We start from the raw sequence: 56,875 nt of genomic DNA on the forward strand, positions 1-56,875 counted from the left end.
CGCGCCCGCGCCGCCCGGCGCGACGGTGGCCGCCGCGATCGACGCGGATGACGCCGAGGCCACCGGCGCGTCGTCGAGCAGCGCCTCGCGGATGATGCGGCGCGGGTCGTACTGGCGCGGATCGAGCTTGCGCCAATCGACGTCGTCGAACTCCGGCCCCATCTCCTCGCGCATGCGGCCTTGGGCTCCACGCAAGAACTCCTGGCCGCGCTTCACGAGGCGGGCGAGGGCCTCGGCGTAGCGAGGGAGGCGCTCTGGTCCGATGAGGAAGGCGGCGAGCACGCCGATCAGCAGCAGCTTCTCGGGAGTGAGGCCGAAGAACATGCCTTCAGATTACCGTCGCGCCTCCGTCTCGACGTCGTCGCGTGACCGTAGCCTGAGTGCCGGAGGCGCACATGAGCGATCAACTGGCGAACGCGCGATTCGCGCAAGAGGCCGTCGTCGAGCCCGACCACATCGCGCGGGCTCGCGCGCACGCGCTCGAACTCGGCGCGGAGCCGGTCAGCCCCGCGGTCGGCGCGCAGTGCGCCGTCATCGCCGCCGCCACCGCCGCCGCGAACATCGTGGAGATCGGCTCCGGCGCGGGCGTGTCCGGGCTGTGGCTGCTGCACGGCGCGCCGCGCGCCGTGCTCACCACGATCGACACCGAGCCGGAGCACCTCGCCGCCGCCCGTCAGGCCTTCCACGACGCCAAAGTGCCGCCCGCTCGCGCGCGTTTCATCAGGGGGCGCGCCGCTGACGTCCTCCCCCGCATGAACGAGGCGTCCTACGACATCGTGCTGGTCGACGCCGACCCCGAGAGCGTCATCGAGTACGTCGAGCACGGCCTGCGCCTGGTGCGTCCCGGAGGAACAGTGCTCGTTCCGCGCGTGCTGCACGGCGGCAGAGTCGCCGACCCCGTGCAACGCGACGCCGTGACCACCGCGTACCGCTCGCTCATCCAGGAGACCCAGAACTCGCCGGCCGTCGTCGGCGCGCTCTCGACCGTCGACGACGGCCTCCTGCAGTTGACGACCGTCGTCGACCCGCGCTGACCACACGCGCGAACGCGGTTCGGCCGGGCTCGAGGCCCGGCCGAACCGCGTTCGAGAAATCGTCGCTAAGCGGCGCTCACCACCGCGCCGAGAGCGTCGTGGAGTTCTTTGGCCTCGGCGTCGTTGACCGAGACGACCAGTCGCCCGCCGCCTTCCAGCGGCACGCGCACGATGATCAGTCGCCCCTCCTTCACGGCCTCCATCGGCCCGTCTCCGGTTCTCGGCTTCATGGCTGCCATCGCGGCTTCCTTTCGTCGGGGTCTGCCGCCCCAGTCTACCGTCCCGGCGGCAACGCGATGAAAACGGGCGGGTCAGGGAATCTGCCAGTACGTGTTCCCGAGGGCGTACATGTTGTAGATCCACCACCACTGTCCGAGCAGGCACGCGCCCAGCACACTCAGCCGCCATGAAAGCGATCGCGGGACGGCAGCGGCCCCCCACAGCGGCGACAGCGGCACCAGCAATCGGAACACGCTCGACTGCGGGAAGAACACCAGCAGCAGGTACACGAGATAGCTGGCCGACCAGAGCCGGATCTCCGGTCCGAGCGCGCGCACCCGCCGGTCGAACACCAACAGCGCAGCGACCGCTGCGACGGCCAGCGCGAGGGCGATCTTGCCGGTCACCGCCCCCAGCCCCCACGACTGGAACCAGAACGCGGCCGCTTCGATGAAGCCCTCCAGCGGCACGAAGTGCGCCACCGGCTGCGGCAGCCAGTTCCGCCGCCACGCCAGCTCGGTCTCGAGGTAGGCCGACGGGTCGCCGGTGGCCACCGCCGCCACCGCCTGCCACGAGAACCCGACCGCGACCGCCAGCGCGCCGAGCGCGACGATGTGCGCGACGTGCCGCCGCGGCAGCGGGTCGCGCGCGCGGGCGAGCCAGCGCTGGATGCCGTGCAGCCCGAGCAAGAGCGCGAAGGCGAGCACGCCGGGCCGCGTGTACCCCATGAGCGGCAGCAGGAGGTAAAGCCACCCGTACTTCCGGCGCATCACCGCGTTCAGCGACAGGAACAGCAGCAGCAGGAAGAGCGACTCCGCGTAGCCGATCTGGAACAGCGCGGCCAGCGGCGCGGAGGCGAAGAACAGCACCGCCCACGTCGCCGCCACCTCGTCGAGGCGAAGCCGCAGCAGGCGGTACAGCACGAGGCAGGCGAAATAGCCCGCGATCAGCGAGATGAGCACCGCGGCGGCGCCCCACGAGTGGAACGGCAGGCCGAGCACCTGCGCCAGGTAGGCGTACACGGGCATGAACGCCCACTGATTCTCGGCGACCTGCCCGGCCTCGGTGAGCGGCAGCTCGCTCGGGTATCCGTTGACCGCGACATACCAGTACCACTGCGCGTCCCAGCCGATGGCGAAGTCGCCGATGCTGGGCTTCGCGCCGAAGCGCGACGTGGGGCCGGACAACTCCGCGGCCACGAGGAAGAACACCGACGTGACGACCCGGCACAGCAGGTAAAGGATGCCGATCCGCAGCGAGATCGGCAGCCCCCGCCACGACTCCCGCGCGCCGGACGGCGGATCCGCTCGCGTCAGGACGCCGTCAGCCACGCGCGCAGGCCCCGCTCGACATCCTCGATCTGCGCGAGTGCGACCCGTTCCTCGTCGTGGTGGGCCAGCGACGGGTCGCCGGGGCCGTAGTTCACGGCGGGCACGCCCATCGCACTGAAGCGCGCGACATCCGTCCACCCGTACTTCGGGCGCGGCACCGCCCCCACGGCGGCGAGGAACTCCTGCGCCAACGGCGCGTCGAGCCCCGGCCGAGCGCCGGCGGCGACGTCGACGACCTCGATCTCGAACCCGTCGAACACCGAGCGCACGTGCGCGCGCGCCTCGTCGACCGACCGGCTGGGCGCGAAGCGGTAGTTGACCTCGACCTCGCACAGATCGGGGATGACGTTTCCCGCGACGCCCGCGTTGACGCGCACGGCGTTGAGCCCCTCCCGGTAGACAAGCCCGTCGACGGCGATCTCGCGCGGGCGGTGCTCGGCCAGGCGCGTCAGGATCGGCGCCGCCGCGTGGATCGCGTTCTCGCCCATCCACGCGCGCGCCGAGTGCGCCCGCACGCCGCGGGTGCGCACCACCACGCGCAGGTTGCCGTTGCACCCGCCCTCCACCGCGCCGCCCGTCGGCTCGCCCAGGATCGCGAAGTCTGCCGCGAACAGGTCGGGGCGGTGCGCCGCGAGCCGCGCGAGGCCGTTGAGCTCCGCGTCCACCTCCTCGTGGTCGTACCACATCCACGTGAGGTCGACGCGAGGGTCGACGAGCTCGGCCGCGAGCTTCAGCTGCACCGCGACACCCGCTTTCATGTCGACGGTTCCGCGCCCCCACAGGAACGGCTCCCCGTCGACGTCGACATCGCGCGTGGGCACGTTGCCGTTGATCGGCACGGTGTCGATGTGGCCGGCAATGGCGACACGCTGCGCGCGGCCGCCGTGCGTGCGCGCCACGATCGTGTCGCCGTCGCGGAAGACGTCCAGGTGCGGGAGCTCTGCCACCGCGTCGTGGATGAGGTCGGCGAGCACGGACTCGTCGCCGGACTCGCTCGGGATGTCGCAGATGGCCCGGGTGATGTCTATCGAGGAGGCAGACAGGTCGAGCGCCGGCATCCCTCGATTCTACGGCCTGAGCCGCCGCGCACCGCGCGCGCTGCGGCTCTCGCGGTGGCCGAGGAGGAGCCGTGTCGGCGGATAGCCTGGATGCCATGGCTGACGAGAGATGGGTGCGCGGCGTCGGGCTGGCGACCTCCGCGCACGACGGCACGATCCTGGACGCGTGGTTCCCCGAGCCCGAGCTCGGCCGACTGCCGCTGGGGATGGGCCCCGACACGGCGCCCCAGCGCGTGGAGCGCTTCGCGGCGCCCGACCCGCGCCGCGCCGTCGATGTCGACGTCGTGACGATCGAGGCGGACCTGGATGCCGCCCCGGCGTCGACCCCCGACGCGTATTTGCGCCTGCACGCCCTCTCGCACCGCCTGGCCCGCCCGGGCGAGGTGAACCTCGACGGCGTCTTCGCCCACCTGCCCGCCGTGGTGTGGACCAACGCCGGGCCGATGCATCCCGACGATTTCACCCGCCTGCGGCCCGAACTGCTGCGCGACGGCATCCAGGCCCAGAGCCTGGACAAGTTCCCGCGGCTGCTCGACTACGTCACACCGCCCGGCGTGCGCATCGCCGACGCGAGCCGCGTGCGGCTGGGCGCCTACCTCTCCCCCGGCACGACCGTCATGCACGAGGGGTTCGTCAACTTCAACGCGGGCACCCTGGGCGCCTCGATGGTGGAGGGGCGCATCTCGCAGGGCGTGGTGGTCGGCGACGGCAGCGACATCGGCGGCGGCGCGTCGATCATGGGCACCCTCTCCGGCGGCGGCACGCACCGCGTGTCGATCGGAGCGCGCACACTGCTGGGCGCCAACGCCGGCATCGGGATCTCCCTCGGCGACGACTGCGTGGTCGAGGCGGGCCTGTACGTCACCGGCGGGACGAAAGTCGTGCTCGCCGACGAGCCGGCGCGCGCGGACGGATCGCGCCCCGCGGTCAAGGCGCTCGAGCTCTCCGGCGCCGACGGCATCCTGTTCCGCCGCCATTCGCTCACCGGCGCGGTGGAGGCAATCCGCCGATCAGGCGCCGGCATCCAGCTCAACCAGACCCTGCACACGTAGCGCGAGACCCGCTAGAGTCGGCGGAAAACGCCTACACCAGGAGGACAATGTGGTCGACCGGATGCCGAAGAAGCTGTACGAGAGCGAACTGAAGAAGCTGCAGGCGCAGCTGGTCGACCTGCAGGCCTGGGTGCACGAGACCGGAGCGCGCATCGTCGTCCTGTTCGAGGGGCGGGACGCCGCGGGCAAGGGCTCGACGATCAAGCGCATCCAGGAGTACCTCAACCCCCGCATCACCCGCGTCGTGGCCCTTCCCACGCCGAGCCAGCGCGACCAGACCCGGTGGTACTTCCAGCGCTACGTGTCACAGTTGCCCTCGGCCGGCGAGATCGTGCTCTTCGACCGGTCGTGGTACAACCGCGCGGGCGTCGAGCACGTGATGGGCTACTGCACGAACGAGCAATACCACCGCTTCCTCCACCAGGCCCCGATCTTCGAGCGGATGCTGGTGGAAGACGGCATCATCCTCCTCAAGTACTGGTTCAGCGTGTCGGACATCGAGCAGGAGAACCGCTTCAACTCGCGCAACCAAGACCCGATGCGCCGGTGGAAGCTGAGCCCGAACGACGTGCTGTCGATCACGAAGTGGGAGGACTACTCGCGGGCCAAGGACACGATGCTCGTGCACACCGACATCCCCGAGGCCCGCTGGTTCGAGATCGACAACGAGGACAAGCGCCGCGGCCGGATCAACATGATCTCGCACTTGCTGTCGCGCGTGCCGTACCAGCCGGTCGAGCGCGAGCCGGTGGTGATCCCGACGCGCCCGGCCTCGAAGGGCTACGAACGGCCGCCGCGGGACGAGAGCGGCCAGGTGCCCGACGTCGCGCGCCAGCTGGAGGCCGAGTACGCCGCGCGCAAGGCGGCCAAGGCGCAGCGCAAGCAGGAGGAGGCGGCTGCAGAAGCCGCCGAGTGAGCTGGCGCCGCGGCGCTGCGCCGGCGCCTCCGATCAGGCGGTGCCGGGGTAGGGGCGCTCGGGCGAGCCGATGTAGAGCTGCTGCGGACGGCCGATCTTGGTCTGCGGGTCGTTTTGCATCTCGTGCCAGTGCGCGAGCCAGCCCGGCAGCCGCCCGATCGCGAACAGCACCGTGAACATGCGCGTCGGGAAGCCCATCGCCTTGTAGATGACGCCGGTGTAGAAGTCGACGTTCGGGTAGAGCCGGCGCTCTTTGAAGTAGTCGTCCTCCAGCGCGGTGTGCTCGAGCTCCTGCGCGAGGTCCAGGAGCGGGTCGTGCACGCCGAGCTCGCGCAGCACCTCGTCGGCGGACTCCTTGACCAGGCGCGCGCGTGGATCGTAGTTCTTGTACACGCGGTGCCCGAAGCCCATGAGCTTCACACCGTCTTCCTTGTTCTTCACGCGCTCGACGAAGCGCTGCACGCTCTCGCCCGAGTCGCGGATACGCGAGAGCATCTCGAGCACCGCCTCGTTGGCGCCGCCGTGCAGCGGGCCGTACAGCGCGTTGATGCCCGCCGAGATCGACGAGAACTGGTTGGCCCCGGTGGAGCCGACCAGCCGCACCGTCGAGGTCGACGCGTTCTGCTCGTGGTCCTCGTGCAGGATCAGCAGCCGCTCGAGCGCGCGCGACATCACCGGGTTGATCTCGTACAGCTCGCTGAGCACCCCGAAGTTGAGCTTGAGGAAGTTGTCGACGAAGCCGAGCGAGTTGTCGGGGTAGAGCATCGCCTGGCCGATGGTCTTCTTGTGCGCGTACGCGGCGATCACCGGCAGCTTCGCGAGCATGCGGATGGTGTTCAGCCGCACGTGTTCGGGGTTGTGCGGGTCGGACTGGTGCTCGTAGTAGGTCGACAGCGCCGCGGTGGCAGACGACAGCACCGACATTGGGTGCGCCGTGTGCGGAAGCCCCTGGAAGAACCGCTTGAGGTCTTCGTGCAGCAGGGTGTGGTGCCGGATGCTGAGGTCGAACTCCGCTAGCTCGTCAGGGGTGGGCAGCTCGCCGTAGATCAGCAGCCACGCGGTCTCCAGGTACGTCGAGTTCTTCGCGAGCTGCTCGATCGGGTAGCCGCGGTAGCGCAGGATGCCCTGGTCGCCGTCGATGTAGGTGATTGCCGAGCGCACGGCCGCCGTGTTGACGAAGCCGTAGTCGAGCGCGTGATGGCCGGTCTGGCGCGTCAGCGTCGAGATGTCGATCGCCGGCGTGCCCTCGGCGCCCTGGTGGATCGGCAGCTCCGCGACCCGGTCGCCGATGTGAAGCGTGGCCTTGCGCTGCGTTCCCGCGTCGCTCACGGCGCCTCCTCGCGAAGTTCGGGGGTGTCGCGCGGCGCGCGCGTGCGCCCGTGCCGCAGCGGTCGCGGGCGGGATGCCGGGTGCAACCGCTTCTACAGCCTAGCTGCCGCGCGACGGGGTCGCGGACACGACCTCCGCCGGCGCCGGTTCGCCGCGCAGGCGACGCGCCGCGGCCGCGACGCGCTCGTCGCTGGCGGTGAGCGAGAGCCGCACGTGCCGCGGGAAGTGCGGGCCGTAGAAGACCCCCGGGCCGGCGAGGATGCCGAGATCGGCGAGCCGGCCGATGCTCTCCCACGCGTCGCGGCCCTCCGTCGCCCACAGGTACAGGCCCGCCTCGCTGTGCTCGATGCGGAACCCCGCCGCCTCGAGCGCGGGCTTGAGCACCGCCCGGCGCGAGCGGTACCGCTCGCGCTGGGCTTCCACGTGCGCGTCGTCGCCGAGGGCGGCGGCCATCGCGGCCTGCACGGGGCCGGGCGGCATGAGCCCGAGGTGCTTGCGGGCGGTGAGCAGGCGCGCGATGAGCGCGGGATCGCCGGCGACGAACGCGGCGCGGTAGCCGGCGAGGTTCGACTGCTTGCTGAGCGAGTAGACCGACAGGATGCCGGAGAGCTCGCCGCCGGTCACGCGCGGGTCGAGCACCGACGGGATCGGCTGGGCGTCCCATGGCGCCTCCCAGCCGAGCTCGGCGTAGCACTCGTCTCCGGCCAGGACCGCGCCGAGCTGCCGGGCGCGCTCGCGCGCCGCGCGCAGGGCTGCGGCATCCCACACCCGCCCGTCGGGGTTGCCCGGCGAGTTCAGCCACACCAGCCGCGTGGCATCCGGCCATTCGCCCGGGTCGTCGCAGGCCACCGGAACGGCTCCGGCCACGCGCGCGCCCACCTCGTACGTCGGATACGCGGCGCGCGGGTGCACGACGACGTCGCCGGGGCCGAGGCCGAGCAGCGTGGGCAGCAGCGCCACGAGCTCTTTCGAGCCGATCGTCGGCAGCACGTGGTCGCGCCCGAGCCCCGGCACGCCCCGGCGCCGGTCGAACCACGCGGCGATCGCGTCGCGCAGCGCCGGCGTGCCGACCGTCTGCGGGTACGCGTGCGCGTCGGTCGCCGCGGCGAGCGCGTCGCGCACGACGGCCGGCGTCGGGTCGACCGGCGAGCCGATCGACAGGTCCACGATGCCGTCGGGATGCCGGCGCGCGCGCTGCGCGAACGGAGCCATCGAGTCCCACGGATAGTCGTCGAGGTCGGCGACTCCCATGTCAGTGCTCCTGCGGCGGGAGCCCGGCGATGACCGGGTGGTCTTTGTGGATGACGCCGACCTTGGCCGCGCCGCCGGGCGAGCCGACATCCTCGAAGAACTCGACGTTCGCGCGGTAGTAATCCTGCCACTGGTCAGGCAGGTCGTCCTCGTAGAAGATCGCCTCGACGGGGCACACCGGCTCGCACGCGCCGCAGTCGACGCACTCGTCCGGGTGGATGTAGAGAGACCGCTCGCCCTCGTAGATGCAGTCGACCGGGCACTCGTCTATGCACGCGCGATCCTTCACATCCACGCAGGGCAGGGCGATCACATACGTCACCCGTCAAGTCTACGGCGGTCAGTCAGCGGCCGAGGCGAGCGCGCGCCGCCGCGCGGGCCACACGATCACGGCTGCCACCAGCAGCGGAGCGGCAATCGTCCACACGATGCCGAGGTTGACCGGTCCGAGCATGTCCAGCTCGCCGTCCGGCACGATGACCGAGCCGCCCGGCCCTCGTCCGCTGAAGACGAGGACCGCCGCAACCAGGCCCGCCCCGGCGGCGAGAGTCGCCCAGCGGTCGGCGGTGAGGGAGCGGATCGCCACCAGCAGCGCTCCCGCGCCGACGAAGGCCAACAGCAGGCCCACCGGCAGCACGCCGAGCCGGTACGCGTGCGCGATCGTGCCCGCGACGCCGTACACGGCGCCGACGAACACCGCGATCGCCCATGTCGCCACCCGTGCTGCGCTCAAGCCCACGAGGCCAGTCTATTTCGGGGAGTCGCAGCCCGAGCCCGGCTGTGCCGAGCGGAGGGGATGTGCCCGGCGCAGGATCCACCAGCGTGCTCCGCTCCTGCGCTCGGCACGCTTGCTGCGGCCGGCACGCTTGCTGCGGCCGGCACGCTTCCTGCGCTCGGCACGCTTGCTGCGGCCGGTGCGCCGCGCGTCAGGCCGCCCAGCCCCACAGGCGCAGCACGGCGGCGACCGCGGCCGCTGCCGCCACGACGACCAGGAACGGGGCGCGCGCCACCAGCAGCCCCGCGGCGACGAGCAGCGCGGGCACGCGGGCGTCGACCACGACCGCCTGGCCGACGCCGAGGGTCTGCACCGCGACCAGTGCGGCAAGCAGCGCGACCGTGAGCAGGTCGGCGATGCGCGCCGGGCGCGGCGCCTCGAGGGCGGCCGGCGGCACGAGGTACCCGAGGGTCTTGAGGGCGACGCAGATGATGGATGCCACGAGCACCGCGTTCCACAGAGTCACGACGCCGGCCCCTCAGCCTGTCGAAGGGCGGTGCCGAACCCGTCGAACCAGCCGACGACGATGGCCACGAGCGCGGCGATCAGCACGGGCAGTCCCGGCATGAGCACGGGTGTGAGCATCGTCGCGACGACCGCGGCGGCCACGCCGACCGCGATGGGCTGCCGGCGCCGCAGGCGCGGCCACAGCAGAGCGAGGAACGCCGCCGCCGCGGCGGCATCCAATCCGTACGCCTTCGGCTCGCCCAGCACGTCCCCGAGCAGGGCGCCCGCCAGGGTGGTGAGGTTCCAGCCGAGGTAGATGGCGATGCCGGTCACCCAGAAGCCGAGCGTGCGCCCGCGCGGCGTTGTCTGGGCGAGCGAGACCGCGGTGGACTCGTCGATCGTGAAGTGGGATGCCGCGGCCCGCCGCCACAGCCCCGCGCCGACCACCTGCGACATCCGCATGCCGTACGCGATGTTGCGCACGCCCAGCAGCGCCGCCGAGGCGATGGCGGCCGGCGCGGCGGCGAGGCCCCCTGCGCCGACGACGCCGACGAATGCGAACTGCGAGCCGCCGGTGAACATCACGAGGCTCAGCACGCACGTCTGCCACACGTCCAGGCCCGCGGCCACCGACAGTGCGCCGAACGAGACGCCGTACGCGCTCGTGGCGACCGCGACCCCGATGCCCGAGCGGGCGGCGCGGCGCCCATCGGCAACGGGGTCGATCGCGCTGCTCACCGGCTAGAGCCTACCCACCCCCGATCCCGCGAGAGAACACCTGGTCGCCGAAAGGCAGGGAGGTTCCCTACCCCTCGGCGACCAGGTGTTCTCTCGGCGTCAGGGGGGCGGTCAGGCGTTCGCGTCCTGGCGCTTGAGGCGCGCCGTCGCGCGGGCGCGCTCGGTCTGGTCCAGCACCACCTTGCGGATGCGCACCTTCTCGGGCGTCACCTCGACGCACTCGTCGTCGCGCGCGAACTCCAGGCTCTCCTCCAGCGACAGCTGCCGCGGCGGCGTCAGCCGCTCGAGCTCGTCGGCCGTCGACGAGCGCATGTTGGTGAGCTTCTTCTCCTTCGTGATGTTCACGTCCATGTCGTCGGCGCGCGTGTTCTCGCCGACGACCATGCCCTCGTACACCTCTTCCGTGGGCTGCACGAAAAAGCTCATGCGCTCTTGCAGCGCCATCATCGCGAATGGCGTGGCCACTCCCGCGCGGTCGGCGACGATCGAGCCGGACGAGCGCGCGACGATGTGCCCCGCCCAGTCGCCGTAGCCGTGCGAGATCGCGTTCGCGATGCCCGTGCCGCGCGTCACCGACAAGAACTCGGTGCGGAACCCGATGAGCCCGCGCGAGGGCACGACGAACTCCATCCGCACCCAGCCGGTGCCGTGGTTGGTCATCGTCTCCATGCGGCCCTTGCGCGCCGCCATGAGCTGCGTGATGGCGCCGAGGTGCTCTTCGGGCGCGTCGATCGTGAGGTGCTCGAACGGCTCCTGCACCTGTCCGTGATCGCCGCGCCGGGTCACGACCTGCGGCTTTCCGACGGTGAGCTCGAACCCCTCGCGGCGCATGTTCTCGACGAGCACCGCGAGCGCGAGCTCGCCGCGGCCCTGCACCTCCCACGCGTCGGGCCGGCCGATGTCGACGACGCGCAGCGACACGTTGCCGACGAGCTCGCGGTCGAGCCGGTCCTTCACCATGCGGGCGGTGAGCTTGTGGCCCTTCACCTTGCCGACCAAGGGCGAGGTGTTCGTGCCGATCGTCATCGAGATGGCGGGGTCGTCGACGTGGATGGCCGGCAGCGGGCGCACGTCCTCGGGGTCGGCGATCGTCTCGCCGATCGTGATCTCGCCGATGCCGGCGATCGCGACGATGTCGCCGGCGGCGGCGCTGTCGGCCGGGTACCGCTCCAGCGCGCGGGTCTTCAGCAGCTCGGTCACCCGCGCGCTCGTCACCGACCCGTCGTGGCGCACCCACGCGACGGTCTGGCCCTTCTTGAGCGTGCCGTTGAAGACGCGCAACAGCGCGAGCCGGCCGAGGAACGGCGACGAGTCGAGGTTCGTCACCCAGGCCTGCAGGGGCGCCTCGTCGTCATATGCCGGAGCGGGAACATGCTCGAGGATCGCCTGGAACAGCGGCTCGAGATCGGCGTTGTCGGGGAGCGTCCCGCCGGCGGGACGGTTTCGGGATGCCGCGCCCGCGCGCCCCGACGCGTACACCACCGGCACGTCCAGCAGCGCGTCGACGTCGAGGTCGGGCACGTCGTCGTGCAGGTCGGACGCGAGCCCCAGCAGCAGGTCGTGGCTCTCCTCCTCGACCTCCGCGATGCGGGCGTCGGGCCGGTCGGTCTTGTTCACGAGCAGGATGACGGGCAGCTTCGCCTCCAGCGCCTTGCGCAGCACGAAGCGCGTCTGCGGCAACGGGCCCTCCGAGGCATCCACCAACAGCACCACGCCGTCGACCATCGACAGGCCGCGCTCCACTTCGCCGCCGAAGTCGGCGTGGCCGGGCGTGTCGATCACGTTGATCGTCACGGGCTCGTCGGTGTGCGCGCCGTCGTAGATGATCGCCGTGTTCTTGGCGAGGATCGTGATGCCCTTCTCGCGCTCGAGGTCGTTCGAGTCCATCGCGCGGTCTTCCACGTGCGCGTGCTCGCCGAACGAGCCGGTCTGGCGCAGCATGGCGTCGACCAGCGTCGTCTTTCCGTGGTCGACATGGGCCACGATCGCGACATTGCGCAGGTCGGAGCGGAGGGCGCGCGCCATGAGGGTTCCTTGCCAGAGAGGGGATGCGCCCCGGAGCCGGGGCCAGCCCATTCTACCGGGCGGGCACGGGCGTCTCCTCCTGCGCAGCGAGGAGGCGGCCCGGAACGGTTCAGGACGCGTCGGTCATCTGCTGGCGCAGCGAACGGCGCAGCGCCTGCTCGGCGGGATCCGGCACGGGGATGGCGGCGATGAGCCTCTGCGTGTACGCCTCGCGCGGCGTGCGGAGAATTTCATCTCGCGTGCCCTGTTCGGCGATGGCGCCACGGTGGAGCACGACGATCCGGTGAGCCATCGCGTCGACCACTGCGAGGTCGTGGCTGATGAAAAGGCACGCGAAGCGGTGCTCCCGCTGCAGTTCGCTCAGCAACTCCAGCACGCGAGCCTGCACAGACACGTCGAGCGCGCTCGTGGGCTCATCGGCGACAAGCAAGCGCGGCTGGAGCCCCAGCGCCCGCGCGATGCCGACGCGCTGCTTCTGGCCGCCAGAGAGCTCGTGCGGATACCGGTTGCGGTACGAACGCGGCAAGCGCACCTCATCGAGAAGGGCCTCGACACGCTTGTCAAGCGCTGCGCCTTTCGCCTCGCCTGCCAGCAGAATCGGCTCTCCGATGCTCTCGCCGATGGGAAGGCGGGGGTTCAGCGACGACGACGGGTCCTGGAAGACGATGCCCACCTTGCGCCGCAGCGACTTCACCACCCGGCGATCGCCGCGGCTGATGTCGATGCCGTCCACGATGAGTCGGCCCTCGGCGATGGGTTGCAGTCCGATAGCGGCACGGCCGATCGTCGATTTGCCCGAGCCCGACTCGCCGACCAGCCCAAGGATCTCACCCTCGGCGATCTGCAGGGACACGTCGTGCACGGCGCGGAACGCGGGAACGCGCCCGTGTTTGCCGTAGTCGATCGACACGTTGTCCAATGTCAACACGGGAGACTCGACCGGCGAGGCGGCTGCCGGCGGCTCGTCTCGGTCGACGACCGCCTCCTCGTCCACCACCTGGGCAAGCGCTTGCACGACATCCACGGTCTCATCGCTCTCGCTTCCCTCCCCCAGCCTCGGCACGGCCGCTAGCAGCTCGCGCGTGTACGCGGCGCGCGGGTCGCCGATCACTTGCGACACATCGCCCTGTTCGACGATCTCGCCGTCTTTCATCACGACGATCCAGTCGGCGAGGTCGGCCACCACCCCCATGTCGTGGGTGATGAGCAGCACCGCCGAGTCGAGGCGGTCTCGAAGGTCGCGCAGAAGATCGAGAATCTCGGCCTGCACCGTGACATCGAGCGCGGTGGTCGGCTCGTCGGCGATGAGCAGCGCCGGATCCAGGCTGATCGACTGGGCAATCATGGCGCGTTGACGTTGGCCGCCCGACAACTGATGCGGGTAAGACGCGAAGGCCTTTGCCGGGTCGGGAAGCTCGACCATCCCGAGCAGCTCCAGTGCGCGCGACTTCGCCTCACTCGGGCTCTTGCCCGTGTGAGCGCGAATCGCCTCCACAATCTGGAAGCCGACGGTCAAGACCGGGTTCAGCGCCGTCATCGGCTCTTGGAAGATGGCGGCGACCTGGGGCCCGCGAAGCTGGCGCAGCAGACGCGGACTCAAACCCACAACCTCTCGGCCGTTGACCTTGATGCTCCCTCGCACTCGACTGTTGCGCGGCAGCAGGTCGAGGATCGCCATCGAGCTCGCCGACTTGCCCGAGCCCGACTCGCCGACCACCGCGACGACCTGTCCTCGATCGATGCGGTAGCTCAAATGCTTGGCGGCGGGCACCCACACATCGTCGACAGCAAAATCCACACTGAGGTCGGTCAACTCCAACGCCGGTGCAGTCTGGTCAGCGCGAACGCTCATGGCGGGGTCCTTCCCGGCTTGATTCTGCGGCGAGCGGGCCCTCCGATGGAAGAATGGCGGCGTGGCCCCGACAACATTCCGCTCGAGGTTCAATCGCGTGCTCAGCATCGTGGCCTGGGCGGTTTTGGGTGCGGCCGCCGTCGGCGCGCTGCTCACCCCCGGTGTCACGCCCGTGCTGCTGAGCGTCCCCCTCGGCGCCTCGGGTGCTGCGGCCCTGGTGTGGGCACTGCTGTGGTCGCCTCATATCACGATCGACGACGAAGGCGTCGACGTTGCGAACGTCCTGCTCGTGCACCACGTGCCCTGGGCGGCGCTCATCCACGTCGACACCCGCTACGCGCTCACACTGCACGTTCCGGGGCGGCACATCCGCGCGACCGCCGCTCCGGCACCGGGCCAACTGGCCGCGCACCGAGCGGCGCGCGCCGAAAGGTGGCGCGTGCGCGACCTCGCCAGCGATGGATTGCATCCCGGCGAGCTGCCCTCGACGGATTCGGGAAGCGCCGCGCGGCTCGTGCGCGAGCGCTGGGAACACCTGCGCGACGCCGGCCGCATCGAGGCCGGGGTCGCGGACGTCACCCCGGTGGGCGTGCGCCCGCGAGTGGCCGAGATCGCCGCGATCACCCTCGGTGCGGCGGCGATCACGGTGGCCGTCCTGTCGGTGTGAGCGCGAGCGAACAGCCATCACGGCGCCTGTTCTTTCGTGCGGCGGCGCGAGAATCGCTTCTGCCGCGGATCGAACGCATCGCGCAACCCGTCGCCGACGAAGTTCACCAGCAGCGCCAGCAGCACGATGAAAGTGGCCGGCCACCAGAACAGCCACGGCCGAGTCTGGAACGCCGACTGGTTGTCGGAGATGATGAGGCCGAGCGACACGTCAGGCGCGTGGACACCCAGCCGCAGGTAGCTCAGAGCTGTCTCCAGCAGGATCGCCGCCGCGGCGAGGAGCGTCGCCGCAACGATCACCACGCCGATCGCGTTGGGCAGGATGTGCTTGAAGATGATCCGCGCGTCGCTGGCGCCTGCCACGCGCGCCGCTTCGACGAACTCCCGCTCACGCAACGAGAGGAACTCCGCTCGCACGAGCCGCGCGATCACCATCCACGACACCAGCGCGAGGAACAGGGCAAGCGGCAGCACGCCCATGCCGCCTGTCGTACGGCCGACGACAGCACCGATGACGATCGCCGGGATCACAATGAACACGTCGGTGATGCGCATCAGGATCGCGTCCACAACGCCGCGATAGTAGCCAGCAATCGCGCCGACCACGGTGCCGATGACCGTTCCCACCAAGCCGATCACCAGCATCACCAGCACGGAGTTCTGAATTCCGCGCATTGTCATCGCGAAATAGTCGATGCCGATGCGGTTCTGCCCGAACGGATGCTCTCCCATCGACATCCCCGTGCCGCCCAGCCACTCGGGAAGCACCGAGAGAGTCGGCGCTCCGCCGTTGAGCTGCCGGTTGAGCTCGGTGTAATCGTGCTTCCACCACCCGGGGATCGGCCCAAGGCCCACCGCGGACACGGAGAAGACGACGATCAGCACAAAGAGGATGCCGGAAACGACGGCGACCTTGTTCGCGAGGAAGCGCCGCAGGATGAGCCTGCCCTGGCTGACACCGACCGTCTGGTCCGGCACGGGGGCGGGTGCGCCGCCTGACGCCACGGCGTCAGGCATCAGCTGCGAGGTCGCCGGGAGTTCCTCGGGGCCACCTGGATTGACGCCAGTCATGCCACCACCCTCACTCTCGGGTCGAGGGCGGCGTAGGCAAGGTCCGCCAGGAAGTTGAACAGGATCGCGGTGATCGCGATCACGAGGAAGTACCCCATGATCGGATTGACATCCACCCGCATCAACGACGAGACGAAGAGCCGTCCCATACCGCTGATGGCGAACACGTTCTCGGTGATCACCGCGCCGCCGAGCAGCGCGCCCACGTCGGTGGCCACCAGCGTGGCGATGGGGATCAGCATGTTGCGCAGCGCGTGGCGCATGACCACGGTGCGCTCGGACAGCCCTTTCGCGCGCGCGGTGCGGATGTAGTCCTGCCCCATCACTTCGAGCAGGCCGGAGCGCGCGTAGCGCGTGTAGCCCGCGAACGAGATCAGCAACAACGCCACCGTGGGCAGCAGCAGGTGGGTGAACAAGTCGATCCCGGTCAGCCACACATCGCCCGTGAATCCGGGCGTGTTCGCGCCGACTGTCGCGATCGGGCGTCCGCGGATTCGCGACGAGTCGGTGTACCTCGGCCACGCCTGCATGAAGCGGTCAAGCACGACGTACGCACCCGAGAGCACGGCGACGATGGCCCCGATCTGCATAGCCTGGCCGCGGTCCGGCCCACCCAGCAGCGCGCCGATGACCAGGCCCACGGCGAGGGCGACCACTCCGAGGATCATCAACGTGCCCAGCGAGGAGATGTCGAACAGCCCCTGCAGCAGGAAGTAGCAGAGGTAGCCGAGGGCGCCGTTGATGCCGGCGACGATGAGCGCACGGCGGTTCTCCAGCCCCGCCACCAGCGCCGTGGTGATGATCACGGTGCCCACGATGAACAGGAACAGGCCCACCGGCCCGAGTCCGGGGTTTCGGAACCAGTCGGTGACGTTGAAGTAGAACAGCAGCGCGGCGGTGGCCACGCCCGACACGCCCGCCACGGCAAACCGGCGTTTGGCGGCGCCGCCGACCACCGCCTGCCATGTGATCGCGCTGAGCGCGGAGATCACAACGATCGCCAGGAGCGGGATGGATGTCTTCGACTGGAGGAAGTCGTTGAAGCCCAGCGCCATGAACTCCTTGAGGATGACCGCCACGAGGAAGGAGGGCAGTGAGTAGAGGAAGAAGCTGATGAACGTGACCGTGAAGTCGAATCCGCTGTATTGGCGCAGTGCGGTGACGATGCCGACTGCCACGCCCAGCACGATCGCGACGACGAGGGAGACCGTGACCAGTTGGAGCGTGGACATCATGGCCGTGGGCAGGATGTCGGTGACCAGCGCGTTCGAGATCGTCGACCCCAAGTCGCACTTGCCGACCACGGGCACGAGACACTGCGCGGCGCCGCCCAACCACAAGAAGTAGCGCAGGACGGGCGGCACGTCGAGATCGAGCGCCCGCACCCGCGCCGCAATGAGCTCGTCTCGGTTGGGCGCGTTGCTGCCGCGCAGATCCTGAAGCGGGTCGCCGGCGTTGGCGGCCAGCATGTACATGATGAAAGACGCGGCGAGGAGGACGAGTACCGAGACGACGATGCGCCTGAGGATGAATCCGACCATTCGGGAGCTCCCTTGTCCGTGCTGTCGCGCACGGCCTGCACTGAGGCCAGAGTAGCGTCAGCGTCCGCTTGCCGACGAGGCGTCGGAGCCGTCTCCGGCACCGACGCCTCGTCGAGGGATCAGCCGAGCGTCACCGTGCGGCGACTATTCGGCGATGGTCCACTCTTGCGCGTTCCACACGATGCCGCTCTGGCCGCCGAAGTGGGAGACTCCCTTGATCGAACCGTTGTCCGCGAACAGACCCGGCAGCTGGAACAGCGGCAGACCGTAGAAGTCCTTCGCCGTCGCAGCGTCGATCTCGATCTTGATCTCGCTCAGCCGCGCGGGATCCAGGGTGACCTGGCTCTCGTCGACGAGCTTGTCGACCTCCGCATTGCTGTAGCCGTTGTAGTTGCCGCCACCGTTCGTCTTGAAGATCTGCGGAAGCGAGGCATTGCCCGCACCCGGCGAGATCCAGCCGAAGATCGAGGCGTCGTAGCTGCCGCTGCCCAGCAACGATCCCCAGTCCTTGGAGCCGGCATCCTTGATCTTGAAGCCCGCCTTCTCGGCCGACTGCTTGATCGCTTGGAAGCTGTCCACACGGTTCGGGTTCTCGGTGTTGTACAGAATTCTCACTGTCGGAGTCTTCCCGTCAAGCAGCGCCTTGGCGCCGTCGATGTCGGGCTCCTCAAACGCGTCGTACCCGCTGGCGGCGACCGCGTCCGCGTACTCCTCGTCGGTGGGCAAGAAGATCTCCGAGTTGAGCACGCTCGCCTCGGGGTTGATCGGCGTGATGATCGACTCGAGAATCTGCTGGCGCGGAACCGTCTTCAAGAAGGCCTCGCGCACATCGGCGTCCTTGAAGGGGCCGGTGAAGTTGAGATCCAGGTGGTCGTACGACACCTGGTCGCCGGTGTGCAGCACGGCGTTCGCCTTCTCCAACGCTGTCAGCGTGTTGGCGTCTGGCTGGGGGTAGATCGCGTTCACCTCGCCGTTTTGCAGGGCCGTGACCTGTGCGCTCGCGTCTCCGATGAATCGGATGATCAACTGGTCGTACTTGGGCTCGAGAGAGCCCTGGTACTCCGGGTTCTTCACGAGGGTGATCGACGACTCCGGGGTGAACTGCGACACAACGAACGGACCGCAGTCCACGAGCAAGCTCTCGTCGGTGGGCATCTCCGTCACGTCATAGCCCTTGTTCCAGAAGTCCGCGACCGCCTTCAGCGTGGAATTCGCCTTGACGGGATTGTCGGGGTCGCCCTTTGGCAGCTTCTTGATCGTGTCGATGAGCTCTTCGAGCGAGACACCGGCCTTCTCGGCCAGAACGTGGGCCGGCTTGCCCATCAGGTTCACCAGCTCCCAGTCCACAAAGGGCTCGGCGTAGGTGATCGTCAACGACAAGTTGTCGTCGCTGATCTCGGGGAAGTCGGTGGTGTCCAGACCCGCCGTGGAGCCGGCGAGAGTGAAGTACTGCGTGCCGCCGTTGGTGGCCTCGCCCGTGGCGGGGTCGATGACCGCGTCGTCGAAGTAGCCGGAGTTGATGACCCAGTTCACGAGCATGTCATCAGCGGTGATGGGCTCGCCGTCCGACCACTTCAGTCCCTCTTTGAGGGTGTAGCGCACGGTGAGCGGGTCGTCCGAGACCTTCTCGTACGTGCCGAAGTCCTCGTTCTTGAGGATGCTGAAGTCGCTGTTCAACCGGAGGAAGCCGCCGAGGCCGAGGCCACCGCTGACGCCCGTCAGATAGCCCACCATGCCGTTGGTGTCGAGGTTTCCGTCCGGAGTGTCGCCGTTGAACGAGGTGAACGCGTTCGTCGTGGCAATCGTGATGGTGCCACCCGTCGAGTCGTCATCATTGTCGTCCTGCGGGGCTGTGGTGCAGCCTGAGAACGCGAGTGCTGCAACGCTGGCAAGCGCGATCGCCGAGACGACCCGCTTTCCACGCGAGCGAATCACTGCCATGTCTCCTCCTGGGATATTGTGCGCCCATGCCGAACACGGCCGGGTCGCGGATATCGGAAACGATAGGTAAGTCCATAGCCCCGGTCAAACAACCGTCGGAAACGTTACACATCCTTAACTCGATCTGATGTGGGTGTGTCATTCTGACGTGGTGTTGGTTGCCTCGGGAGAACGTCGATCCCGCCTGTGGTGGGAGATCGCCCTGGTGCTGGCGATCAGCGTCGGACAGTACGCGATCTACTCCCTGCTGTCGCTCGTGCGGTCCCTCATCAAGGCGGCGCAGCAGGGCCAGGCGCTCGGCGACCAGCAGACGCAGCTCAATCCCACGCTGGCGGACCAGGCGTTCTGGGACGCGCTGTACCAGCTCCTCGACATCGCGTTCGCGCTGGCGCTGGTCGGCATGGTGCTCTACCTGCTGTGGGAATCCGAGGCCAGCCCGTTCCGGCGGATCGGGCTCGACGTCGCCGGCTTCGGGCGCGACGTCGGCCGTGGGCTGCTGATCGCGGCGGCCATCGGCATCCCGGGCCTCGGCCTGTACGCGGCAGGCCGCGCGCTCGGGTTCACGGTGGCGGTCGTCGCTTCTCCTCTCGACGCGGCCTGGTACACCGTGCCGCTGCTCGTGCTCAGCGCGCTGCGGGCGGCGCTGCTGGAGGAGGTCGTCATGGTCGGCTACCTCTTCACGCGCTTGCGGCAGCTGGGGTGGGGGCCGTGGGCGATCATCCTGTCGACCGCCGCGCTGCGCGGCGTGTACCACGCGTACCAGGGTGTCGGGTCGATTCTCGGCAACGCCGTGATGGGCGTCGTGATGGGCTGGTGCTTCCGGCGCTGGGGGCGGGTGATGCCGCTCGTGGCAGCGCACGCGCTGCTGGACGTGGTGGCGTTCGTGGGGTACCCGCTCGCCGCGTCGCTGTGGCCCGGCGTGTTCGCCCCGCCCTCCTGACCCCGGCACTCCCCCTCCGCCGCCATCGGCACGCCCGCGAGAGAACACCTGGTCGCCGAGGGGTAGGGATGTTCCCTATTCTTCGGCGACCAGGTGTTCTCTCGGCGTGCCGGGTGAGGCGGGCGGGTCGGCGGGGCGGGTGTTCCTGCACAGGCGGGGTGGCGAACGAACTATCCACGGATGCGGCGCATCCGCGTCCGTGTGCCCCCGGCATCCGTCAAGGTGTGTGGATGCAGCTCGCACACGATGTCGTCCTCCGGCGGTGCCCCCTCCCCTTGCTCCGGCACCACGACCTGCCCCATCCCGAGCGCGGGCTCGCGCATGGCTCGCTCGTGCGGGTTCGCCACGGCGTCTACGCATCGACTCGCATGTGGGACGACCTCGCGCCCTGGGATCGCTATCTGTGCCGAGTCCATGCGGTAGCGCTGCACCATCCTGACGCGGTGTTCTGCCTCGAGTCCGCCGCCGTCTTGTCGGGGCTCCCGATCTTCGGCGACCCCGTCACGGTGCATGTGCTCGTGCCCCGTTCCGGCGCGTCACGGCACGTGGCCGGCGTGCGCACGCACCGCAGCGCTGCCGATCGGACGATCGTCGAGGCCGACGGGCTCCTGCTCACATCACCGCTGGACACGGCAGTCGACACGGCTCGGCATCGCCACAACGCGATCGGGCTCGCTGTCGCCGACGCGGCCCTGCGAGTCAACTCCGCACTCCGCCCAGACGTTCTGGTGGCGGCAAACGAAGCGCGCTCCAGCAGCCGTGGACGAGACATCGCGCGCTGGCCGCTGTCTCACTCGACCCCGCTGGCCGAGACAGCGCTGGAGTCGATCAGCCGCGCGGTGACCGGGTGGCTCGGCTTTCCGCCACCGGAACTGCAGGTCGCGTTCCGCGCGGAATCGGGCGAGGAGGATCGCGTGGATCTCCTGTGGCGCAACCCGGGCAGTCCGCTGCGACAGACCGGCATCGCGGGGGAGGCAGACGGCCAACTGAAGTACGACGGTCGGTTCGGCGACCCGTCGTCGATCCTGCGCAAGCAGAGTCGACGCGACATCCGTCTTCGCGAGCACGTGCGCTCTGTCACCCATTGGGGCTGGTGGGAGGCAACCCGGTTCCGGCCGCTCCGAGCCATCCTGGTGGGCGCTGGCCTACCGGTGGTCGCTGCGGAGAACACTCCGCAGCTCTTCTCGCTCAAGCGCGCCCTGTCCGCTCACGTCCCGCCACCGCCACCGCCACCGCCACCGCGAGAGAACACCTGACCGCCGAGGGGTAGGGAGGTTCCCTACCCCTCGGCGACCACGTGTTCTCTCGGCACCGGGGCGGGGCGCCGGGCGGGTCAGGCGAAGGCCGCGGGCGGAGGGCAGGCGCACACCAGGTTGCGGTCGCCGAAGGCCTGGTCGATGCGGCGCACCGGGGGCCAGTACTTCGCCGAGACCAGCGAGCGCACCGGGAAGACCGCCTCCTCGCGGGAGTAGGGATGCCGCCACTCGGCGACCGCGATCGACTCCGCCGTGTGCGGGGCGTTCACGAGCGGGTTGTCGCCCTGCGGCCACTCCCCCGCGGCGACCCGCCGCGCCTCGGCGTGGATGGCGATCATCGCCTCGATGAAGCGCTCGATCTCGGCAAGATCCTCCGACTCGGTCGGCTCGACCATGAGCGTGCCCGCGACCGGGAACGACATCGTCGGCGCGTGGAACCCGTAGTCGACCAGCCGCTTGGCGACGTCGTCGACGGTGATGCCCGTCTCCTCGCGCAACGGCCGGAGATCGAGGATGCACTCGTGCGCCACGAGCCCGCCCGCCCCCGCGTACAGCACCGGGAAGTGCCCGCGCAGCCGCGCGGCGATGTAGTTGGCCGACAGCACCGCCGCCGCCGTGGCATCCCGCAGTCCGGCGGCGCCCATCATGCGCACGTACGCCCACGAGATCGGCAGGATGCCGGCCGAGCCGTGCGCCGCCGCCGAGACCGGCCCGCCCTCGAACACGAAGCCGCCGGCGTGCTCGCGGCGCTGCGCGAGCGGATGCGACGGAAGGTACGGCGCCAGATGCGCCTTCGCCGCCACCGGGCCCACGCCCGGCCCGCCGCCGCCGTGCGGGATCGCGAACGTCTTGTGCAGGTTCAAGTGCGACACGTCGCCGCCCAGGTCGCCGAAGCGCGCGAAGCCGAGCAGCGCGTTGAGGTTCGCGCCATCCACGTACACCTGCCCGCCCGCGTCGTGCACGGCCTGCGCGATCTCGACGACGTCCTGCTCGTAGACGCCGTGCGTGGACGGGTAGGTGATCATCAGCGCCGCCAGCGACCCCGCGTGCTGGGCGATCTTCGCCCGCAGGTCGTCGAGGTCGACGTTTCCGGCCTCGTCGCACGCGACGACCACGACCCGCATGCCGGCCAGCACCGCCGAGGCGGCATTGGTGCCGTGCGCCGACGACGGGATGAGGCACACGGTACGCTCCGCCTCGCCGTTGGCCTCGTGGTACCCGCGGATCGCCAGCAGCCCGGCCAACTCGCCCTGCGAGCCCGCGTTCGGCTGCAGCGAGACCGCGTCGTAGCCCGTGACCTCGGCCAGCCACGACTCCAGCTGCTCGATCATCGCGAGGTAGCCGCGCACGTCCTCCTCGGGCGCGAACGGGTGCACGCGCGAGAACTCCGGCCACGACACCGCCGCCATCTCGGCCGCGGCGTTGAGCTTCATCGTGCACGACCCGAGCGGGATCATGCCGCGATCGAGCGCGTAGTCCTTGTCGGCGAGGCGCTTGAGGTAGCGCATCATCGCCGTCTCGCTGCGGTGCTCGGAGAAGACGGGATGCGTGAGGTACCCGCCGTCTCGGCGCAGCTGCTCGGGCACGCCGGCGAGCGGGGTGGCGTCGGAGAACGGGATGCCGCCGGGCTCGCCGACATCCGCGGTGGCTCCCCTCGAGCCTGCCGCTTGCCCTGAGCCTGCCGCTTGCCCTGAGCCTGCCGCTTGCCCTGAGCCTGCCGCTTGCCCTGAGCCTGCCGAAGGGCCGAACGCCCACGCCACCGCGGCGAGGTCGGCCGCCGTCGTGGTCTCGTCCACCGACACGCCGACCGTCGCGTCGTCGATCCACGCGAGCTGGTACCCGCGCGACCGCGCGCGCTCGATGACAGCGCGCGACCGCCCCGGCGCCACCACGCGGAGGGTGTCGAAGAACGAGTCCGACACGAGGCTCAGCCCCCGCGCGCGCAGGAGCGCGGCCAGCGCCTCGGCCTTGCGCGCGACCTCGGCCGCGATCGCGCGCAGCCCGTCGGGCCCGTGGTACACGGCGTACATCGCCGCCATGACGGCCAGCAGCACTTGGGCGGTGCAGATGTTCGACGTCGCCTTCTCGCGACGGATGTGCTGCTCGCGGGTCTGCAGCGCGAGGCGGTACGCGGGCTTGCCCGCGGCATCCTGCGACACTCCCACGAGCCGGCCCGGCAGCTGGCGCTCGAGCCCCGCGCGCACCGCCAGGTAGCCCGCGTGCGGCCCGCCGAAGCCGAGCGGAACGCCGAAGCGCTGCGTCGTGCCGACGGCGACGTCGGCGCCGAGCGAGCCCGGCGAGCGCAGCAGCGTGAGCGCGAGGAGGTCGGCGGCGACGACGGCGAGTCCGCCGTGCTCGTGGACCGCGGCGATGGTCTCGGCCGGATCCCACACCCGGCCCGACGCGCCGGGGTACTGGATGAAGGCGCCGAAGCACTCGGGGATGCCGGAGGTCTCCGGCCCTTCGACAGGCTCAGGGGCCGGAGCAGGCTCAGGGGCCGCAGAGAGCCGCGCCAGCGAGAGCTCGACAATGCGGATGCCGACCGCCGTCGCCCGCGCGTGCAGCAGCGCCTTGGTCTGCGGCAGCGCGTCGACGTCGACCACGAACACGTTGGAGGCGGACTTCGACGCGCGGCGGGCCAGCAGCATCCCCTCCACCACCGCCGTGGACTCGTCGAGCATCGACGCGTTGGCCGTGGACAGCCCGGTGAGCTCTGCCACCATCGTCTGGAAGTTGATGAGCGCCTCCAGCCGGCCTTGCGAGATCTCGGGCTGGTACGGCGTGTACGCGGTGTACCACGACGGGTTCTCGAGCACGTTGCGCGCGATCACCGCCGGCGTGAGCGTGTCGTAGTAGCCGAGGCCGATCATGGGCCGAGCCAGCCTGTTCTGCGCGGCGAGCTCGCGCAGCCCGGCGAGCGCCTCCGCCTCGGTGGCGGCGGGCGGGATGCGGGAGGAATCGCGCCCTTCGACAGGCTCAGGGGCCGAGTAGTGGATGGATGCCGGCACCGCCGCCTCGACGAGCGCGTCCACGCTGTCGTAGCCCACGACATCCAGCATCGCGCGCTGGGCCGCGGAGTCCGTGCCGATGTGGCGACGGGCGAACGAGGTCACGCGTCGCCGCCGGTGAGCGCCACGTACGCGTCGCGATCGAGCAGCGCCTCGGCAGCGCCCGCGGCGACGGCGAGCTTGAGCAGCCATCCGTCGCCGAACGGGTCGGCGTTCACGAGCGACGGGTCGTCGACCGCGGCGTCGTTGACCTCGACGACGGTGCCGTCCAGCGGGGCGTAGAGCTCGCCGACCGACTTGGTCGACTCGATCTCTCCGCACACGTCGTTCGCCACAACGGCGGCGCCGGCAGCCGGCAGGTCGACGTAGACGACGTCGCCCAGCTTGTCGGCTGCGTAGTCGGTGATGCCGATGGTGGCCACGACGGTCCCCTCGCCCGTCGACGGGCCGAGCGCGACCCACTCGTGCTCGGCGGTGTACTTGAGGCTGTTCAGATCGGTCATTTCTTCCTCCGGTAGAAGGGCAGGGCGGTCACGGTCGCGGGGATGCGGGTTCCCCGCACGTCGATGGAAAGCTCTGCGCCCGGCGCGGCGACGGCCGGTGCGACGAAGGCCATCGCGACGGGGCGCCCGAGCGTGGGGCTGAGGGCGCCGCTGGTGATCTCGCCCACGCGCGCGCCGTCGGCGTCGAGCACGGCGTAGCCCGCGCGGCCCGCGCGGCGCCCCTCGCCGACGAGGCCGACGAGCACCGGAGCGCCCGCGGGAGGGCCCGCCTCCAGTGCCGCGCGCCCGACGAAGTCGGCCGTCTTGGTCGCGAGCGGCGCAACCCGGCCAAGGCCCGCTTGGGCGGGCTGCACGTCGAGCGACAGCTCGTGCCCGTACAGCGGCATGCCCGCCTCGAGGCGCAGTGTGTCGCGGGCGGCAAGGCCCGCGGGCACGAGGCCCAACGGCGCGCCTGCCGCGAGGAGCGCGTCCCACAGCGGCACTGCCGCGGCATTGCGGACCAGCAGTTCGAAGCCGTCCTCTCCGGTGTACCCGGTGCGGGCGACCAGCAGCGGCTCGCCCGCGAAGCGCGCGGACGCCCACGCGTAGTAGCCCTGCTCGCCCCACGGCACGCTCACCTCGGCGATGCCGTCGGTGGCGGCGAGGATGCTCTCGGCGGCGGGGCCCTGCACCGCAATGAGCGAGTACCGGTCGGTGAGGTCGTCGACGGATGCATCCGCGAACGCGGCGCCGCGCTCACGGAAAGCGGCGGCCACGGCATGCCGATTTCCCGCGTTCGCGACGACCAGGTACCGGTCCTCGGCGAGCCGGTAGACGATGACGTCGTCGACGATGCCGCCGGACTCGGAGAGCACGAGCGAGTACTTCGCCTTGCCCACGCGCATCACAGAGACCAAGCCCGCCAGCGCGTGGTCGAGGAACGCGGCGGCGTCCGCGCCTGCCACCTCGAACTCGGCCATGTGCGAGATGTCGAAGAGCCCGGCGGCGGTGCGCACGGCGTGGTGCTCGGCGAGGTCGGACGTGTAGCGCACCGGCATCGACCAGCCGCCGAAATCGGTGAACGCGGCGCCGAGCGCGACGTGGCGCGCGTGCAGCGAAGTGGTGCGGGTCATGAGTTCCTCCCGTTGGCGTCGGGCGGATGCCGGTCCGGCATCCGAGAACTCCCCCACTGTCATTGGCCTGAGAGCTTCGCCCGGGCGGGCTTTCACCTTCGGCACGGCCACGGCGAGCGCGGGCGTTTTCCAGAGTGGCCGGGCGCGAGCGGTATGCGGACCTGAGAGATTGGCGGGGAGGCTTGCTCCTTCGGTGCCCAGCCGAGGCCGGGGCTCTCCCGCACGCGTCATGCGGCCTGTCTTCAATTGCAGACTCAGCATACCGGGCGCGTCAACGCCGATGCCGCCAACGCCACACGCGCCTGCGCATCCCGTCGGGAAGCGTCTCCCACGCTCTTCTCGCCAGGCCGTGGCCCGGCCCGCCCAGCACCCGCACACGGCCGCGGACGGCGACCAGCCGCGTGCGCGCGGGGCGGCCGCCGAACACGACGGAGAACGCCCCCACGCTCCCGCCGACCTCGCCGACGAGGCGGGCGGCGCCGTCCACGACCGTGACACGGCACGAGCCGACCGACTCCCCGTCCGCTCCGACGAGATCGCCCGGGGCGCTCAGCGCGCTGTGCACGTCGACGTGGGGCAGCTCGACCGCGAACCGCGCGCGCCGGCCTGTCGTCATCATCGTCACGACGGGCTCGCCGGCGTCCAGGACGCTGACCGCCGTCTGCCCCACATCGACCGCGAGCCTCCCGCCCTGCGTGCGGTACGCGGCCATCAGGCGGCCCGCGACGACCGCCCAGCGGGGCGGCGCGAAATCCGTGCGCACTTGGCGCACGACGCGCGTGCGCAGCACGGTGGTGCGCACGTAGAAGTCCCACGGGCCGTCGTGCAGGCGTCCTGGCCCGTCGTCCGCCGGCTCCCAGCGCAACGGCACAGCGGCCTGCAGGAGCGGCGCCACCCCGCTCTCGGCGAGCCCTGGCGCGGCAGCGGGCGACAGCATCCAGTCGACCTTCTCGCGCCGTGAGCGCCGATCGATCGCGTACACCGCCTTCCCGAGCGCGTCGGTCGCATCGTCGCTCAGTCCACGCTCGGCGGCGAACGCGGCGACCTCGGGGTCGAGGGCCAGCCGCACACGGTCGCCCTGGCGCACCACGGCCGACCCCGACTCCGCCTGCAGCTCCCATTCGATCGCCAGGTCGGCGCGCAGCGCGCCCGCCTCCCAGCGCACGGCGCGGGCGGTCGGCACGCACACCAGGCGCGCCGCCGTGTGCTCGTGCCTTTCCACCAGGTCGAACCGGCCCGCGCGCAGCAGCGCTGCCTTGATCCGGCGCCACGGGTCCAGGTGTGTGTCGGCGGCCTCCGGCACACGCGGCAGGAGCGCGGAGACGAAGGCGCGGATCTGCTCCTGCTCCTCGGGCGAGCGCCCCTCCCGGGCGAACAGCGGCAGCACTCGCATGTGCAGTTGGTACGCCTGGAAGCGCGGGCGCAACTCGTCGAAGCGCTCTTGCTGCAGCTCCTCGTCGATCCACTGGAAGACGCGGCCGACCGCGTCGAGGTACTCGCCGAGGTCGTCGTGGAACGTCGCGCTGGTGGTGCTGTCCTCCGGCCTGTTCCAGAAGTAGAACGGCGTGGAGGCGAGAATCGACACCACCTCGGCGCGCGCGTGGGCGGCGATGTCGAAGTGGATGTCCTCCCAGATCTGGCGACCGCCCTCGGGGAAGCGGATGCCCTTGTCGCGCACGAATGCGGTGCGGAACATCTTGTGCGGGTTCATCGGCAGGAGGGGATGCCGTTCGGTCCAGTCGATGGCGTTGTCGACGTCGTCGTCGGAGTCGCGCAGCCACCATCCCGGCGAGTCGCTCTTGGACTCCTTGCCGTCCAGCACGTCGGCGCGCGTCCGCGACGCCAGCTCGTAGGCCGCGCGCAGCGCGTCGGGGAAGAGGCGGTCGTCGTGGTCGAGGAAGACAAGGTACTCGCCGCGCGCCTGGTCGATCCCGTGATTGCGCGGGGCCGACGGCCACCCGGAGGGCGAGAGGCGGAACACCCGATAGTTCGCCCGGCGCGCCGCAATGCGCTGGAGCCTCGGGAACGTGTCGTCCGGCGAGCCGTCGTCGACGAGCAGGACCTCGAACTCGTCCTGCGGCAACGTCTGGCAGTCAAGGCTGGCCACCAGCTCGTCGAGATGCTCAGTGGAGCGGTACGTCGGCACCACCACGGTGGCTTTGATCACTGCGCCTCCCGAAATCGAGCCTGCGGCCGTGCCCTCAGGCTAGCGGTCCGCACGCGGCGGGTTGCTCTTCGGGTCAATATGACTATAAGATGGAGCAGGAGGTTAGAGTCAAAGTGACCAGAACAATCGCCCGCACCGGCCAGGCAACGCCCGCCACGGCCGACGACGACGCGCGCGTGGCCGTCTCGACGGTGATCTTCAGCCTCCGCCGCGCCGGCGACGACCTGCCCGCGGTCGTCCTCCCGCTCGTGCGCCGCACGCGTGACCCGTTCGAGGGGCAGTGGGCGCTACCCGGCGGCTGGCTCAACACCAGCGAGGGCCTCGACGCCGCCGCTTCCCGCACGCTCGCCGAGACGACAGGGCTGGCGCCGAGCTACCTCGAGCAGCTGTATGCGTTCGGCGACGTCGACCGCTCCCCCACGCGCGTCGTCTCGATCGTCTACTGGGCGCTCGTGCGCGAGGACGTGCCACTCGCGCAGGAGAACGTGGCCTGGTTCGACGCCGCCACACTGCCACCGCTGGCCTTCGACCACAACGACATCGTCGAGTACGCGCTATGGCGGCTGCGCAACAAGGTCGGCTACAGCCGCATCGCGCACGGCCTGCTGCCCGACGCCTTCACCCTCGCCGAGCTACGCGAGGTGTACGAGGCGATCCTCGGGCGCCGGCTCGACCCCGCGAACTTCCGCCGCCAGGTGGAGAGCTCGGGAACCCTGATCCCCACCGACGACTTCCGCACGGGCAGCCACCGCCCCGCGCGACTCTACCGCTACAACCGGGATGTCGAGCTCGCCGACCGCGGCCCTCTCGACATCCACCGACCGGCATTCCACTGATCCGGGAAGGCAACATGCCCGCTGTCAACATCACCCTCACCACTCCCCCACAGGGAGCCGACCCCAGCGTCGACCACGAGATCCAGGCGATCGTGTCGGGCGTGTCGAGCGCCGAGACGTGCAACACCGACCTGGCGGCGGGGCCGTGGGTCTTCGACACGCGCCCCGGCTACGGCCCCGGCTCGTCGATGGGCGATGTGATCCCCACCGGCGCGCCGCGGCAGCCAGAGCTGCCACGCGAGTACCGCGAGGCCTCCGAGCAGGAGCTCGCAGGCCGCATCCGAGCCGCGAAGACGACCCTCGGCGACCGCGTCGTCGTGCTCGGCCACTTCTATCAGCGCGAAGAAGTCGTCACGCACGCCGACCACGTGGGCGACTCGTTCCAGCTCGCCGGTTTCGCCAAGGCCCACCCCGAGGCCGAGGCGATCGTGTTCTGCGGTGTGCACTTCATGGCCGAGACCGCCGACCTGCTGTCGCTGCCCGAGCAGGCGGTCATCCTGCCGAACCTCGCAGCCGGCTGCTCGATGGCCGACATGGCCGACATCGACCAGGTCGAGGAGTGCTGGGAGCAGCTCGAGGAGGTGTACGGCGACCCTTCGACAGGCTCAGGGCTCGACACCCCCGACGCGGACGGTCTGGTCCCGGTCGTCCCGGTCACCTACATGAACTCGTCGGCAGCCATCAAGGGCTTCGTCGGCCGGCACGGGGGCATCGTGTGCACGTCGTCGAACGCCCAGACGGTGCTGGAGTGGGCGTTCCAGCGGGGGCGGCGCGTGCTGTTCTTCCCCGACCAGCACCTCGGCCGCAACACGGCGAAGGCGATGGGCGTGCCGCTGGAGCAGATGCCGATGTGGAACCCGCACAAGCCCCTCGGCGGGTCGACGGCGGCGCAGCTGGAGAGCGCGCGCGTCATCCTGTGGCACGGCTTCTGCTCGGTGCACCGCCGGTTCACGGTCGACCAGATCGAGCGGGCCCGCGCCGAGCACCCCGGCGTGCGCGTGATCGTGCACCCGGAGTGCCCCATGGCGGTGGTGGACGCCGCGGACGAGTCGGGATCGACCGACTACATCCGGCGCGCCATCGAGGGCGCAACCGAGCCCACGACGTTCGCGATCGGCACCGAGGTGAACCTCGTGCAGCGCCTGGCCGCCGACAACCCGCAGCACGAGATCTTCTGCCTCGACCCGGTGGTGTGCCCGTGCTCGACCATGTACCGCATCCACCCCGGCTACCTCGCGTGGGTGCTCGAGGGCCTGGCAGCCGGCGAGGTGCGCAACCGCATCACGGTGCCCGCGGACGTCGCCGATCCGGCGCGGGCCGCGCTGGAGCGGATGCTGGCAGCCAAGCCGCCCGCCGCGCCGCCGGCGGTCGCCGCGGGCTGGGAGAATGCGTCATGACCGCCTCGCGCCAGACCCGGCCGTTGAGCGAGCGCAGCGAAACCCGGTCGTTGAGCGAGCGCAGCGAGACGAAACGCCGCAACCGCACGCCGCACGCGGTCGTCGTGGGCTCGGGCATCGCCGGGCTCACCGCCGCGCTGCACGCGGTGCAGCACGGCTGCGCCGTCACACTCGTCACGAAAGACGTGCTCGAGCACGCCAACACCCGCTTCGCGCAGGGCGGCATCGCCGGCGTGATGTTCGCCGACGACCGGGTGGAGGACCACATCCACGACACGCTCGTCGCCGGCGGCGGCCTGAACGACCCCGAGGCCGTGCGGGTGCTCGTGAACGAGGGGCCCGCCCGCATCCAGGAGCTCGTCGACCTCGGCGTCGCCTTCGACCGCTCGGCGGACGGCGCGTTCCACAAGGGGCTGGAGGCGGCGCACTCCTACCCGCGCATCCTGCACTCGGGAGGGGATGCCACCGGCACCGCGATCGAGCGGGCCCTCGTCGCGCGGCTGCGCGCCAGCGCGGTGCGGGTTGTCGAGCACGCCTTTCTCGTCGACCTCGTGCTCGACAACTCGCGCGTCACGGGAGTCGAGCTGATCGTCGGCGAGCTGCCCGGAGTCGCGGGCGACCGCGAGACGATCCTCGCCGACGCGGTCGTGCTCGCCACCGGCGGCGCCGGAGAGCTGTACGCGCACACGACCAACCCGCCCGTGGCAACCGGCGACGGCATCGCCGCCGCGCTGCGCGCGGGGGCGCACGTCAGCGACCTCGAATTCTTCCAGTTCCACCCCACGATCATCGGCGTCGGAGACGCGTTCCTGGTGTCGGAGGCGGTGCGCGGCGAGGGCGCGATCCTCGTCAACGAGCACGGCCGCCGTTTCGCGTTCGACGCCCACCCCGACGGCGAGCTCGCGCCCCGCGACGTCGTGGCCCGCGCGATCGCGCGCGAGATGGAGCTGCAGCAGGGCAGGCCGGTCTTCCTCGACGCGACCAGGCTGCGCCCGACCGTCGCCGAGACATCCGCGTTCCTCGCCGAGCGCTTCCCCACGATCGACGCCGCGGTGCGCGCCCGCGGACTGGACTGGGCCCGAGAGCCCGTCCCGGTCACGCCCGCGGCGCACTACCTGATGGGCGGTGTCACCACCGACCTGGACGGGCGCACGAGCCTGCCCGGCCTGTACGCGGTAGGCGAAGTCGCTCGCACGGGCGTGCACGGCGCCAACCGGCTGGCGTCCAATTCGCTGCTGGAGGGCGCGGTGTTCGGCGCGCGCGCCGGCGACGCGATCGCCGCCGACGCCGCCAGCGGCGCCTGGCCCGCGCACCGGTCGCCGAACCCCGCACACCGGTCGTTGAGCGAGGACGCCGCAGGCGACCGAGACGAAACGCAGCTCCCCGCAGACCGCGCCGAGCCCTTCTCGCGCGCGGCGCTGCAGCGGCTCATGTGGGAGCACGCGGGACTCGTGCGCGACGAGGCCGGGCTGCGGCACGTGGCATCCGTCCTCGCGCGCTGGAGCGCGCAGCCCCGCCGCCCGCGCACCGAGGCAGAGCACGAGGACGAGAACCTCCTCGTCGTCGCGCGCGAGCTCGTCGCGGCGGCGCTCGCGCGCCGTGCGTCGGTGGGCGCCCACTACCGCAGCGACACCGGCGGCGGCAGAACTCCTCCACAAGGCGCCGAAGCCGCCGCGCAGCAGCCCGAATCGGCCCGCGAGACCGCGCTCGAGCGGAGTTCTGCAGGCGACGCCGAGCTGACCGAGGCGCGGGCATGCTGACCCGGGCGGTGATCGAACGCGCCGTCGCCGCGGCGCTCGACGAAGACGCGCCGTGGGGCGACATCACCAGCGAGTCGCTCATCACTCCCGACGCCACCGCGGCGGCCGAGCTCGTGGCGCGCGAGGAGGGGGTGTTCAGCGGGGGCGAGGTCTTCGCCGCCGCGTTCGGCCTCACCGACCCCGCGGTGGTCGTCGGCCTCATCGTGGAGGACGGCGAGCCGTTCTCCGCCGGAGCGGTGCTGGCGACCGTGTCGGGGCCGGCGCGGGCCGTGCTCACCGCCGAGCGCGTCGCGCTGAACTTCACGCAGCGAATGAGCGGCATCGCGACGCTGACGGCGCGCTACGTGGCGGAGGTCGCCCACACCGGGGCCCGCATCGCCGACACCCGCAAAACGACGCCCGGGCTGCGCGCCTTCGAGCGGCACGCGGTGGTCAGCGGCGGGGGCCACAACCACCGCTTCTCGCTGTCGGACGCGATGATGGCCAAAGACAACCATCTCGCCGTCCTGGCCGCGAAGGGCGTGTCGGTGACGGCGGCGCTGCAGGGCGCGATCGCGCTGCTCCCGCACACCACTCACGTCGAGGTCGAAGTCGACCGCGTCGACCAGATCGACGCGGTGCTCGCCGCCGGCGTCGGCACGATCATGCTCGACAACTTCTCGCTCGACGACCTGCGCCGCGGCGTGGAGCTGGTCGGCGGCCGCGCGATCATCGACGCGAGCGGCGGCGTGACACTGGAGACCGTGCGCGCCATCGCCGAGACCGGCGTCGACGTCATCTCGGTCGGCGCCCTCACGCACTCGGCCCGAGCGCTGGATTTGGGCCTGGACATCCGGCTCGACGCCGCGCGAGTGTGACGCGATGACGCTGCTGTACCTCGACAACGCGGCCACCACGGCCGTGCGCCCCGAGGTGCTGGAGGCGATGACGCCGTTTCTCACGCGCTGGTTCGGCAACCCCTCCAGCCACCACACGGTGGGCGAGGCGGCCGCGGGCGCGCTCGCTGACGCACGGGCGCGCGTGGCCCGGGTGCTCGGGATGCGGGCGAGCGACATCGTGTTCACCTCCGGCGGCACCGAGGCCAACAACCTCGCGATCAAGGGCATCGCGATCGCGGCGCAGCAATCCCGCTCCTCCCGGCCCCTGAGCCTGTCGAAGGGCAGCCTCGTCACCACCGCGATCGAGCACGAGTCCGTGCTCGCCTCCGCCGACTACCTCGCCCGCGTGCACGGCTTCGACGTCGTGCACGCACCGGTCGACGGGCACGGCCGCCTCGATCCGCGCACGGTCGTCGACGCGCTGCGCGACGACACGGTGCTGGTGGCCTTCGGCTATGCGAACAACGAGGTCGGAACGGTGCAGGATGCCGCGGCCGTCGCCGCCGTCGCGCGCGAGCGCGGCATCCCGGTCCACCTCGACGCGGTGCAGGCCGCGGGCTGGCTGCCGCTTTCCGGGCTGGGCGCTGACGCGATCTCGCTCGCCGGGCACAAGCTGGGCGCGCCCAAGGGCACCGGCGTGCTGGCCGTGCGCGGCCGCATCCCGCTCGAGCCGCTCCTGCACGGCGGCGGGCAGGAGCGCGGCCGTCGCAGCGGCACCGAGGACGTCGCGGGCGCGGTCGGGTTCGCCACCGCGCTCGAGCTCGCCGAGGCAGAGCGGGCCGAGTCGGCCGAGCGCGTCGGCGCCCTCGTGCGCGGCTTCATCGCGCGCGTGCTGGATGCCGTGCCCGGCGCGCGGCTCACCGGCGATCCTGTGCACCGCCTGCCGGGCACGGCGAGCTTCACGTTCGCGGGCACGAGCGGCGAGGTGATCCTCTTGGAGCTCGAGCGTCGCGGCATCGTCTCGTCGAGCGGATCGGCGTGCGCGGCCGGCAGCGATGAGCCGTCGCATGTGCTCGTCGCTCTGGGGGTGGCCGCCGAGGTGGCGCAGACGGCCGTGCGGTTCACCTTCCCGCACGAGCTCGACCAGCCGCTCGGCCCTGTCGCCGACGCGGTGGCGGCCTCGGTCGCGGCCGTCGGCTCGTCCGGGCGCTGAGCAGCCGGCCGGCGTGCGGGCCGGCGGCGATAGAATCGGATGCCGTGGGAACCGCCGCGATCACGGTCATCGTGCCGGGGCTCGATGTCGCCGCGTATCTCGCCGAGGCCCTCGACTCGTTGCGCGCGCAGAGTCGGCAGGACTGGATCGCGATCCTCGTCGACGACGGCTCGACGGATGCCACCGGCGCCCTGTTCGACGCGGCGGCCGCGGCCGATTCGCGCTTCCGGGTCGTCCACCACGCGCGCCGCCGCGGCCTGGGCGCGGCGCGCAACACCGGGCTCGACCTCGTCGAGACTCCCCTCGTCGGCTTCCTCGACGCCGACGACGTGCTCACCCCGCACGCGCTCGAGCGGCTCATCGGAGCCCTCGATCGGTCGGGCAGCGACTTCGCCGTCGGAGCCTACGTGCGCCTGCGCCCGGACGGGCTCGGCGGCTACGCGGCCGGCGACGTGCAGCCGTGGGTTGCCGCGGCCACGGCGCCAGAGCGGCAGGCCACCACGATCGACGAGCACCCCGACGCATCCGGCAACATCGTCGCGTGGTCCAAAGTGAGCCGCACCGGGTTCTGGCGGCGTGCCGGCCTGCGCTTCCCCGAGGGCCGGCTCTACGAGGACCAGATCGTCGCGCAGCGCATGTACACGGCCGCGCGCGCGTTCGATGTGGTGCCCGATGTCGTGGCGCACTGGCGCGAGCGGGCCGACGCGTCGTCGATCACGCAGCGCCAGCACACCCTCCCCGTGCTGCGAGACTACCTCGACGCGCTGGCGGCGGGCATCGACGTGCTCGAGACGACCGGACACCCGGCCGCGGCCCGGGCGCGTGTGCGGCTCATCCAGGAGATGGATCTCGTCCCGCTCGTGGAGATCGCGCGCACGCACCCCGACGACGCGTACCGCCGTGCCCTCGGCGCGTTCGCGCGCTCGCTCGCGACGCGGGCCGCCGGCATCCCGCTGTCTCCCGGCGTCTCCGCCGCCGCCTTGTGGTGATCCCCCGCCCCGGCCCCAGCCCCAACCGCCCCCAGCCCCCACCGAACCCCCCTCTCCCAAATCTCCTGATCTCGCGCGCTCAGGACGATCCGGCACGGAACGTCCTGACGACGCGAGATAGCCTGATCTGGGGAAACCGGACCGAACGCTCAAGCGCCAGCAGCACCCTGCTGCGCCGCCAGCTGCGCATACAGCCCGCCCCGGGCCAACAGCTCGGCATGCGTGCCCGACTCGACGATGCGCCCGGCGTCGACGACGTGGATGACGTCGGCCCCGACCACGGTCGACAGGCGGTGCGCGATGGAGAGCGTCGTGCGGCCGCGGACCGCGGCATCCAGCGCCTGCTGCACGATCCGCTCCGACACGGTGTCCAGCGCCGAGGTCGCCTCGTCCAGCAGCAGCACGGCCGGATCCTTCAGCAGCACGCGCGCGATCGCAATGCGCTGCTTCTCGCCGCCCGACAGCCGGTACCCGCGCTCGCCGACGACGGTATCGTAGCCGCGCTCGAACCCCTCGACGACGTGGTGGATGTTCGCTGCGCGGCACGCCGCCTCGAGCTCGGCGTCGGTCGCGTCGGGCTTCGCGTACCGCAGGTTCTCGCCAATCGTGGCGTGGAACAGGTACGTCTCCTGCGACACGACGCCGACCGTGTCGACGATCGACTCCATCGCCAGCCGGCGCACGTCGGCGCCGGCGAACAGCACCTCCCCCGACGACGCCTCGTACAGGCGGGGCACGAGGTACAGCACCGTTGTCTTGCCCGCCCCGCTCGGGCCGACGAACGCGACGTGCTGTCCGGGCTCTGCCACGAACGTGACGCCGTCCAGCGTCGCCCGCGAGCTCGGCGCGGCGTCGGGGTAGCGGAACACCACATCGCGGAACTCGACGCGGCCCACCACGCCGGGCGCGGTGTCCACCGACATCGCGTCCGGCGCGTCGGCGATCGCCGGCTCCAAGTCGAGGTACTCGAAGATGCGGGCGAACACGGCTGCCGAGGTCTGCACGTCCAAGGCCACGTGCATGAGCCCCATGAGCGGCCAGAGCAGCCGCGCCTGCACCGTCGTGAACGCGACGATCGCGCCGGCCGTGATGGTGTCGGTGGCGCCGGTGACGAGAAAGCCGGCCACAAGGTAGATGACGGCGGGAACGCTTGCCATGAGCACCTGCACGACGGCGAAGAATCCCTGGCCGCTCATCTCGAGGCGCACTTGGAGGCGCACTTGGTTGCGGTTCTCGTCCTGGTAGCGCGCGGACTCCGACCGTTGGCGGTTGAACGACTTCGACAGCAGGATGCCGCTGACGCTCAGCGCCTCTTGCGTGATGGCGGTGAGCTCTGACAACGACTCTTGCGTCTGCTCGGCGATGCGCATGCGCACCTGCCCGACACGGCGCTGCACGAGCACGAGGAACGGCATCAGCACGATCGCGATGATCGTGAGGCGCCAGTCGATCACGATCATCGCGGCAAGCGAGGCGGCCACCGTGACGACATTGCCGACGACGCTCGTGATGGTGTGGGTGAGCACACCCGCCACGGCGCCGACGTCGTTTTGCAGGCGGGACTGGATGACACCGGTCTTCGTGCGGGTGAAAAAGCCCAGCTCCATCGCCTGCAGGCGCTCGAACAGGCGCACCCGCAGGTCGCCGGCGACGCTGTTGCCGGCCGTCGCGGTCAACCACGTCTGCACAACCCCCGCGCCGGCCGAGAGGAGGAAGAGCGCGATCATGAGCGCGACGAGGTTGGCCAGCAGCGGGATGTCGGGGCGCCCGCCGTCGACGGGGAACAGCGCGTCGTCGAAGATGCGCTGCACCACAAGCGGCGGGACGACAGCGATCGCCGCGCCGACGACCACGAGGAACGCCGTCGTCGCGATGCGGCCGCGATACGGACGAAACAGCGCCACGACGCGGCGGCCGAGGTGCTCGACGCGCGGCGCTTCGGCGTTCTCGCGGCGCTGGGCGTCCGCATCCACTCGGCGGGATCGGGCCGCGCGCGCTCCGCCCATGCTCACACGGGCCAGCGTAGCCGCGCCCGGCGGCTGCAAATCTCAGGCGATCCCCGCCAGCAGGTTCACCACCGTCGCCAGGATCACCGCGCCGAACAGGTACGCGAGCATCGTCTGGGCGATGACGACGCGGCGGATGGCGTTGGTCCGCACGTTCGTGTCGGCGACCTGGTACGTCATGCCGAGCCCGACCGAAAAGTACACGAAGTCGGTGTACGCCGGGGCGTCGGGGTTGCCGTTGAAGGAGATCCCGCCCTGTTCGCTCGTGTAGTACATGCGCGCGTAGCGCAGCATGTAGTCGGTCTGGATGAGCGCCCACGACGCCACAACGCTCAGCACCGCGAGCGCCGCGAACACGAACCGGTCGCCCCTCGGGGCATCGCTCGACTGCAGCAGCACGAGCGCCACCGCGCCCAGGCTCGCCATGCTCCCGGCGAACGCGATGAGCCGCGCCAGGCGGCGGCCCGGATCCTCTCGCGTGGCGTGCGCGCGCGTCTGGTCGGCGTCCATGGGCCACACCACCAGCAGGATCCAGCCCGTGGCCAGCAGCGCGCCGACGGCCCACCCGGCGAGCGCCCCCGCGGCCGGCCCCAGCCATGCCCCGGCGGCGATCCCCGCCGCCACGCCGATGCCGAGCCCGGCCCCGAGGCGGGCCAGTGGCGCCGCGTGCGTGAGCATGACCACATCGTCGCACGCGAGGGGGAATCTTCTGCCGTGCCATCCCGTTAGGTTGTGCGGGCGCCCATCCCTGGATGGCTCCGCCCCGCGAGGAGAGATGTGACCACCGACACCGCAAGCACCCCCGTTCCCGTGCGCGACCGACTCGCGCCGCGCGACTCCCGCGTCGTGTGGCTGCTGCTCGGCGCGGCGTTCGTCGCGATCCTCAACGAGACGACGATGGGGGTGGCGATCCCGCACCTCATCGATGACCTCGGCATCACCGCGCTGATGGCGCAGTGGCTGACGACGGCGTTCATGCTGACGATGGCCATCGTGATTCCGATCACGGGATTCCTGCTGCAGATGTTCCCGACCCGGCGGGTGTTCCTGTTCGCGATGTCGCTGTTCTCGGCGGGCACGCTGCTCGCGCTCGTGTCGCCGGGCTTTCCGATGCTCGTCGTCGCGCGGGTGGTCCAGGCATCCGGCACCGCGATCATGATGCCACTGCTGATGACGACCCTGATGACCGTCGTGCCCACGCACATCCGCGGGCGCATGATGGGCCGGGTCTCGGTCGTGATCTCGCTCGCCCCGGCCATCGGCCCGACGCTCGCCGGCTTCATCCTCGACACCCTGAGCTGGCGGTGGATCTTCGGCGTCGTGCTGCCGATCGCGCTCATCATGCTGGCGATCGGCGCCCGCTGGATGGAGAACATCGGCGAGACCGAGCACGCGCCCATCGACATCCCCTCGGTGGTGCTGTCGGCCCTCGGGTTCGGCGGAGTCGTGTTCGGGCTCAGCCAGATCGGCTCCGCCGGGCGCGGCGAGGGGACGACGGATGCCGCAGCCGACACCGCCACCTGGACGCTCGCCGCGGCGTTCGCAATCGGCGCCATCGCCCTCGCCGCCTTCGTGTGGCGCCAACTGCGGCTACAGCGCATCGACGACGCGCTGCTGGACCTGCGCGTGTTCGGCGCGGCAGGCTTCACGCTCTCCGTCGCGCAGATGCTGCTGCTGTCCGTCGCGTTCTTCGGGGCCATCACGGTGCTGCCGCTCTACTTGCAGCACGTGCTGCACCTGAAGGCAATGGAGAGCGGGCTCACGGTGCTGCCCGGCGCGATCGCGATGGGCGTGCTCGGCCCCGTGATCGGGCGCGTCTACGACCGCTGGGGCACGCGTGTGCTGCTGGCGCCCGGCTCCGTGCTGTCATCCGCCGTGCTCTGGTACTACACGACGATCGACGAGTCGACATCGGTCTGGGTGGTCACGGTCGCGCAGACCGTGCTATCGATCGGGCTCGCCCTGTCTTTCACGCCGCTGTTCACCGCGTCGCTGGGATCGCTGCCGCGCCGCTTCTACTCGCACGGCAGCGCCGTCGTGGGCACGGTGCAGCAAGTGGCGGGCGCGGCGGGGATCGCGCTGATGTTCACCGTCATGTCGGCAACGTCGGCCGGAGTCGTCGAGCACGGCGGCACCGCCGTTGCCGGCGAGGCGGCGGGCACCCGCGTCGCATTCCTCATCGCGGCGGTCGTGGCCCTGCCGACGATCATCGGCGCTTTTCTCATCCGCAAGCCGGACGACGACGCCGAGGACAGCGACCATCCGCCTTCCGGTCGTTGAGCGAGCGAAGCGAGACGAAACGCAGAGCCGAAACGCCCTGTCAGCTGGTCGAGCAGCTGCCGCCGCAGCAGGAGCCGCTGTCGTCGATCTCTGCGATCAGGCTCTTGTCGTCGAGCGAAACGGGCTGCAGCGCGGGGGCGGGAACGTTCGAGGTCGTCATGCTCCCATCGTACGACGACGGCGGCCGTGGCCCGGCGCGGGCATCCCCTCGTCCTGTCATCGAGGTCCGACACGGGCTGCGCGCGGTCGTGCGACGGCGCGCGCTCGCGTACAATCGAGCCGACCGAGTTGGTCTGGGGTATCTGGGGGGAAATCCGTGGTGACGTCTGTCCCTGCCCTCACAACCCGCTGAGCGATCGACCCGCCCGCGCCGATCGACCTATATCCCGGCTCCGTCGTCGACGACCACCTTCGACACGGTGCCCGCCCCGACGTACCCGCCCGCAATCCCGGAGTGGACCCGGTCGTACGACGACGAGCGCCGCGAAGGCGTCGGGGCGATGCGCGGGCTGCTCTGCGGCCTGCTGCTCAGCCTCCCGCCCGCGGGACTGCTCATCGCGGGCATCACGTGGCTGGTGTCAGCTCTCGGCTGACGTCGCGCTCGATCGGCTGCCGCGTCAGTCCCAGGCGAGATAGTCCTCGATCGCGAAAGCGGTGTCGACGGGGTGCGTCACCGGGAACAGGCGCCCCGCGCCGCCGATGCTCACGACGCTGACTCGCTCGGGCGCGGCGGCGCGCAGCCGCTCTCCGCGCTCGGGCGGCATCGTGTCGTCGTCGGCGCCCTGCACGACCAGCACCGGGATCGCCGGCGGCAGCGGGGCGTCGCCCTCCGCCACGCCGAGCAGCAGCAGCCCCAGCGAGCCGTGCCGCGACGCGACGAGGCGAGCGAGCGTGCCGCCGCCGGCGTGGCCGCCGATCCACGCGGCGCCGACGCCCGTGTGCTCGATGACGGCCACGGCATCCGCCGCCTGCTCGTCGGGGGTCGCGTGCGCACGGCCCGATCCGACTCTGAGCACGCGAAAGCCCTCGCCCACGAGGATGTGGGCGATCGAGCCGAGCACGTCGCCGTCCAACCCCCGGTCGGAGACGAGCACCAACGACGGGCCGTCGCCGTGCCCTTCGTCGATGTACGGGACCGCGCGGCCCTCGGGGTCGAAAACGCTGGGGTCCTGCGTCACGGTGTGGAAGCCTCTCTCGATCTCTTGATGCGGGAAGCGCGATCCCGCGGGGTGGACAGCATCATTCGATCCTCCCATGCGGCGCCGGCGCGGGCGCCGCGTGTCTCCGAGGACCTGACCTCCGAGGCCGACGGCCTGCTAGACGTTGAACCGGAATTCCACGACGTCGCCGTCCTGCATGACGTAGTCCTTGCCCTCCAGGCGCGCCTTCCCGGCAGCGCGGGCGGCGGCCACCGAGCCCAGCTCGATCAGGTCGTCGAACGAGATGACCTCCGCTTTGATGAACCCCTTCTCGAAGTCGGTGTGGATGACGCCCGCGGCCTGGGGCGCTTTCCAGCCCTTGCCGATCGTCCACGCGCGCGCCTCCTTCGGTCCGGCGGTGAGGTAGGTCTGCAGGCCGAGCGTGTCGAACCCGATGCGGGCGAGCTGGTCAAGGCCCGACTCGTCCTGGCCGGTGGACGCCAGCAGCTCGGCGGCGTCGTCGGGGTCGAGGTCGATGAGCTCCGACTCGATCTTCGCGTCGAGAAACACCGCTTGCGCCGGGGCGACGAGCGCGGCCAGCTCGGCCTTGCGCGCGGCATCCGTCAACACCGCCTCGTCCACGTTGAACACGAAGATGAAGGGCTTCGCGGTCAACAGCCCCAGCTCGCGAATCGGCGACAGGTCGATGCCGGAGGCCGACAGCAGAACGCCGCGCTGCAGGGCGTCCTGCGCTTCCTGTGCCGTGGCCAGCACCGCGGGGTCGAGCTTGCGGCCGCGCACCTCCTTCTCGTACCGCGCGATCGCCTTCTCGAGCGTCTGGAGGTCGGCCAGCTGCAGCTCGGCGTTGATCGTCTCCATGTCGCTCTGCGGATTGACCGCGCCGTCGACGTGCACGACGTCGTCGTCGCTGAACCCGCGCACGACTTGGGCGATCGCGTCGGCCTCGCGGATGTTCGCGAGGAACTGGTTGCCCAGGCCCTCGCCCTCGCTCGCGCCGCGCACGATGCCGGCGATGTCGACGAACGACACGGTCGCGGGCACGAGCCGCTCGCTGCCGAACACGTCGGCGAGCTGCTGCAGCCGCGGGTCGGGCAGGCTCACGACCCCGATGTTGGGCTCGATCGTCGCGAACGGGTAGTTCGCGGCGAGCACCTGGTTCTTGGTCAGCGCGTTGAAGAGGGTCGACTTGCCGACATTGGGGAGTCCGACGATTCCGATGGTGAGAGCCACGGGCATCCATCCTAGAGCGGCGCGCACGCGACGCCGACGCCGCCCGCGCCACAGAAACCCGCAGTCGCGCGTGCGGGGCGCGGGCGCGACCGAAGGTTTCTGTAACGGCAGCGCGGCGATTCAGGGACGGATGCCGCGGATCGGGCAGCCGCGCGGCGCGCCTCCCGGCCTCGCGCGAGCCGGCGGGCGACGCTGAGGACGTGGCCTTGGACTTCACCGCGATCGACTTCGAGACGGCGAATCCGAGCACCGCGTCGGCGTGCGCCGTCGGGCTCGCTCGCGTGCGCGCAGGCCGCGTGGTCGCGACGGCGGGATGGCTGATCCAGCCCCCGCCCGGCCACGACGATTTCCACCGCGGCAACACGCGCATCCACGGCATCCGCAAGGCCGACGTCGCCGGAGCCAAGCGCTGGACCGAGCAGCTCGACGACCTGTGCGCGTTCGCCGGCGCCGACGTGCTCGTCGCGCACAACGCGGGCTTCGACATGAACGTGCTCAAGCGGGCGTGCGACGCCACGGGGCTCGCGTGCCCGCCGTACCGCTACGTGTGCACGCTGCAGGTCTCGCGCAAGGTCTACGAGCTTGCGTCCTACCGCCTGCCGCTCGTGGCAGCCGAGGCCGGGTTCGGAGAGTTCCCCCACCACGACGCGACCGCCGACGCCCACGCGTGCGCGCAGATCGTCATCGACGCGGCCCGGCGGGTCGGCGCCGCAGACGTGCACGAGCTCGCCGAGAAGGTCGGCGTCAAGGTGTCACAGATCGCGGCCCCCGAGCTGGTCGAGGTCGCGCGCGTGGCGTGAGCCGGATCAGGCTCCGCCGGGCACCAGGCTCATGAGCGCGATGACGGCGGCGGAGACGATGAAGAATGCTCCGACCATCCACCACGAGCTGATCTCGTGGCCCTGCTCGCGGCGCACCCGGAACAGCACGTCCGCGCGCCGCGCAGGGTCGGTGGCATCCGCGATGACGGCCTGCGCCCCGGTGCGGGGCGATGACGAGTGCACCTCTTGGACCGACATGACGCTGCCCCTCCGCCTGGACTGATGTGAACTGTTCCCGAGCGTGCCGCCGTTCACGGCAGACACATCGGATTCTGCCAGACCGCGCCTGGGAAGACGATCACGACGCGGTCACAATTGCCACTCGCGCCACATCCACCTCAATCGTCGCGGCGCTACAGCCATTTCGAGACGAGATGCTCCGACGTGAGGCGGCGCAACGTGCCCGAGCGCCCCCGCAACACGACGCTCTCGGTGTAGACGAAGCCGCCCTCGCGGCGCACCCCGGCCACCAGCGCGCCGTCGGTCACCCCCGTGGCAACGAAGATCGTGTTGTCGCCGCGCACGAGCTCGTCCGCCTCGTAGACGTATCCGTCCATGGCCAGCCCGGCGTCGATGCCGCGCTGGTTCTCGTCGTCGTCGCGCGGCCACAGCCGGCCCTGGATGTGGCCGCCGAGCGCCTTGATCGCGCACGCTGTGACCACCCCCTCCGGGCTCCCGCCGATGCCGACGCACATGTCGGTGCGCGCGTTGTGCCGTGCCGCGTTGATGGCGCCGGCGACATCCCCGTCGCTCATCAGGCGCGTGCCCGCCCCCGCGGCGCGGATGTCGGCGATGAGTTGCTCGTGGCGGGGGCGGTTCAGCACGGAGACAACGATCTCGTCGACGGGCTTGGCCATGGCCTTGGCGAGCAGGCGGATGTTCTCGCCGATGGGCAGGCGGATGTCGACGACCCCCACCCCGGCGGGCCCGGTGGCGAGCTTGTCCATGTAGAAGACGCTCGACGCGTCGAGCATCGTGCCGCGGTCGGAGACCGAGATGACCGACAGCGCGTTGTTGCGGCCGGCGGCCGCGAGCGAGGTGCCGTCGATGGGGTCGACGGCGATGTCACACTGCGGCCCGCGCCCGTTGCCCACGCTCTCGCCGTTGAACAGCATCGGCGCGCTGTCTTTCTCGCCCTCGCCGATGACGATCGTGCCGTCGAAGTTGACGGTGTGCAGGTAGCCGCGCATCGCGTCGACCGCGGCGCCGTCGACGGCCTCCTTGTCGCCCCTCCCGAGGAACGGAACGCTGCGAATCGCCGCCGCCTCGGTTGCTCGGACGAGCTCCATCGCGAGGTTGCGATCGGGATGCAGGGGACTCATGTCCGCCGAGATGCTCACCATGACCCGAGCCTAGCCAGGCACGGACGGGGCTTGGCTAGGCTTGCTGGCAGACCCCCGATCCTTCGAAGGAGCAAAATGCCCGTCGCCACCCCCGACCAGTACGCCGAGATGCTCGACCGCGCGAAGGCAGGCGGCTTCGCGTACCCGGCCATCAACGCGGCGAGCTCGCAGTCGATCAACGCGATCCTGCAAGGGCTCACCGAAGCCGGCTCCGACGGCATCATCCAGGTCACCACCGGCGGCGCGGACTACTTCGCCGGCCACTCGGTGAAGGCCCGCGCGACCGGCGCGCTCGCGTTCGCGAAGTTCGCCACGGAGGTCGCCAAGAGCTACCCGGTCACGATCGCGCTGCACACCGACCACTGCCCGAAGCCCGCGCTGGAGGACTTCGTCCTTCCCCTCCTCGCCGCCTCCGAGGAGGTCGTGGCAGACGGCGGCAACCCGATCTTCCAGTCGCACATGTGGGACGGGTCGGCGGTGCCGCTGGATGAGAACATTGAGATCGCGAGAGAGCTGCTCCCCCGGCTCAAGGCGATCAACGCCATCCTCGAGGTGGAGATCGGCGTCGTCGGCGGCGAGGAGGACGGCGTCAAGCACGAGGGCACGAACGACGCGCTGTACACGACGACAGCGGATGTCGCCAAGGCCGTCGACGCGCTCGGCCTCGGCGACGACGGGCGGTGGATCGCCGCCCTCACCTTCGGCAACGTGCACGGCGTGTACAAGCCGGGCAACGTCAAGCTGCGCCCGGAGCTGCTCGGCGAGATCCAGGAGGGGATCGCCGCCCAGTTCGGCACCGGGGCCAAGCCCCTCGACCTCGTGTTCCACGGCGGCAGCGGGTCGACCGACGACGAGATCGCGCTGGCCGTGGCCAACGGCGTCGTGAAGATGAACATCGACACCGACACGCAGTACGCGTTCACGCGCTCGGTCGCCGGCTTCATGTTCGAGAACTACGCCGGCGTGCTCAAAGTCGACGGCGAGGTCGGCAACAAGAAGGCGTACGACCCGCGCGCGTGGGGCAAGGTCGCCGAGTCGGCGATGGCCGCGCGCGTCGTCGAGGCGACCAAGCAGCTCGGCTCGTACGGCCAGTCCCAAAGCTGACCCGCTTGTGCGGGCGCACGACTCGCTGCCGCCGCCTCGGTCGCAGCGAGCACTGACTCGCACCTACGCAGACCCTCATCCGGCGCTGAGACCCACCGCAGGCACCGAGACCCACCCGCGGCGAGTGGGTCTCGGCGCCGAGAGTGGGGCTCGGCGCCGAGAGTGGGTCTCGGCGCGGCGAGTGGGTCTCGGCGCGCGCTACGCGGGATCGCGGTAGGCGTCGAGGAGTCCCGGCGCGCCCACGGGGCGGCGCACGACCTCGATCTCGTCGCCGGCCTGGACACGCCCGCCGACGACGACCCGCAGGTACGCGCCGAGCCGCCGCTCCCGCGAGAAGCGCTTGACCCAACCGCGCTCGTCATCGCCCCCGACCCAGCGGGCGAACGTTTGGCAAGGGGTGCGGGGCATCGTCACCTCCACCTCGACTCGCGTGCCGATGCGCCACCGCTCCCCGATCAACGCCGCGTTGACGTCGATGCCCTCGACACGGAGGTTCTCGCCGAACCACCCTGGCGGCACGTCACGACCCAGCTCGGCCGCCCAGAACTCGGCATCCTCATGCGCGTAGGCGTACAGCGCCTTGTCGAGGCCGCCGTGATGCTTGCGATCGGCCTGCACATCGGCGTAAACGCCGTACGGCCCGACACGCACCGGCCCCTCGACGGGGCGCTTGTCAATCGCCGTGACGCCGATCGTCCCCGCGTCGGGACGCAACTGGTGGACAACGCACACGGCGAGCAGCCGAGCCATCAGGTGCTCGAGATGTGCTGGATGAAGGCGGGGTCGCCGAGCATCGGCACCGCGAAGCAGACGCCCACGACGATGTAGGTGGCAACGGCTCCGACCAGGGGCGCCCACCACGCCAGCGCGCCCACGCGCAGCCGCCGCAGCGTCAGCACCGCCGTGACGGCGTAGCCGACGACCAGCACGATCGCCGCGACCGGGCCCCACAGCCTGGCCGCGTCGAGGTTCGTGAACTCGCCCTCCATGCCCATCATCCGCAGCGTGCGGCCGATGACCGCCTCGAGCCCGAAGTACGACGGGACCGAGAACAGCACGTTGATCGCGCCGTACGCGAGGAGCGCGATCGTCACGATCCGATCGACCGGGCGGCGCCTCGCAACCGGGCCGTTCCCCGCCGTCGGCGCCGCGGCCGGCGCGGGCTGGTGCTCCGCATGGCCGCTCTCCCACGGCAACGAGGGGTCCGGCTGCTGCATCCGCGCACGCTGCTCCTCCGGCGTCGCGTACTCCCCGTAGCGGGGTCGCGGGCTCTCCTGGCCCGGGTCGGTCGTGCCGCTCACCCGCGGCCCCGCCCGCCGAGCGCGCGGTCGTCGCGGCGGCCCGCGGCATCCTGTCTCAACTCCTTCGGAAGCGAGAACATGAGGTCCTCCTCCGCCGTGCGCACCTCTTCGACATCGCGGTAGCCGGCCGCGGCAAGGTCGTCGAGCACCTGCTGCACGAGCACTTCGGGCACCGACGCTCCGCTGGTCACGCCCACCGTCTCGACGCCCTCCAGCCACTCCTGGCGCACTTCGTCGGCGTAGTCGACGCGGTGCGCGGCCTTCGCGCCGTGCTCGAGCGCGACCTCGACCAAGCGCACACTGTTGGACGAGTTCGCCGAGCCGACCACGATCACCAGGTCCGCGTCGCGGGCGACCTTCTTGATCGCCACCTGCCGGTTCTGGGTCGCGTAGCAGATGTCGTCCGACGGCGGGTCGTGCAGTTCGGGAAAGCGCTCCCGCAGGCGCCGCACGGTCTCCATCGTCTCATCGACCGAGAGCGTGGTCTGCGACAGCCAGACCACCTTCGACGGGTCTCTCACCTCGACGAACTCCGCCTCCTCGGGCGAGTTCACGACGGTGACGTGGTCGGGCGCCTCGCCCGCCGTGCCCTCGACCTCCTCGTGGCCGACATGGCCGATGAGGAGGATCTCGTAGTCGTCGCGCGCGAAGCGCACGGCCTCGCGGTGCACTTTCGTGACCAGGGGGCAGGTCGCGTCGATCGCGCGCAGGCCCCGGTCGGATGCCGCCGCCACAACGGCAGGCGACACCCCGTGCGCGCTGAAGACGACGTGCGCGCCCTCGGGCACATCGTCGACCGTGTCCACGAACACCGCGCCCTTGCGCTCGAGCTCGGTCACCACGTGGATGTTGTGCACGATCTGCTTGCGCACGTAGACGGGCGCGCCGAAGCGCTCGAGCGCTTTCTCCACAGCCACGACCGCGCGGTCGACTCCTGCACAGTATCCGCGCGGAGCGGCCAGCAGCACCCGCTTGTGTCCCTGCACCGGGATATCCTGAAGCCGGCCGCGACGCCCCGGGACGCGGGGAACGGGAAGGCTGACGGTGGGGGTGCTCACCCCTTGATTCTACGGGCGCGCTCCTGCGCGCCCGCTGGCAGAGAACCCTTCGGAGGGGCAGTGACCGAGTTTCGCGCGCAGACTGGGGCGGGCGAGGCGCCCGACCCGGACGCCGTGCACCCGCGCGACTCCAGCGCGCAAGCGCCGACCTCCGTGGCGCGGCTCGGCGACACGATCCGCGGGTTCGTCGAGAAATGGGGCTTCGTGTGGGTCGAGGGCGAGGTCACCTCGTGGAACGCGCGCGGCGGCAACGTGTTCGGCCGGATGAAAGACCTGCACACGGACGCCTCGATCTCGTTCCGCGTGTGGTCGAAGACGCTGCAGCGCCTCCCCTCCGACCTCAAGGTGGGCGACCGCGTCGTCGCGTGCGTGAAGGCCGACTACTTCGTCCGGCAGGGCGACTTCTCGTTCACGGTCTCGGCGATGCGCCATCTGGGCCTGGGCGACCAGCTCGAGCGGCTGGAGCGGCTGCGCGCGCAGCTGCGGTCTGAGGGGCTGTTCGACCCGGCGCGCAAAAAGCCCATCCCCTTCCTCCCGCGCCTGATCGGGCTGGTGACCGGGGAGCGGTCGGATGCCGAGAAAGACATCCATCGCAATGCCGAGCTGCGCTGGCCGCGCGTGCGCTTCCGCACGGTGCACGCCGCGGTGCAGGGCGACCGGTGCGTGCCCGAGACGATGGCGGCGCTGGCGGCGCTGGACGCCGATCCCGAGGTCGACGTGATCGTGATCGCCCGCGGCGGCGGCGACTCGCAGCACTTGCTCGGGTTCAGCGACGAACGGCTCGTGCGCGCGGTGGCGGCTGCCCGCACGCCCGTTGTCAGCGCCATCGGGCACGAGAACGACCACCCGCTCCTCGACGACGTCGCCGACCTGCGCGCCTCCACGCCGACCGACGCGGCCAAGCGGCTCGTGCCCGACGTCGCCGAGCAGCGCGCGATGGTGAGCCAGTTGCGGTCGCGGTTGACGACACGCCTCACACAGCGGGTCGCCCACGACATCTCGCAACTGGAGCAGCTGCGGTCGCGGCCGGTGCTGCGCGCGCCGGAGACGATGCTGCGGGGGCGCGAGCACGAGCTGTTCGTGCTCGTCTCGCGCGGGCGCGAGACGAGCACACGCGCCGTGGAGGCCGGGGCGCGCCGCGTCGACGAGCTGCGCGCGTCGTTGCGGGCGCTCTCGCCCGCCTCGACGCTCGCCCGCGGCTACGCGATCGCGCACCTCGACGGCGGGGCCATCGTGCGCGACGCGGAGCAGGCGCCGGCGGGAGCGGCGGTCGTCGTCACCGTCGCGCGCGGCTCGTTCGCCGCCCGTTCGGAGGGGCGACTCGATGAAACCGGCCGGAGCGAGGCCGAGAACTAGGATGGTGCACATGGCCGTGTCGGATTCGGGCGACGTCGGCGCGCTCTCATTCGAGCAGGCGCGCGACGAGCTTGTCCGCGTCGTGGCCGAGCTCGAGCAGGGCGCCCCGACGCTGGAGCACTCGCTCGCGCTCTGGGAGCGCGGCGAGGCGCTGGCGGCGCGGTGCGAACAGTGGCTGGTCGGCGCCAAGCGCCGGCTCGAGGCGGCGCGCTCGGTCGCGGAGGCGGAGGACTGATGGCGTCGACGCCGCGCGTGGTGGCGGAGCTGGGCCGCCCGGAGACGCCGGAAGAGACCACGGCGCGCAAGGCCGAGTCCTCGCGCGCCTACCGCTCGAGCCAGACGGCTCGCAATCTCGTCGCGGCCCTGCTCGCCACGCTCGCGATCGTGCTGGTCGTGGTGCTCGGCGTGCCCCGCGGCGGCGCCCCTGCCCGTGAGGAGATCGACGTCGCCGACCGGGCGCAGCAGGCGCAGAGCGCGTACGGCGTGGCCGCCGTCGTTCCCACGGTGCCCGGCGACTGGCTGGCCAACGCCGCCGCCGTCGACGCCCGCTCAGACGTGTGGACGATCGTGTACGCGCTGCCCGGGGAGTCTCAGTTCATCCGCGTGTCCCAGGCATTCCACGCCGACGACGACTGGGCGCTGCAGGTGCTGCGCGGCGCCAGCCCACACGACACGGTGACCATCGGCGGCGTCGAGTGGGATCGCTACGACATCGCCGATCCGGCGACGACCGGCAATGTGACCGGCGCCCTCGGCACGCGAGCCGGGGCCGACCACGTCCTCGTGTACGGCGACGCGTCCGACGCCGATCTCGAGCTGGTCGCGAACTCTATCGCCGAGCAGGTGCGCGCGCTCGAGGGGAGCGCAGAATGAGCACCGAGCGGCCCGCGCCGCAACAGGTGTGGGACGAGCTGCGCCACGGCAACGCGCGCTTCATCGGCGGCGAGCCGCACCATCCGCGACAAGACGTCGACCGGCGCCACAGCCTTGCGCACGTGCAGGCTCCTCGCGCCGCGCTGTTCGGCTGTTCCGACTCCCGGCTCGCCGCCGAGATCATCTTCGACGTGGGCCTGGGCGACCTGTTCGTGGTCCGAAACGCCGGCCAGGTGATCTCCGACTCCGTCGTCGGCAGCCTTGAGTACGCGGTCGCGGTCCTCGATGTTCCGCTCATCGTGGTGCTCGGCCACGATGAGTGCGGCGCCGTGCGCGCGGCCATCGACAGCACGCGCTCCGACGCTCCCCCCCTGCCCCCGCACATCTGGCGGCTGATCGCGCCGATCGTTCCCGCGGTGCGCCGCGTGCTGCGCGCGCACGCGACCGCCACCCCGGAGTCGGTCGATCCCGAGCACGTCGGCCGCGAGCACTTGCGTGACACGGTCGCCGAGCTGCTGCACTCGTCGGACGTGATCTCCGACGCGGTCGCCGGCGGGCGCCTGGCGATCGTGGGAGCGAACTACCGGCTCGCCGAAGGCGCAGCCGTGCCAGACATCATCGTGGGCCCCGCGACGAACGCGGGCGCCTGAAGGAAGGAAGAGCCGTGGCCGACAACGAGTACCGCATCGAGCACGACACGATGGGCGAGGTGCGGGTGCCCGCATCCGCGCTCTACGGCGCCCAGACGCAACGCGCCGTCGAGAACTTCCCGATCTCCGGGTCGGGGCTCGAATCGGAACAGATCGCCGCGCTCGCGCGCATCAAGAAGGCCGCAGCCCTCGCCAACAAAGAGCTCGGCACTCTGGACGCGAGCATCGCGGACGCGATCGCCGCCGCCGCCGACCAAGTGGTCAGCGGCGCGCACGACGACCAGTTCCCCGTCGACACGTACCAGACCGGCTCGGGCACGTCGTCGAACATGAACATGAACGAGGTCCTCGCCACGCTCGCCACCCGCGTGCTCGGCGCGCCCGTGCACCCGAACGACCACGTCAACGCGTCGCAGTCGTCCAACGACGTCTTCCCGACATCCGTCCACATCGCCGTGACGCAAGCCCTCATCGACGACCTCATTCCCGCCCTCGACCACCTCGCCGTCGCCCTCGAGGCCAAAGCGGAGCTGTGGCAGGACGCCGTGAAGTCGGGGCGCACGCACCTCATGGACGCGACACCGGTCACCCTCGGCCAGGAGTTCGGCGGCTACGCGCGCCAAGTGCGGCTCGGCATCGAGCGCGTGCAGTCGGTGCTCCCCCGCGTCGGCGAGGTGCCGCTGGGCGGCACGGCGGTCGGCACCGGCATCAACACTCCGCCCGGCTTCCCGCAGCGGGTCCTGGAGATCCTGGCCGCCGAGACCGAGCTGCCGATCACCGAGGCCAAGGACCACTTCGAGGCGCAGGCCAACCGCGACGGACTCGTCGAGGCATCCGGCGCGCTGCGCACGATCGCGGTGTCGCTGACCAAGATCAACAACGACCTGCGCTGGATGGGCTCTGGACCCAACACCGGCCTCGGCGAGCTGCACATCCCCGACCTGCAGCCCGGGTCGTCGATCATGCCGGGAAAGGTCAACCCTGTCGTTCCAGAGGCCACGCTGATGGTGTGCGCCCGCGTGATCGGAAACGACGCCACGGTGGCGTGGGCGGGAGCGTCGGGGGCGTTCGAGCTCAACGTCGCGATCCCGGTCATGGGCACCGCGCTGCTCGAGTCGATCCGACTGCTGTCCAACGCCGTGCGGGTCCTCGCCGACAAGACGATCGACGGGCTGGAGGCCAACCTCGAGCGCGCCGCCGCCTTCGCCGGCATGTCGCCGTCGATCGTGACGCCGCTGAACAAGGTGATCGGCTACGAGGCGGCCGCCAAGATCGCCAAGCACTCTGTCGCCAAGGGCATCACGGTGCGCGAGGCGGTCATCGACCTCGGGTACGTGGAGCGCGGCGAGATCACCATCGAGCAGCTGGACCACAAGCTCGACCTGCTTTCCATGACCCATCCCGGCTGACGGGTCCATAATCGGAGGATGAGTCGCAGGTCGAGACCGATCTCGACGCGTGTGCGGATACTGGGGACGATCCTCGCCGTGGCATTCGTCGGGTTCCTCGTCGTCGGCAGCGTGACCTTTCTCGTGCAGCGCGAGCGCATCCTCGGCGAAGTGGACACGCGGCTTCGCACACAGGTCGGCACGCTCAGCGTGATGGCCACGCCGAGCCCCACCACCAGCGCTGAGACCGAGCAGGCGGAGACGCCCGACCAGCAGCAGCTGGACTCGGTCGAGGCGTACTTGAGCGACACGGTCAGGCGCCTCGTGCCGGGCCGCAACGAAGCGTCGGTCGGCGTGCTCGCCAGCGGCCACCGGCTCGTGCCCGAGACGCTGTCCGGGTTCGACATCTGGCAGAACGACCAGCTCATCGAGCGCGCCGTCGCCGAGGCCCAGGCCGAAGGCGGGGCCGTGCTGGGCACCGCTGCGACCGACAACGGCACGCTGCGCTACATCGCGATCCCGGTGACGATGCCGGGCGATCCGGAGCGCGGCGTCTACATCCGTGCGGTGAACCTCGAGGCGGAGCTGCAGCCGATCACCCTCTCGATGATCACGTTCGCGATCACCGCCGGGGTCACCCTGCTCGCGATCGGCGTCGTCGGCTGGTTCGTGGTCGGCCGGCTGCTCTCGCCGATCCGCCATCTCCGCGAGACGGCCGACTCGATCACGATCACCGACCTGGGCGCCCGCATCCCCGAGCAGGGAAACGACGACATCTCCGACCTCACCCGCACCGTCAACTCGATGCTCGATCGCCTGGAAGGCTCGGTCGACGTGCAGCGGCAGCTGCTGGACGACGTGCGCCACGAGCTGAAGACGCCGATCACGATCGTGCGCGGGCATCTGGAGATGATGGATGCCGCAGACCACACGGATGTCGAGGCCACCCGCGAAATCGGCATCGCCGAGCTCGACCGCATGACCCGCCTCGTGGAGGACATCGACCTGCTCGCCGCCGTCGAGGGCGACCAGTTCTCGATGGGCATGGTGGACGTGCTCTCGCTCACCGCGCGGGTCGGAGAGCTTGTGACGGTCATCCCGGGCCACACGTGGCGCATCGAGTCGCGCGGGCGCGGCCTCGTGGAAGGAGACGCCGAGCGGCTTCTGCAGGCATGGCTGCAGCTCGCCGACAACGCGGCGAAGTACACGCCGGAGGGCACGCCGATCGAGATCGGCAGCACCATGGACGCCACCGGCGCCACCCTGTGGGTGCGCGACCACGGGCCAGGCATCCCGGCCGCCGTGCGCCACCGCATCTTCCGCCGCTTCGATCGCGCGCAAGGCAAGCGCTCGGTCGGCGGATCCGGCCTGGGGCTTGCCATCGTCGACACGATCGCGAAGGCGCACAACGGCCACTGCGTCGTCACCGATACCCCCGGCGGCGGCGCCACCTTCACGATCCGCCTGCCGCTCAGCCTCGTGTCGGACGCGGGTCTGCCCGCTCCGGTGCGGGCGGGAGATGTCGTACTGCAACGGGAGGCGACCGGATGACCAGGATTCTCATCGCGGAGGACGAGACCCGGATCTCATCGTTCGTCAGCCGCGGCCTGGAGGCCGCCGGATACTCCACCGTCGTCGTGGACGACGGCGCGGAGGCTCTCGAGCGAGCGCTGCAGGACGACATCGACCTCGTGCTGCTGGACGTCGGGCTTCCGTCGATGGACGGGTTCGAAGTGCTCACCCACCTCCGAGGTCAGGGTTCGTCCGTTCCGGTCATCATGCTCACGGCGCGCAGCAGCACCCTGGACACGGTCACGGGGCTCGACGCGGGCGCGAACGACTACGTTCCCAAGCCCTTCAAGTTCGACGAGTTGCTCGCGCGGATTCGCTCGCGCCTGCGCGAGAACGTTGCCACCGGCGGCCTCTCGATCGTGCACCAAGACGTCGTGCTCGATCCGCTCACCCGGCGCGCCACGGTCGGCGGACGCGAGCTCGACCTGTCCGCCCGCGAGTTCGCGCTCGCCGAGCAGTTCCTGCGCAATCCCGGCCAGGTGCTCAGCCGCGAACAGCTGCTCAGCCGCGTGTGGGGCCTCGATTTCGACCCCGGATCCAACGTCGTCGACGTGTACGTGCGCTACCTGCGCGGCAAGCTCGGCGCCGACCGCATCACCACCGTCCGCGGCGCCGGCTACCGCTGGGAGTGACACGAAGAAGCCCCCGGCGTTGGGGGAACACCGGGGGCTGAGAGGCCGCGGGCTTGGGGGAAACCCGCCGACCTCCGTCAATCGCGCCAGTCTGGGGAAACGCGCGATTGACCCATCTTCGACCCGGCCACGGAATGGCCGGACTTCTCTTCCGCGTGACGGGCCGCCTGTGCCCGCGTGCCCGTCTCGTGCAGCTGCGCGCCGCCGTCGCGGCGATCGGTCAGCTTGGCGAAGAACGCCCGCCATTTCGCGACGGCGCGGCGATCCCCACTCTGAGCGGCGATCCACTTCTCGACCTTCGACCAGTCGCCGTCGGCACGGTACTGCTGGACCACACGGCGCACGCTCGCCCGGGTGGGGGTGGTCGCCTTCTCCTCCTTCGCGTCAGCAGTGCCCTGCGCCGCGTCCTGCGCGGACTCCGCCTGCTGTGCGGCCGGTTGATCGTCGGCGGCCACGTTGCGCGGCTCGGGGGCGCGCACAAACGTCGCGCGCGTCGTGCGCTCGCCCGACGTGCGCGGCTGGGCGTCGCGCACGGTGTCCGTCGCGGGGGCAGAGACGACAACCGGCGAGACAGACACCGGAACGCCGACGGCGTCGGTGAGCGCAACGGCATGGGAGACCAGGATGGAGCCCGCGACGGCAAGCCCGACCGCGCCGGCGGCTGATCCGCCGATCGTCAGCGTGCGACGTGCGTCCACGTTCGTCCCCCTCGAGTGCTCCCCCTGCACCATCCATCTTCGACGACCAACGTGAGATGAAGGTCCATCTGCGCATGAGATTCCTCTCATCCAGCGGCGGGGCCCCTCAGGCGAGTTCGCCTGCCTCCAACAGGTCGGTCACGAGCGCGGCGATCGCGGAGCGCTCCGAGCGCTGCAGCGTGACGTGGGCGAAGATGTCATGGCCCTTGAGCGTCTCGATCACCGACGCGATGCCGTCGTGGCGCCCGACCCGCAGGTTGTCGCGCTGCCCGACGTCGTGGGTGAGCACGACGCGCGAGTTCTGGCCGATGCGGCTGAGCACGGTCAGCAGCACGTTGCGCTCGAGCGATTGCGCCTCGTCGACGATCACGAACGCGTCGTGCAGGCTCCGCCCGCGAATGTGCGTCAGCGGCAGCACCTCCAGCAGGCCCCGCTCCACGACCTCCTCCAGCACGTTCCCCGACACCACGGAGCCGAGCGTGTCGAACACCGCCTGGCCCCACGGGCTCATCTTCTCCTGCTGGTCGCCGGGTAGGTAGCCGAGCTCTTGCCCCCCGACCGCGAACAGCGGACGGAAGACGAGGATCTTGCGCTGCTGCTGGCGTTCCAGCACCGCCTCCAGCCCCGCGCACAGCGCGAGCGCCGACTTTCCGGTGCCGGCGCGGCCACCGAGCGACACGATGCCCACGTCGGGGTCCAGCAGCAGGTCGACCGCGATGCGTTGCTCGGCCGAGCGGCCGTGCAGTCCGAACACCTCGCGATCGCCGCGCACGAGGCGGTACCCGCCGTCGCCGGTTGCCCGCCCGAGCGCCGAACCGCGCTCGGAGTGGATCACCAGGCCCGTGTTCACGGGGAGGCCGCGAACACTGTCGCTGGATCCGACCTCGCTCTCGTACAGGTCGGCGACCTCGTCGCCGGAGACGTCGATGTCGGCGATGCCGGTCCAGCCAGAGTCGACGGCCTGCTCGGCGAGGTACTCTTCCGCGCTGATGCCGAGCGAGGCGGCCTTGACGCGCATCGGGAGGTCTTTGGACACGACAGTGACCTGGTTGCCGTCTTGGGCGAGGTGCATCGCCACCGCGAGGATGCGGCTGTCGTTGTCGCCGAGCCGAATGCCCGAGGGCAGCACCGACGCGTCGGTGTGGGCGAGCTCGACGCGCAGGGTTCCCCCCTCGCCGACCGGCACCGGGAAGTCGAGGCGGCCGTGCTCGACACGCAGTTCGTCCAGATGGCGCAGCGCCTGGCGGGCGAAATAGCCGATCTCCGGGTCGTGCCGCTTCCCCTCGAGTTCGGAGACGACCACGACGGGGATCACCACCGAGTGCTCTGCGAAGCGGAACAACGCACGAGGATCGCTCAGCAGCACGGAGGTGTCCAGCACATAGGTGCGAAGATCCTCGTCGTTGCTGTCGTCCGCGTGGAGGCGGGCCACCCGGCCCGGCTGCTCTGGTGCTCGTGTCGTCACTGCCGACTCCCGACCCGGGTGTCACCCGGCGTGAACGAGTCGACCGTGGGTCACGAGTCGCGATCCTGGAGGCCGACTCGACCGGGCGCCTTGCCCGATGACTCGACGCTACGGGCGGCGCCCGGCGGCGCGTGTTCCGACACGCGCTTGCGGGTTACCAGCGTGTGAAATGTTCACCTGTGCGCGCGTGGGCGAACGCGGCCCCGTCGAGGTAGCCGGGCGCGCCGTCGAAAGACTCCTGGTACTCGGCGATGCGATCCGCGCTCACCCCCCGAACCTCCGATCCCGCGACGCGTAGTCGCGAATGGCGCGCAGGAAGTCGACCTCGCGCAGATCGGGGCCGAGCGCCTCGAGGAAGTAGAACTCGCTGTGCGCCGATTGCCACAGCAGGAAGTCTGAGAGCCGCTGCTCGCCCGAAGTGCGGATCACGAGGTCGGGGTCGGGCTGGCCGCCGGTGTAGAGGTGCTCGCCGATCTGCTCGGGGGTGAGGCTGGCCGCCAGCTCTTCCAGCGACCCGCCGCCGCGGTCGTGCGCCGCGATGACGCTGCGCACGGCGTCGACGATCTCGTTGCGGCCGCCGTAGCCGACCGCGAGGTTCACGTGCATCCCGGTGTTCTCGCGCGTGCGCTCCTCGGCGTCGGCGAGCACGCGCGCAAGATCCGGAGGCAGCAGGTCCGCGCGACCGACCGTCTT

The 56,875-nt window shown here is 70.8% G+C and carries 54 protein-coding genes and 1 riboswitch (1 of these 55 cut by a window edge); of the genes, 23 read left to right on the forward strand and 31 right to left on the reverse strand.

Annotation, left to right across the window (positions count from 1 at the left end; all coding sequences use genetic code 11):
* Positions 1 to 324, reverse strand: a 324-nt coding sequence (locus QM611_RS09885) for a Sec-independent protein translocase TatB (protein WP_415079747.1), incomplete at its 3' end; no start/stop codon positions are given.
* A gap of 71 nt (positions 325 to 395) precedes the next feature.
* On the opposite strand from QM611_RS09885, the gene QM611_RS09890 reads away from it, so the two are divergent.
* Positions 396 to 1,034, forward strand: a complete 639-nt coding sequence (locus QM611_RS09890) for an O-methyltransferase (RefSeq protein WP_415079748.1) — start codon at positions 396 to 398, stop codon at positions 1,032 to 1,034.
* Positions 1,035 to 1,099: 65 nt separating this feature from the next.
* Here the strand turns inward: QM611_RS09890 and QM611_RS09895 are convergent, their stop codons facing one another.
* The 3 genes from QM611_RS09895 to dapE all read right to left on the reverse strand — a co-directional run bounded on the left by QM611_RS09895 (position 1,100) and on the right by dapE (position 3,642).
* The gene (locus tag QM611_RS09895) at positions 1,100 to 1,273 is read right to left on the reverse strand and encodes a DUF3117 domain-containing protein (protein WP_415079749.1); all 174 of its coding nucleotides are present in this window, start codon (positions 1,271 to 1,273) and stop codon (positions 1,100 to 1,102) included.
* 72 nt (positions 1,274 to 1,345) lie between these two features.
* The gene (locus QM611_RS09900) at positions 1,346 to 2,584 is read right to left on the reverse strand and encodes a hypothetical protein (RefSeq protein WP_415079750.1); all 1,239 of its coding nucleotides are present in this window, start codon (positions 2,582 to 2,584) and stop codon (positions 1,346 to 1,348) included.
* Positions 2,566 to 3,642 (reverse strand): succinyl-diaminopimelate desuccinylase, encoded by a 1,077-nt coding sequence (gene dapE, locus QM611_RS09905; protein WP_415079751.1) that lies wholly within the window; start codon positions 3,640 to 3,642, stop codon positions 2,566 to 2,568. The genes QM611_RS09900 and dapE overlap by 19 nt, the downstream gene beginning before the upstream one ends.
* A 95-nt stretch (positions 3,643 to 3,737) precedes the next feature.
* On the opposite strand from dapE, the gene dapD reads away from it, so the two are divergent.
* Positions 3,738 to 4,694 (forward strand): 2,3,4,5-tetrahydropyridine-2,6-dicarboxylate N-succinyltransferase, encoded by a 957-nt coding sequence (gene dapD / locus QM611_RS09910; RefSeq protein WP_415079752.1) that lies wholly within the window; start codon positions 3,738 to 3,740, stop codon positions 4,692 to 4,694.
* Between the two features lie 61 nt (positions 4,695 to 4,755).
* The gene (gene ppk2, locus QM611_RS09915) at positions 4,756 to 5,610 is read left to right on the forward strand and encodes a polyphosphate kinase 2 (protein WP_415079849.1); all 855 of its coding nucleotides are present in this window, start codon (positions 4,756 to 4,758) and stop codon (positions 5,608 to 5,610) included.
* Positions 5,611 to 5,643: 33 nt separating this feature from the next.
* Here ppk2 and QM611_RS09920 read toward each other — a convergent pair whose 3' ends face one another.
* The 8 genes from QM611_RS09920 to QM611_RS09955 form a co-directional block, all read right to left on the reverse strand.
* Positions 5,644 to 6,939 carry a citrate synthase gene (locus tag QM611_RS09920; protein WP_415079753.1) on the reverse strand — a complete coding sequence of 432 codons (1,296 nt, stop codon included), beginning with the start codon at positions 6,937 to 6,939 and terminating at the stop codon, positions 5,644 to 5,646.
* 99 nt (positions 6,940 to 7,038) lie between these two features.
* The gene (gene dapC / locus QM611_RS09925; RefSeq protein ID WP_415079754.1) at positions 7,039 to 8,190 is read right to left on the reverse strand and encodes a succinyldiaminopimelate transaminase; all 1,152 of its coding nucleotides are present in this window, start codon (positions 8,188 to 8,190) and stop codon (positions 7,039 to 7,041) included.
* Position 8,191: 1 nt separating this feature from the next.
* Positions 8,192 to 8,512 (reverse strand): ferredoxin, encoded by a 321-nt coding sequence (gene fdxA, locus QM611_RS09930; protein ID WP_415079755.1) that lies wholly within the window; start codon positions 8,510 to 8,512, stop codon positions 8,192 to 8,194.
* Between the two features lie 18 nt (positions 8,513 to 8,530).
* Entirely contained in the window at positions 8,531 to 8,929 is a 399-nt protein-coding gene (locus QM611_RS09935; protein WP_415079756.1) for a histidinol dehydrogenase, read from the reverse strand.
* 187 nt (positions 8,930 to 9,116) lie between these two features.
* The gene (locus QM611_RS09940) at positions 9,117 to 9,431 is read right to left on the reverse strand and encodes an AzlD domain-containing protein (protein ID WP_415079757.1); all 315 of its coding nucleotides are present in this window, start codon (positions 9,429 to 9,431) and stop codon (positions 9,117 to 9,119) included.
* Positions 9,428 to 10,150 carry an AzlC family ABC transporter permease gene (locus tag QM611_RS09945; protein ID WP_415079758.1) on the reverse strand — a complete coding sequence of 241 codons (723 nt, stop codon included), beginning with the start codon at positions 10,148 to 10,150 and terminating at the stop codon, positions 9,428 to 9,430. The genes QM611_RS09940 and QM611_RS09945 overlap by 4 nt, the downstream gene beginning before the upstream one ends.
* Before the next feature lie 111 nt (positions 10,151 to 10,261).
* Positions 10,262 to 12,175: a translational GTPase TypA gene (gene typA, locus QM611_RS09950; RefSeq protein ID WP_415079759.1), complete on the reverse strand. Its 1,914-nt coding sequence runs from the start codon at positions 12,173 to 12,175 to the stop codon at positions 10,262 to 10,264.
* Positions 12,176 to 12,284: 109 nt separating this feature from the next.
* Positions 12,285 to 14,027: a dipeptide ABC transporter ATP-binding protein gene (locus QM611_RS09955; protein WP_415079760.1), complete on the reverse strand. Its 1,743-nt coding sequence runs from the start codon at positions 14,025 to 14,027 to the stop codon at positions 12,285 to 12,287.
* A gap of 61 nt (positions 14,028 to 14,088) precedes the next feature.
* Between QM611_RS09955 and QM611_RS09960 the strand changes: the two genes are divergently transcribed.
* A complete protein-coding gene (locus QM611_RS09960; protein ID WP_415079761.1) occupies positions 14,089 to 14,694 on the forward strand; it encodes a PH domain-containing protein in 606 nt (201 codons plus the stop codon).
* 17 nt (positions 14,695 to 14,711) lie between these two features.
* Here QM611_RS09960 and QM611_RS09965 read toward each other — a convergent pair whose 3' ends face one another.
* The 3 genes from QM611_RS09965 to QM611_RS09975 form a co-directional block, all read right to left on the reverse strand.
* Complete coding sequence (locus QM611_RS09965) at positions 14,712 to 15,710, reverse strand: ABC transporter permease (protein WP_415079850.1); 999 nt, start codon at positions 15,708 to 15,710, stop codon at positions 14,712 to 14,714.
* Between the two features lie 50 nt (positions 15,711 to 15,760).
* Positions 15,761 to 17,305 (reverse strand): ABC transporter permease, encoded by a 1,545-nt coding sequence (locus QM611_RS09970; protein WP_415079762.1) that lies wholly within the window; start codon positions 17,303 to 17,305, stop codon positions 15,761 to 15,763.
* A gap of 144 nt (positions 17,306 to 17,449) precedes the next feature.
* Entirely contained in the window at positions 17,450 to 19,246 is a 1,797-nt protein-coding gene (locus tag QM611_RS09975; RefSeq protein WP_415079763.1) for an ABC transporter family substrate-binding protein, read from the reverse strand.
* Between the two features lie 127 nt (positions 19,247 to 19,373).
* Here QM611_RS09975 and QM611_RS09980 point away from each other — a divergent pair, with 127 nt between their 5' ends.
* The gene (locus tag QM611_RS09980) at positions 19,374 to 20,186 is read left to right on the forward strand and encodes a CPBP family intramembrane glutamic endopeptidase (RefSeq protein WP_415079764.1); all 813 of its coding nucleotides are present in this window, start codon (positions 19,374 to 19,376) and stop codon (positions 20,184 to 20,186) included.
* A gap of 230 nt (positions 20,187 to 20,416) precedes the next feature.
* Positions 20,417 to 21,442 carry a hypothetical protein gene (locus QM611_RS09985; protein WP_415079765.1) on the forward strand — a complete coding sequence of 342 codons (1,026 nt, stop codon included), beginning with the start codon at positions 20,417 to 20,419 and terminating at the stop codon, positions 21,440 to 21,442.
* Positions 21,443 to 21,519: 77 nt separating this feature from the next.
* On the opposite strand, the gene gcvPB is transcribed toward QM611_RS09985, so the two are convergent.
* From gcvPB to QM611_RS10005, 4 genes are all read right to left on the reverse strand, one after another.
* A complete protein-coding gene (gcvPB, locus tag QM611_RS09990) occupies positions 21,520 to 24,501 on the reverse strand; it encodes an aminomethyl-transferring glycine dehydrogenase subunit GcvPB (protein ID WP_415079851.1) in 2,982 nt (993 codons plus the stop codon).
* A gap of 50 nt (positions 24,502 to 24,551) precedes the next feature.
* A complete protein-coding gene (gcvH, locus tag QM611_RS09995) occupies positions 24,552 to 24,953 on the reverse strand; it encodes a glycine cleavage system protein GcvH (protein WP_415079766.1) in 402 nt (133 codons plus the stop codon).
* A complete protein-coding gene (gene gcvT / locus QM611_RS10000) occupies positions 24,950 to 26,065 on the reverse strand; it encodes a glycine cleavage system aminomethyltransferase GcvT (protein ID WP_415079767.1) in 1,116 nt (371 codons plus the stop codon). Before gcvT ends, gcvH begins: the two co-directional genes overlap by 4 nt.
* A gap of 139 nt (positions 26,066 to 26,204) precedes the next feature.
* A riboswitch (glycine riboswitch) is annotated at positions 26,205 to 26,296 on the reverse strand.
* Between the two features lie 40 nt (positions 26,297 to 26,336).
* Entirely contained in the window at positions 26,337 to 28,232 is a 1,896-nt protein-coding gene (locus QM611_RS10005) for a glycosyltransferase (protein ID WP_415079768.1), read from the reverse strand.
* Positions 28,233 to 28,345: 113 nt separating this feature from the next.
* Between QM611_RS10005 and QM611_RS10010 the strand changes: the two genes are divergently transcribed.
* Genes QM611_RS10010 through QM611_RS10035 form a run of 6 tightly spaced genes read left to right on the forward strand, consistent with a single transcriptional unit; the run spans position 28,346 to position 35,245 of the window.
* Positions 28,346 to 29,068 carry an NUDIX hydrolase gene (locus QM611_RS10010; RefSeq protein WP_415079769.1) on the forward strand — a complete coding sequence of 241 codons (723 nt, stop codon included), beginning with the start codon at positions 28,346 to 28,348 and terminating at the stop codon, positions 29,066 to 29,068.
* A gap of 14 nt (positions 29,069 to 29,082) precedes the next feature.
* Positions 29,083 to 30,465, forward strand: coding sequence for a quinolinate synthase NadA (nadA, locus tag QM611_RS10015; RefSeq protein ID WP_415079770.1), 1,383 nt, complete (start codon positions 29,083 to 29,085; stop codon positions 30,463 to 30,465).
* Positions 30,462 to 32,225 (forward strand): L-aspartate oxidase, encoded by a 1,764-nt coding sequence (gene nadB, locus QM611_RS10020; RefSeq protein ID WP_415079771.1) that lies wholly within the window; start codon positions 30,462 to 30,464, stop codon positions 32,223 to 32,225. The genes nadA and nadB overlap by 4 nt, the downstream gene beginning before the upstream one ends.
* Entirely contained in the window at positions 32,219 to 33,082 is an 864-nt protein-coding gene (gene nadC / locus QM611_RS10025) for a carboxylating nicotinate-nucleotide diphosphorylase (protein ID WP_415079772.1), read from the forward strand. The genes nadB and nadC overlap by 7 nt, the downstream gene beginning before the upstream one ends.
* Before the next feature lie 4 nt (positions 33,083 to 33,086).
* Entirely contained in the window at positions 33,087 to 34,256 is a 1,170-nt protein-coding gene (locus tag QM611_RS10030) for a cysteine desulfurase family protein (RefSeq protein WP_415079773.1), read from the forward strand.
* Positions 34,257 to 34,300: 44 nt separating this feature from the next.
* On the forward strand, positions 34,301 to 35,245 hold the full coding sequence (locus QM611_RS10035) for a glycosyltransferase family 2 protein (RefSeq protein WP_415079774.1): 945 nt from the start codon (positions 34,301 to 34,303) through the stop codon (positions 35,243 to 35,245).
* 149 nt (positions 35,246 to 35,394) lie between these two features.
* Here the strand turns inward: QM611_RS10035 and QM611_RS10040 are convergent, their stop codons facing one another.
* Both QM611_RS10040 and QM611_RS10045 read right to left on the reverse strand, forming a co-directional pair.
* A complete protein-coding gene (locus tag QM611_RS10040; protein ID WP_415079852.1) occupies positions 35,395 to 37,251 on the reverse strand; it encodes an ABC transporter ATP-binding protein in 1,857 nt (618 codons plus the stop codon).
* Between the two features lie 42 nt (positions 37,252 to 37,293).
* The gene (locus tag QM611_RS10045; protein ID WP_415079775.1) at positions 37,294 to 37,929 is read right to left on the reverse strand and encodes a DUF1345 domain-containing protein; all 636 of its coding nucleotides are present in this window, start codon (positions 37,927 to 37,929) and stop codon (positions 37,294 to 37,296) included.
* Between the two features lie 99 nt (positions 37,930 to 38,028).
* On the opposite strand from QM611_RS10045, the gene QM611_RS10050 reads away from it, so the two are divergent.
* The gene (locus tag QM611_RS10050) at positions 38,029 to 39,531 is read left to right on the forward strand and encodes an MDR family MFS transporter (RefSeq protein WP_415079776.1); all 1,503 of its coding nucleotides are present in this window, start codon (positions 38,029 to 38,031) and stop codon (positions 39,529 to 39,531) included.
* A 419-nt stretch (positions 39,532 to 39,950) separates the two neighbouring features.
* Positions 39,951 to 40,124, forward strand: coding sequence for a hypothetical protein (locus QM611_RS10055; RefSeq protein WP_415079777.1), 174 nt, complete (start codon positions 39,951 to 39,953; stop codon positions 40,122 to 40,124).
* A gap of 24 nt (positions 40,125 to 40,148) precedes the next feature.
* Here QM611_RS10055 and QM611_RS10060 read toward each other — a convergent pair whose 3' ends face one another.
* The gene (locus tag QM611_RS10060; RefSeq protein ID WP_415079778.1) at positions 40,149 to 40,709 is read right to left on the reverse strand and encodes an alpha/beta fold hydrolase; all 561 of its coding nucleotides are present in this window, start codon (positions 40,707 to 40,709) and stop codon (positions 40,149 to 40,151) included.
* Positions 40,710 to 40,847: 138 nt separating this feature from the next.
* Positions 40,848 to 41,921, reverse strand: coding sequence for a redox-regulated ATPase YchF (gene ychF / locus QM611_RS10065; protein WP_415079779.1), 1,074 nt, complete (start codon positions 41,919 to 41,921; stop codon positions 40,848 to 40,850).
* Between the two features lie 200 nt (positions 41,922 to 42,121).
* Here ychF and QM611_RS10070 point away from each other — a divergent pair, with 200 nt between their 5' ends.
* Positions 42,122 to 42,721, forward strand: a complete 600-nt coding sequence (locus QM611_RS10070; RefSeq protein WP_415079780.1) for a 3'-5' exonuclease — start codon at positions 42,122 to 42,124, stop codon at positions 42,719 to 42,721.
* A 6-nt stretch (positions 42,722 to 42,727) separates the two neighbouring features.
* Here QM611_RS10070 and QM611_RS10075 read toward each other — a convergent pair whose 3' ends face one another.
* A complete protein-coding gene (locus QM611_RS10075; protein WP_415079781.1) occupies positions 42,728 to 42,940 on the reverse strand; it encodes a UDP-N-acetylmuramyl pentapeptide phosphotransferase in 213 nt (70 codons plus the stop codon).
* 155 nt (positions 42,941 to 43,095) lie between these two features.
* A complete protein-coding gene (gene glpX, locus QM611_RS10080; RefSeq protein ID WP_415079782.1) occupies positions 43,096 to 44,085 on the reverse strand; it encodes a class II fructose-bisphosphatase in 990 nt (329 codons plus the stop codon).
* A 75-nt stretch (positions 44,086 to 44,160) separates the two neighbouring features.
* On the opposite strand from glpX, the gene fbaA reads away from it, so the two are divergent.
* Complete coding sequence (fbaA, locus tag QM611_RS10085) at positions 44,161 to 45,189, forward strand: class II fructose-bisphosphate aldolase (RefSeq protein ID WP_415079783.1); 1,029 nt, start codon at positions 44,161 to 44,163, stop codon at positions 45,187 to 45,189.
* 198 nt (positions 45,190 to 45,387) lie between these two features.
* On the opposite strand, the gene QM611_RS10090 is transcribed toward fbaA, so the two are convergent.
* Genes QM611_RS10090 through QM611_RS10100 form a run of 3 tightly spaced genes read right to left on the reverse strand, consistent with a single transcriptional unit; the run spans position 45,388 to position 47,548 of the window.
* Positions 45,388 to 45,939, reverse strand: coding sequence for an MOSC domain-containing protein (locus QM611_RS10090; RefSeq protein ID WP_415079784.1), 552 nt, complete (start codon positions 45,937 to 45,939; stop codon positions 45,388 to 45,390).
* A complete protein-coding gene (locus tag QM611_RS10095) occupies positions 45,939 to 46,490 on the reverse strand; it encodes a DUF6264 family protein (RefSeq protein WP_415079785.1) in 552 nt (183 codons plus the stop codon). The genes QM611_RS10090 and QM611_RS10095 overlap by 1 nt, the downstream gene beginning before the upstream one ends.
* Positions 46,487 to 47,548 carry a 4-hydroxy-3-methylbut-2-enyl diphosphate reductase gene (locus QM611_RS10100; RefSeq protein WP_415079786.1) on the reverse strand — a complete coding sequence of 354 codons (1,062 nt, stop codon included), beginning with the start codon at positions 47,546 to 47,548 and terminating at the stop codon, positions 46,487 to 46,489. Before QM611_RS10100 ends, QM611_RS10095 begins: the two co-directional genes overlap by 4 nt.
* Positions 47,549 to 47,608: 60 nt before the next feature.
* Here QM611_RS10100 and xseA point away from each other — a divergent pair, with 60 nt between their 5' ends.
* The 7 genes from xseA to QM611_RS10135 all read left to right on the forward strand — a co-directional run bounded on the left by xseA (position 47,609) and on the right by QM611_RS10135 (position 54,019).
* Complete coding sequence (gene xseA / locus QM611_RS10105) at positions 47,609 to 48,904, forward strand: exodeoxyribonuclease VII large subunit (RefSeq protein WP_415079787.1); 1,296 nt, start codon at positions 47,609 to 47,611, stop codon at positions 48,902 to 48,904.
* Between the two features lie 10 nt (positions 48,905 to 48,914).
* Positions 48,915 to 49,139: an exodeoxyribonuclease VII small subunit gene (locus QM611_RS10110; protein ID WP_415079788.1), complete on the forward strand. Its 225-nt coding sequence runs from the start codon at positions 48,915 to 48,917 to the stop codon at positions 49,137 to 49,139.
* Positions 49,139 to 49,777: a DUF4245 family protein gene (locus QM611_RS10115; protein ID WP_415079789.1), complete on the forward strand. Its 639-nt coding sequence runs from the start codon at positions 49,139 to 49,141 to the stop codon at positions 49,775 to 49,777. The genes QM611_RS10110 and QM611_RS10115 overlap by 1 nt, the downstream gene beginning before the upstream one ends.
* On the forward strand, positions 49,774 to 50,427 hold the full coding sequence (locus tag QM611_RS10120) for a carbonic anhydrase (protein WP_415079790.1): 654 nt from the start codon (positions 49,774 to 49,776) through the stop codon (positions 50,425 to 50,427). The genes QM611_RS10115 and QM611_RS10120 overlap by 4 nt, the downstream gene beginning before the upstream one ends.
* Before the next feature lie 14 nt (positions 50,428 to 50,441).
* A complete protein-coding gene (locus tag QM611_RS10125; protein ID WP_415079791.1) occupies positions 50,442 to 51,836 on the forward strand; it encodes a class II fumarate hydratase in 1,395 nt (464 codons plus the stop codon).
* A gap of 78 nt (positions 51,837 to 51,914) precedes the next feature.
* Positions 51,915 to 53,366: a sensor histidine kinase gene (locus tag QM611_RS10130; RefSeq protein ID WP_415079792.1), complete on the forward strand. Its 1,452-nt coding sequence runs from the start codon at positions 51,915 to 51,917 to the stop codon at positions 53,364 to 53,366.
* Complete coding sequence (locus tag QM611_RS10135; protein ID WP_415079793.1) at positions 53,363 to 54,019, forward strand: response regulator transcription factor; 657 nt, start codon at positions 53,363 to 53,365, stop codon at positions 54,017 to 54,019. The genes QM611_RS10130 and QM611_RS10135 overlap by 4 nt, the downstream gene beginning before the upstream one ends.
* Positions 54,020 to 54,096: 77 nt before the next feature.
* Here the strand turns inward: QM611_RS10135 and QM611_RS10140 are convergent, their stop codons facing one another.
* The 3 genes from QM611_RS10140 to QM611_RS10150 form a co-directional block, all read right to left on the reverse strand.
* Positions 54,097 to 54,717, reverse strand: coding sequence for a hypothetical protein (locus QM611_RS10140; RefSeq protein ID WP_415079794.1), 621 nt, complete (start codon positions 54,715 to 54,717; stop codon positions 54,097 to 54,099).
* Between the two features lie 106 nt (positions 54,718 to 54,823).
* Positions 54,824 to 56,149: a PhoH family protein gene (locus QM611_RS10145; RefSeq protein WP_415079853.1), complete on the reverse strand. Its 1,326-nt coding sequence runs from the start codon at positions 56,147 to 56,149 to the stop codon at positions 54,824 to 54,826.
* Positions 56,150 to 56,446: 297 nt separating this feature from the next.
* Positions 56,447 to 56,875 carry the 3' portion of an isoprenyl transferase gene (locus QM611_RS10150; protein WP_415079795.1) on the reverse strand. 357 nt of this gene lie beyond the right edge of the window, so 429 of the gene's 786 nt are visible here — the last part of the coding sequence; its start codon lies off the right edge, out of view; it ends in the stop codon at positions 56,447 to 56,449.

The organism is Microbacterium sp., from assembly GCF_047606685.1.
Lineage (GTDB): Bacteria > Actinomycetota > Actinomycetes > Actinomycetales > Microbacteriaceae > Microbacterium.

What these genes read in the sequence shown, in the direction of transcription:
- QM611_RS09890 (WP_415079748.1), top strand. Translation starts at nt 396, where the DNA reads ATGAGCGATCAACTGGCGAACGCGCGATTCGCGCAAGAGGCCGTCGTC.
- QM611_RS09895 (WP_415079749.1), bottom strand. Translation starts at nt 1,273, where the DNA reads ATGGCAGCCATGAAGCCGAGAACCGGAGACGGGCCGATGGAGGCCGTG.
- dapE (WP_415079751.1), bottom strand. Translation starts at nt 3,642, where the DNA reads ATGCCGGCGCTCGACCTGTCTGCCTCCTCGATAGACATCACCCGGGCC.
- dapD (WP_415079752.1), top strand. Translation starts at nt 3,738, where the DNA reads ATGGCTGACGAGAGATGGGTGCGCGGCGTCGGGCTGGCGACCTCCGCG.
- ppk2 (WP_415079849.1), top strand. Translation starts at nt 4,756, where the DNA reads ATGCCGAAGAAGCTGTACGAGAGCGAACTGAAGAAGCTGCAGGCGCAG.
- dapC (WP_415079754.1), bottom strand. Translation starts at nt 8,190, where the DNA reads ATGGGAGTCGCCGACCTCGACGACTATCCGTGGGACTCGATGGCTCCG.
- typA (WP_415079759.1), bottom strand. Translation starts at nt 12,175, where the DNA reads ATGGCGCGCGCCCTCCGCTCCGACCTGCGCAATGTCGCGATCGTGGCC.
- QM611_RS09955 (WP_415079760.1), bottom strand. Translation starts at nt 14,027, where the DNA reads ATGAGCGTTCGCGCTGACCAGACTGCACCGGCGTTGGAGTTGACCGAC.
- QM611_RS09965 (WP_415079850.1), bottom strand. Translation starts at nt 15,710, where the DNA reads ATGCCTGACGCCGTGGCGTCAGGCGGCGCACCCGCCCCCGTGCCGGAC.
- QM611_RS09970 (WP_415079762.1), bottom strand. Translation starts at nt 17,305, where the DNA reads ATGGTCGGATTCATCCTCAGGCGCATCGTCGTCTCGGTACTCGTCCTC.
- QM611_RS09975 (WP_415079763.1), bottom strand. Translation starts at nt 19,246, where the DNA reads ATGGCAGTGATTCGCTCGCGTGGAAAGCGGGTCGTCTCGGCGATCGCG.
- QM611_RS09980 (WP_415079764.1), top strand. Translation starts at nt 19,374, where the DNA reads ATGTGGGTGTGTCATTCTGACGTGGTGTTGGTTGCCTCGGGAGAACGT.
- QM611_RS09985 (WP_415079765.1), top strand. Translation starts at nt 20,417, where the DNA reads ATGCAGCTCGCACACGATGTCGTCCTCCGGCGGTGCCCCCTCCCCTTG.
- gcvPB (WP_415079851.1), bottom strand. Translation starts at nt 24,501, where the DNA reads ATGCTGGATGTCGTGGGCTACGACAGCGTGGACGCGCTCGTCGAGGCG.
- gcvH (WP_415079766.1), bottom strand. Translation starts at nt 24,953, where the DNA reads ATGACCGATCTGAACAGCCTCAAGTACACCGCCGAGCACGAGTGGGTC.
- gcvT (WP_415079767.1), bottom strand. Translation starts at nt 26,065, where the DNA reads ATGACCCGCACCACTTCGCTGCACGCGCGCCACGTCGCGCTCGGCGCC.
- nadA (WP_415079770.1), top strand. Translation starts at nt 29,083, where the DNA reads ATGCCCGCTGTCAACATCACCCTCACCACTCCCCCACAGGGAGCCGAC.
- nadB (WP_415079771.1), top strand. Translation starts at nt 30,462, where the DNA reads ATGACCGCCTCGCGCCAGACCCGGCCGTTGAGCGAGCGCAGCGAAACC.
- nadC (WP_415079772.1), top strand. Translation starts at nt 32,219, where the DNA reads ATGCTGACCCGGGCGGTGATCGAACGCGCCGTCGCCGCGGCGCTCGAC.
- QM611_RS10030 (WP_415079773.1), top strand. Translation starts at nt 33,087, where the DNA reads ATGACGCTGCTGTACCTCGACAACGCGGCCACCACGGCCGTGCGCCCC.
- QM611_RS10040 (WP_415079852.1), bottom strand. Translation starts at nt 37,251, where the DNA reads ATGGGCGGAGCGCGCGCGGCCCGATCCCGCCGAGTGGATGCGGACGCC.
- QM611_RS10045 (WP_415079775.1), bottom strand. Translation starts at nt 37,929, where the DNA reads ATGCTCACGCACGCGGCGCCACTGGCCCGCCTCGGGGCCGGGCTCGGC.
- QM611_RS10075 (WP_415079781.1), bottom strand. Translation starts at nt 42,940, where the DNA reads ATGTCGGTCCAAGAGGTGCACTCGTCATCGCCCCGCACCGGGGCGCAG.
- glpX (WP_415079782.1), bottom strand. Translation starts at nt 44,085, where the DNA reads ATGGTGAGCATCTCGGCGGACATGAGTCCCCTGCATCCCGATCGCAAC.
- fbaA (WP_415079783.1), top strand. Translation starts at nt 44,161, where the DNA reads ATGCCCGTCGCCACCCCCGACCAGTACGCCGAGATGCTCGACCGCGCG.
- QM611_RS10090 (WP_415079784.1), bottom strand. Translation starts at nt 45,939, where the DNA reads ATGGCTCGGCTGCTCGCCGTGTGCGTTGTCCACCAGTTGCGTCCCGAC.
- QM611_RS10110 (WP_415079788.1), top strand. Translation starts at nt 48,915, where the DNA reads ATGGCCGTGTCGGATTCGGGCGACGTCGGCGCGCTCTCATTCGAGCAG.
- QM611_RS10115 (WP_415079789.1), top strand. Translation starts at nt 49,139, where the DNA reads ATGGCGTCGACGCCGCGCGTGGTGGCGGAGCTGGGCCGCCCGGAGACG.
- QM611_RS10120 (WP_415079790.1), top strand. Translation starts at nt 49,774, where the DNA reads ATGAGCACCGAGCGGCCCGCGCCGCAACAGGTGTGGGACGAGCTGCGC.
- QM611_RS10135 (WP_415079793.1), top strand. Translation starts at nt 53,363, where the DNA reads ATGACCAGGATTCTCATCGCGGAGGACGAGACCCGGATCTCATCGTTC.